At 56.4% G+C, this 57,671-nt stretch carries 42 protein-coding genes (2 of these 42 running past the window's edge); 19 read left to right on the top strand and 23 right to left on the bottom strand.

Translation table 11 applies throughout. The features are described from left to right. On the bottom strand, positions 1 to 694 hold the beginning of the coding sequence (locus tag CA54_RS14470) for an O-antigen ligase family protein (RefSeq protein ID WP_146371436.1). Its footprint begins 1,658 nt before the window's first position; 694 of the gene's 2,352 nt are visible here — the first part of the coding sequence; it begins with the start codon at positions 692 to 694; its stop codon lies off the left edge, out of view. 63 nt (positions 695 to 757) lie between these two features. Next, positions 758 to 1,855 carry an MraY family glycosyltransferase gene (locus CA54_RS14465; protein WP_146371435.1) on the bottom strand — a complete coding sequence of 366 codons (1,098 nt, stop codon included), beginning with the start codon at positions 1,853 to 1,855 and terminating at the stop codon, positions 758 to 760. A 622-nt stretch (positions 1,856 to 2,477) separates the two neighbouring features. Between CA54_RS14465 and CA54_RS14460 the strand changes: the two genes are divergently transcribed. Genes CA54_RS14460 through CA54_RS14450 form a run of 3 tightly spaced genes read left to right on the top strand, consistent with a single transcriptional unit; the run spans position 2,478 to position 5,732 of the window. Beyond that, positions 2,478 to 3,692, top strand: a complete 1,215-nt coding sequence (locus tag CA54_RS14460; RefSeq protein WP_146371434.1) for a hypothetical protein — start codon at positions 2,478 to 2,480, stop codon at positions 3,690 to 3,692. Beyond that, a complete protein-coding gene (locus tag CA54_RS14455) occupies positions 3,689 to 5,221 on the top strand; it encodes a hypothetical protein (protein ID WP_146371433.1) in 1,533 nt (510 codons plus the stop codon). Before CA54_RS14460 ends, CA54_RS14455 begins: the two co-directional genes overlap by 4 nt. Before the next feature lie 37 nt (positions 5,222 to 5,258). Next, a complete protein-coding gene (locus CA54_RS14450; RefSeq protein WP_146371432.1) occupies positions 5,259 to 5,732 on the top strand; it encodes a hypothetical protein in 474 nt (157 codons plus the stop codon). A gap of 13 nt (positions 5,733 to 5,745) precedes the next feature. Here CA54_RS14450 and CA54_RS14445 read toward each other — a convergent pair whose 3' ends face one another. From CA54_RS14445 to CA54_RS14430, 4 genes are all read right to left on the bottom strand, one after another. Then, entirely contained in the window at positions 5,746 to 6,213 is a 468-nt protein-coding gene (locus CA54_RS14445; RefSeq protein WP_146371431.1) for a universal stress protein, read from the bottom strand. Positions 6,214 to 6,342: 129 nt separating this feature from the next. Next, positions 6,343 to 7,872, bottom strand: coding sequence for a twin-arginine translocation signal domain-containing protein (locus CA54_RS14440; RefSeq protein WP_146371430.1), 1,530 nt, complete (start codon positions 7,870 to 7,872; stop codon positions 6,343 to 6,345). Between the two features lie 146 nt (positions 7,873 to 8,018). After that, positions 8,019 to 8,414, bottom strand: coding sequence for a BlaI/MecI/CopY family transcriptional regulator (locus CA54_RS14435; protein ID WP_146371429.1), 396 nt, complete (start codon positions 8,412 to 8,414; stop codon positions 8,019 to 8,021). Between the two features lie 409 nt (positions 8,415 to 8,823). After that, positions 8,824 to 10,152 (bottom strand): DUF1501 domain-containing protein, encoded by a 1,329-nt coding sequence (locus CA54_RS14430; protein ID WP_146371428.1) that lies wholly within the window; start codon positions 10,150 to 10,152, stop codon positions 8,824 to 8,826. A 361-nt stretch (positions 10,153 to 10,513) separates the two neighbouring features. Here CA54_RS14430 and CA54_RS14425 point away from each other — a divergent pair, with 361 nt between their 5' ends. After that, entirely contained in the window at positions 10,514 to 11,617 is a 1,104-nt protein-coding gene (locus tag CA54_RS14425) for an HDOD domain-containing protein (RefSeq protein WP_231963066.1), read from the top strand. Positions 11,618 to 11,630: 13 nt separating this feature from the next. Here the strand turns inward: CA54_RS14425 and CA54_RS14420 are convergent, their stop codons facing one another. Then, positions 11,631 to 13,415, bottom strand: a complete 1,785-nt coding sequence (locus tag CA54_RS14420; protein WP_146371427.1) for an ABC-F family ATP-binding cassette domain-containing protein — start codon at positions 13,413 to 13,415, stop codon at positions 11,631 to 11,633. Positions 13,416 to 13,622: 207 nt separating this feature from the next. Here CA54_RS14420 and CA54_RS14415 point away from each other — a divergent pair, with 207 nt between their 5' ends. Further along, positions 13,623 to 14,687, top strand: a complete 1,065-nt coding sequence (locus CA54_RS14415; RefSeq protein WP_146371426.1) for an aldo/keto reductase — start codon at positions 13,623 to 13,625, stop codon at positions 14,685 to 14,687. A 204-nt stretch (positions 14,688 to 14,891) separates the two neighbouring features. After that, complete coding sequence (gene pruA / locus CA54_RS14410; protein ID WP_146371425.1) at positions 14,892 to 17,891, top strand: L-glutamate gamma-semialdehyde dehydrogenase; 3,000 nt, start codon at positions 14,892 to 14,894, stop codon at positions 17,889 to 17,891. 185 nt (positions 17,892 to 18,076) lie between these two features. On the opposite strand, the gene CA54_RS14405 is transcribed toward pruA, so the two are convergent. The 4 genes from CA54_RS14405 to CA54_RS14390 all read right to left on the bottom strand — a co-directional run bounded on the left by CA54_RS14405 (position 18,077) and on the right by CA54_RS14390 (position 23,986). After that, positions 18,077 to 18,613: a hypothetical protein gene (locus CA54_RS14405; RefSeq protein ID WP_146371424.1), complete on the bottom strand. Its 537-nt coding sequence runs from the start codon at positions 18,611 to 18,613 to the stop codon at positions 18,077 to 18,079. 17 nt (positions 18,614 to 18,630) lie between these two features. Then, a complete protein-coding gene (locus CA54_RS14400; RefSeq protein ID WP_146371423.1) occupies positions 18,631 to 19,158 on the bottom strand; it encodes a hypothetical protein in 528 nt (175 codons plus the stop codon). An 81-nt stretch (positions 19,159 to 19,239) separates the two neighbouring features. Next, a complete protein-coding gene (locus tag CA54_RS14395; protein ID WP_231963065.1) occupies positions 19,240 to 21,711 on the bottom strand; it encodes a DUF1553 domain-containing protein in 2,472 nt (823 codons plus the stop codon). A 91-nt stretch (positions 21,712 to 21,802) separates the two neighbouring features. Next, complete coding sequence (locus CA54_RS14390) at positions 21,803 to 23,986, bottom strand: hypothetical protein (RefSeq protein ID WP_146371422.1); 2,184 nt, start codon at positions 23,984 to 23,986, stop codon at positions 21,803 to 21,805. Between CA54_RS14390 and CA54_RS14385 the strand changes: the two genes are divergently transcribed. From CA54_RS14385 to CA54_RS14370, 4 genes are all read left to right on the top strand, one after another. Then, positions 23,964 to 24,257 (top strand): hypothetical protein, encoded by a 294-nt coding sequence (locus CA54_RS14385; RefSeq protein WP_146371421.1) that lies wholly within the window; start codon positions 23,964 to 23,966, stop codon positions 24,255 to 24,257. The genes CA54_RS14390 and CA54_RS14385 overlap by 23 nt on opposite strands. 429 nt (positions 24,258 to 24,686) lie before the next feature. Then, complete coding sequence (locus CA54_RS14380; RefSeq protein WP_146371420.1) at positions 24,687 to 25,913, top strand: hypothetical protein; 1,227 nt, start codon at positions 24,687 to 24,689, stop codon at positions 25,911 to 25,913. A gap of 92 nt (positions 25,914 to 26,005) precedes the next feature. Beyond that, a complete protein-coding gene (locus CA54_RS14375; protein WP_146371419.1) occupies positions 26,006 to 26,917 on the top strand; it encodes a sugar phosphate isomerase/epimerase family protein in 912 nt (303 codons plus the stop codon). A gap of 235 nt (positions 26,918 to 27,152) precedes the next feature. Continuing rightward, complete coding sequence (locus CA54_RS14370; protein WP_146371418.1) at positions 27,153 to 28,310, top strand: Gfo/Idh/MocA family protein; 1,158 nt, start codon at positions 27,153 to 27,155, stop codon at positions 28,308 to 28,310. 158 nt (positions 28,311 to 28,468) lie between these two features. Here CA54_RS14370 and CA54_RS14365 read toward each other — a convergent pair whose 3' ends face one another. The 6 genes from CA54_RS14365 to CA54_RS14340 form a co-directional block, all read right to left on the bottom strand. Continuing rightward, positions 28,469 to 29,785 (bottom strand): 3-keto-disaccharide hydrolase, encoded by a 1,317-nt coding sequence (locus CA54_RS14365; RefSeq protein ID WP_146371417.1) that lies wholly within the window; start codon positions 29,783 to 29,785, stop codon positions 28,469 to 28,471. Between the two features lie 170 nt (positions 29,786 to 29,955). Then, positions 29,956 to 31,317, bottom strand: a complete 1,362-nt coding sequence (locus CA54_RS14360) for a Gfo/Idh/MocA family protein (protein WP_146371416.1) — start codon at positions 31,315 to 31,317, stop codon at positions 29,956 to 29,958. Positions 31,318 to 31,482: 165 nt separating this feature from the next. After that, positions 31,483 to 32,796: an amidohydrolase gene (locus CA54_RS14355; RefSeq protein ID WP_197532467.1), complete on the bottom strand. Its 1,314-nt coding sequence runs from the start codon at positions 32,794 to 32,796 to the stop codon at positions 31,483 to 31,485. A gap of 41 nt (positions 32,797 to 32,837) precedes the next feature. Next, positions 32,838 to 33,692, bottom strand: coding sequence for a HesA/MoeB/ThiF family protein (locus tag CA54_RS14350; RefSeq protein WP_231963064.1), 855 nt, complete (start codon positions 33,690 to 33,692; stop codon positions 32,838 to 32,840). A gap of 28 nt (positions 33,693 to 33,720) precedes the next feature. Then, positions 33,721 to 34,998 carry a lactate racemase domain-containing protein gene (locus CA54_RS14345; protein ID WP_146371415.1) on the bottom strand — a complete coding sequence of 426 codons (1,278 nt, stop codon included), beginning with the start codon at positions 34,996 to 34,998 and terminating at the stop codon, positions 33,721 to 33,723. Between the two features lie 257 nt (positions 34,999 to 35,255). After that, a complete protein-coding gene (locus CA54_RS14340) occupies positions 35,256 to 35,969 on the bottom strand; it encodes a hypothetical protein (RefSeq protein ID WP_146371414.1) in 714 nt (237 codons plus the stop codon). A 335-nt stretch (positions 35,970 to 36,304) separates the two neighbouring features. Here CA54_RS14340 and CA54_RS14335 point away from each other — a divergent pair, with 335 nt between their 5' ends. Next, positions 36,305 to 37,258 carry an ornithine cyclodeaminase family protein gene (locus CA54_RS14335; RefSeq protein WP_146371413.1) on the top strand — a complete coding sequence of 318 codons (954 nt, stop codon included), beginning with the start codon at positions 36,305 to 36,307 and terminating at the stop codon, positions 37,256 to 37,258. 13 nt (positions 37,259 to 37,271) lie between these two features. Here the strand turns inward: CA54_RS14335 and CA54_RS14330 are convergent, their stop codons facing one another. Continuing rightward, entirely contained in the window at positions 37,272 to 37,595 is a 324-nt protein-coding gene (locus tag CA54_RS14330; RefSeq protein WP_146371412.1) for a hypothetical protein, read from the bottom strand. Positions 37,596 to 37,655: 60 nt separating this feature from the next. Continuing rightward, positions 37,656 to 39,017, bottom strand: a complete 1,362-nt coding sequence (locus CA54_RS14325; protein ID WP_146371411.1) for a hypothetical protein — start codon at positions 39,015 to 39,017, stop codon at positions 37,656 to 37,658. Between the two features lie 289 nt (positions 39,018 to 39,306). Here CA54_RS14325 and CA54_RS14320 point away from each other — a divergent pair, with 289 nt between their 5' ends. The 4 genes from CA54_RS14320 (at position 39,307) to CA54_RS14305 (ending at position 49,672) form a co-directional block, all read left to right on the top strand. Further along, complete coding sequence (locus tag CA54_RS14320) at positions 39,307 to 39,603, top strand: hypothetical protein (RefSeq protein WP_146371410.1); 297 nt, start codon at positions 39,307 to 39,309, stop codon at positions 39,601 to 39,603. A gap of 162 nt (positions 39,604 to 39,765) precedes the next feature. Continuing rightward, on the top strand, positions 39,766 to 42,711 hold the full coding sequence (locus tag CA54_RS14315) for a PQQ-dependent sugar dehydrogenase (RefSeq protein ID WP_197532466.1): 2,946 nt from the start codon (positions 39,766 to 39,768) through the stop codon (positions 42,709 to 42,711). 40 nt (positions 42,712 to 42,751) lie between these two features. Beyond that, the gene (locus CA54_RS14310) at positions 42,752 to 46,093 is read left to right on the top strand and encodes a PD-(D/E)XK nuclease family protein (protein WP_146371408.1); all 3,342 of its coding nucleotides are present in this window, start codon (positions 42,752 to 42,754) and stop codon (positions 46,091 to 46,093) included. Positions 46,094 to 46,147: 54 nt separating this feature from the next. Then, the gene (locus tag CA54_RS14305) at positions 46,148 to 49,672 is read left to right on the top strand and encodes a UvrD-helicase domain-containing protein (RefSeq protein WP_146371407.1); all 3,525 of its coding nucleotides are present in this window, start codon (positions 46,148 to 46,150) and stop codon (positions 49,670 to 49,672) included. Between the two features lie 37 nt (positions 49,673 to 49,709). Here the strand turns inward: CA54_RS14305 and CA54_RS14300 are convergent, their stop codons facing one another. From CA54_RS14300 to CA54_RS14290, 3 genes are read right to left on the bottom strand one after another with little or no spacing between them, the layout of a single operon-like run. Next, entirely contained in the window at positions 49,710 to 50,504 is a 795-nt protein-coding gene (locus CA54_RS14300) for an energy-coupling factor ABC transporter ATP-binding protein (protein ID WP_146371406.1), read from the bottom strand. Between the two features lie 55 nt (positions 50,505 to 50,559). After that, entirely contained in the window at positions 50,560 to 51,207 is a 648-nt protein-coding gene (cbiQ, locus tag CA54_RS14295; protein WP_146371405.1) for a cobalt ECF transporter T component CbiQ, read from the bottom strand. Beyond that, the gene (locus CA54_RS14290) at positions 51,197 to 52,201 is read right to left on the bottom strand and encodes an energy-coupling factor ABC transporter permease (RefSeq protein WP_146371404.1); all 1,005 of its coding nucleotides are present in this window, start codon (positions 52,199 to 52,201) and stop codon (positions 51,197 to 51,199) included. The genes cbiQ and CA54_RS14290 overlap by 11 nt, the downstream gene beginning before the upstream one ends. A 150-nt stretch (positions 52,202 to 52,351) precedes the next feature. Between CA54_RS14290 and CA54_RS14285 the strand changes: the two genes are divergently transcribed. Both CA54_RS14285 and CA54_RS14280 read left to right on the top strand, forming a co-directional pair. Further along, entirely contained in the window at positions 52,352 to 52,801 is a 450-nt protein-coding gene (locus tag CA54_RS14285; RefSeq protein ID WP_146371403.1) for a hypothetical protein, read from the top strand. Then, a complete protein-coding gene (locus CA54_RS14280; protein ID WP_146371402.1) occupies positions 52,798 to 53,988 on the top strand; it encodes a class I SAM-dependent methyltransferase in 1,191 nt (396 codons plus the stop codon). The genes CA54_RS14285 and CA54_RS14280 overlap by 4 nt, the downstream gene beginning before the upstream one ends. 97 nt (positions 53,989 to 54,085) lie before the next feature. Here the strand turns inward: CA54_RS14280 and CA54_RS14275 are convergent, their stop codons facing one another. Continuing rightward, positions 54,086 to 54,598: a hypothetical protein gene (locus CA54_RS14275; protein ID WP_146371401.1), complete on the bottom strand. Its 513-nt coding sequence runs from the start codon at positions 54,596 to 54,598 to the stop codon at positions 54,086 to 54,088. A 534-nt stretch (positions 54,599 to 55,132) separates the two neighbouring features. On the opposite strand from CA54_RS14275, the gene CA54_RS14270 reads away from it, so the two are divergent. Both CA54_RS14270 and CA54_RS14265 read left to right on the top strand, forming a co-directional pair. Further along, positions 55,133 to 56,329: a Gfo/Idh/MocA family protein gene (locus tag CA54_RS14270; RefSeq protein ID WP_197532465.1), complete on the top strand. Its 1,197-nt coding sequence runs from the start codon at positions 55,133 to 55,135 to the stop codon at positions 56,327 to 56,329. A gap of 63 nt (positions 56,330 to 56,392) precedes the next feature. Further along, positions 56,393 to 57,671 carry the 5' portion of a dicarboxylate/amino acid:cation symporter gene (locus CA54_RS14265; RefSeq protein WP_146371400.1) on the top strand. It continues 371 nt past the right edge of the window, so the window shows 1,279 of its 1,650 coding nt (coding positions 1-1,279); its start codon is at positions 56,393 to 56,395; the stop codon falls past the right edge of the window.

Genomic DNA, 57,671 nt, shown 5'->3' with positions numbered 1-57,671 from the left:
AACGCCCCAACGGCTCTGTGCTCGATAACAAGCGAGCTTCGTAGCCCATGCGTCCTGAGCCTTCCAACGAACTGGTCGGGACACCCATTTCGATCAACTGTCGCTTCAACCGCGAGGAAGCGGCCACGTTGCCTCCGGTGGTGGGCTGTTTCGACAATTCGTCGAGCTTGCCGCGGATCTCGTTGTATTGGGCCGCTGTTTGTGGATACCAAACATAATGTTGCCACAAGCCATAGCTAGCCAGCGCTGCTGAACTGGCCAGCATGATGACCACGATTTGTCGGCGGAATTCCCAAGTCGTGAACGTCTGCCGCATCAAGAAATAAGTCGCGCCCAAACCGGCCCATTCGGCCAGCATGTTGATCGTCGCGCGTTGATCGGCGTCGCCGGTGAGCGCCAGAAATCCGGAAATCAGATGCCCGGCGACGAACAGTGCGACAGCGATATCGACTTTGTGAAACTGAAAGCCGCGAACCTTTCCTCGCCAATACCCCACCGACCACATCGCTAACGCAGCAAAACTGAATTGTGCCATCCATAATCCGAAACCGAGTGTTGCGCCTTCGGTGGGGGACAACAGCCGCCACACCAGCAACATCGCGACGGCCGCAATGAGCAGCGTCTCGATGATGGTCGGCGCATCGCCGGGCGGCGATTCGGTTTGTGGAGGGGCGCTGCGCCCAGATTTGCTCATAAAGTTCTTACCGCGATTGTCCACCAGACCGGCCGCACGGGCCAGTCATTGGTAAAGCGCGTCTTATAGTTTTTTCTGATGGCGGCGAGCGGCTGTTTCGAGGATTGCGATCACAGCCAAGACACAGAGGATCAACGCCACCACAATCAATGCCCCCGCCCAATTGGAGACCTGATAGAGTAGCAGCCCCCCTAGTCCCGTCGTCAATGTCGCCAGATGAATTGTGAGCACGGCATCGCGGCGGCTGAGGCCTAATTCGACAAGGCGATGCGAGAAATGACATTTGTCCGCATGAAACGGACTGCGTCCCTCGGAAAGTCGGATGATCATCACCGAGCAAAAGTCGTACAGCGGAATGGCCAACACGCACAGCGGCGCCAACATCACGTAGGGCGGCGTTTTTTCGTATTCATAAAACGTACCGACGACAGTCATACTGGCGATCGACAGGCCGACGAAATAGCTCCCGGCATCTCCCATAAAAATTCGCGCTGGCGGAAAGTTGTGGCACAAAAACCCGCCGAGCGACCCCGCCAAAATCAGCAAAAATGCGGCAACGAACCAGCGCGGTTCGGAGGTGCTGGTGAGCATGATCAACGCAAAAATCACCGACGTAATCAAACCGATGCCGGAGGTCAGTCCGTCCATGTTGTCCAAAAAGTTGAAGGAATTGGTCAGCACCAAAATCCACAGCACGGTCACGATGGCGCCGATCCAAGCCGCATCGGCGAACAGCGTGGCGCGGACACCCATCGAGACCAAACCGATGGCGGCGATAAGTTGTACGGCCAGTCGCGGCGCCCAGGGGAGGTTTTTGAGGTCGTCAATCAACCCCATCACGGCCAACAAGGTGCCCCAGGCGATGATGGCCCACAATTGGCCACTCCGCGCGCCGATCCCGGCGACATGCGCAGCCAATTCTTCGGGAAGTAACTGCGCGACGGTTGACGACGACAAAAACAGCTGTGCACCGGCCAACGGCAAAACCGTCCCCAGCCAAATCCCAATTCCTCCGCCCAGAGCGGTCGGCGTTTCATGGACCTTGCGCGCCGCGGGTTGATCGACCAATCCCCACTTCGGCGCCATCGCCCGCACCACAGCCGTAACAACCGCGGAAATGATAAACCCCGAAGCTGCACAGGCAATAATCAACAAAACCATAGAATATCTCGCACCATTTTTCTCACCCTCTCAGAGAGGGGGCGAGTGTTCACACTTTTTTACTCCCTCTCCTTCCGAGAGAGGTGCGGGGTGAGGGTTTCCCCCGCATTAGACGGGCCTACACCCACCAGTTTCCCAAAACGACTCGCCGACAACAGGGAAATCACCCTCGGCAGCCAAACGAACCAAAATCCGCCCGTAGTTTTCCCGCGTAACCGTTACAGTCGACGCGATTGCGATGGAAACGGCGGTTGCGTTTCGGGGCCATGTTTGCAGCCTCTTATCCCCCCTTACGTTGTGAACCGTCGAAATCGATGAATACCGTTTACCCGTTTTTCCAGATCCCCGCCTCGTGAGCAAGGAAATTTGCGGTGGATGTGATGTCACCGGTCTCCCCGCGGGATTGACCGGTCACCGTTTCCGCCCGATAATGAAATACTACCCGTCCACTACAAGTCGTTCCCAAACCCTCTGACGCCTCTCGTTGACTCTGATTTGCAAGTAACGAGAAAAAGCCCAACTGGGTTTTGAAACTGGTTCTAGCGAATTTCCCGTCCAGCTACTGACTTTCCACCGCCCTGGCGGATATTTCTGTTCATCTCGATGCGACTCGAGCAACCACATGCCTAAATGGCTCACCAAGGCCAAAGCCGCCTTCAAAACGCCCGAACCGTTGCCGCCCGAGCCGTTCCGGTTGGTCTGCGTTTGCGGAGGGATTATCAATGGCGTCCGCCAGGAGCGTGAGCAACGTATCCGCTGCGGAGACTGCAACCATGAGATGTTCGTGCTCCCCGAAAGCGTCTATCCGCCGCCTGAGATTCGTTCTCGCGGTGTGATCGAGGAGACCGACGAAACCGAGGATGAGGTGGAGATTGTCGAGGAGCCGTCCGCATCGAGCGACGACCTGCCCCCCGGTCCTGCGGATGCGATTACGATTGCTCCCGAAAAGTTAGGCGGGAAACCATCCAAAACAGGGAAACGAAAACGGCGGAAGAATGAGGATCCGTCGGATCCGGAGAAAAGACAGTCGCCGGAGAGAGCCGATCGGCCCCAAGCGGTGGAAGTCGACCATGTGCATGGTATTCGCGACTTGCGTCAGCGGCGATTCAAAATCATCACCCCGTTTCGCGCCATCGCCGCGGGGATCTTAGTGGTGTTGCTGTTGACCGGTTATTCCGTCTTGCATTCACGCAGTGTTGCGAATGCCGAGGTCGTGCGCACGCAGGCGGGCAAACTGGGGCAACAGGCACTGGATGCGGGCGATTTGGCGACGGCATACCAAGAGTTTATAAAAGTCGACAAGGCGTTACAGATACTTGGAAGCGGCGATCCTCAATCGCAGCAGTTGCATCAATTGTTTTTAGAAGTCCGCGCGGCTGTGGAATTACTGCCGACCTCAGTGCTCGACATGGTCGCATCGGCGGTCGATGCCAGTAGCGAAACGGCGATCACCTCCTGGGAGAACCAGTTTGACCTGACCTACCGTGACAAATGGCTGGTGGTCGATACGACGGTCAGACACGACGATTCTATAGCAAAGGTCCGCATTCCAGTGCCGCTGTTATTGGAAGACAACTCGGCGTTTTTTGTTGTCGACGGCGAATCGTTTGCGGAACGGATCACCGGGGAAGGGGAGCAGCATGTGATATTTGCCGGCCGCGTGATATCCTGTCAGTCGAGCGGCACGAAACACAAAACTTGGGAAATCCGCTTGGCCGACGACTCTTTACTATTCTGGACTGATCCGCGGACTTATGAACTGCTCGGCTTTGCATTGGATGAAGAGTCGACCAAGACCTTGCGACAACAAGCCGATATGCTGGGAGTGGCGAAATGAACGTCCGCCAAGTCATAACAAGCGCTGCCATCTGTTGTTGTCTGCTGATTGGGACAGCGAACATCGCAACAGCGGCGCCGCTACGATCATTCACGGTACAGCAATTCAACAAAGTCTTCGAGAAGTTCGTGGGACTCGACGTACGCGTGATCGGCCGCAAGTCATTGGCCAGCACCCGGGAAATCGGTCTGTTGCACTGTGAAGTGCGATTTAAGTCGAAACGGCTGATGGAAAAACTGTCCCGTGATGTGGCGAAAGTACAGATCGACGGTCGTGTCGTGCGGGAGAGGAATCACTATGTGGTCTATATCAGTGCGGTGAAAACCCTGCCAAGCGACGAGGAAGAATTCCAATTGCGGAAGCGCAGCCTCAAAGAAAAATCGCTAGAAGGCTGGTACGAACTGGGCGATTGGGCGACCGGGCAGGGGACGTTTTATCAGGATGACAAGATGTCCATACTGGGACGCGAGGCCTATGCACAGGGGATTACGATAGAGCGGGCCGCTGCACGCGGCAAGGATGCGGTTCGTCTGAAGAAACTGGCTGCCAAAGCTGAGTCGTATGGTCTCTCGACAGCGCTGCGAGAGAATTTGTTGTTTGAAGCATTTGTCTTGATGCGGGATCAAGCGAATTCGGTGGCCGATTTGGGAGTCGCAATCTCAGAGGCAGCCACCGAATTGCCCGGCAGTGAAATCCCCTTACGCCAGCCACAACCGAAATTACGAAAACAGTACAAAGCCGATCCGCGAACGACCTACGAAGGAGCCTCAGCAACCCAGCGCACGCTGCTGCATCGTATCTTGATGTCCGATTTGATTTTGGCCCGTTTGCAGGACCAACTGGACAAGAATTTCGAGAACGGTTTTCAAATTGCCGATCTGATCGATCGCGAGATCCCAGAGTTTCGTGACTTGGCCCAGGAGTACCGCGATCAATCGCTGAAAGCACGTACGGAACAGGTGGCCACACTGTCGCGTGCAGACATTCTGGACCTGCAGAAGCATTACGACGATGAACAACAACCGGATAAAGGGCGAGAAGTCGTCGAAGCGTGGTTGGAACATCGCCGGAATCGACTGGACGAACAGGATACCGAGGGGTTACTGAATTTGTCTGAAGAATATGTGACGATGCTCAATCGTCCCGAGCGAGCGAGCGATTTGTTACTGACTGCTGCTGAGCGCAATCCCGGAAACGAACGAATCGAAGCCAAACTGGGCCGTTTGGGCTATCAACGGCATAACGGAAAGTGGCGTGCCCCGCGAGGCAGGGATGATCAGGACGAATCCGACATCGAGCGGGCCATGCGAGAAGGACGTCCGGTTCTCAAAATGACTGCTACGCAACTACGCAAGGCAATGGCCAGCGAGCCAGCTAAAATCTTGCGAATCGCCAGTCAGGGACAAGTGGATGAATTTTGGTTATACGGAGATTCAACCGGTTCTCAATTAGCGGTGCGATTGTCCCGTCGCGATGGAAGCCCAGAAGCGAAGGTCACTGCGATTGGGCAAGTCAAGTTGAACCCATGATGCGCCCCCCGAATTTTGATCCGAACAGGAGTGAACGGTGCCGATAGAGGTTGAGTGCGAATGTGGACACCAAATCCATATTCCCGAGGGGTGGCAGACGGCGTCGACAACCTGCCCGAATTGCGGAAGCACAGTCGCATTTGCAAACGATGATGCGGCGGACGAAACGGCTCCGGTTGCCGCTGCGCGGGCCTGTCCGGTCTGTGGAACCAAGTTCCTGCCACGCGAGCATTGGTGCACGCACTGCAAGGCCGAGCTAGACGACCTCGCTAAGTGGCGGCGTGACCCACAACTGGCCGTGGCTGCGGGAAAATGTCCAGCCTGCTGCGGAAACATGCTGCCCCGCGAGTCGGCCTGTCCGCGCTGCCAAGTTGTCGTGAAGGATTACCTCGAAGGGGTCAACAACGAGTCGGAACATGCATCGGGACGCGTTTGCCGAACTTGCGGCAAACGTTTACTGCCAAACGAAACCGCTTGTCCGCAATGTAAAACCCCGGCGGAAGTGGTGTAATGGCCTGATGCTGTTACGGCATAACGAATTCGTGTTCACCGGGGCGAACGGTCAGGACAGGGCAGGGGGCCTTGCGGACGACTCGTTCGGCGACGCTGCCCAACAGTACATGCGCTAAGCCGCCGCGACCGTGCGTCCCCAGGACGATCAGATCAATCTCCAGCTCTTTGGCATAGCGAACGATTTCTAAGAACGGCGGGCCTTGCCGCGTTGCGCGGACGACTGTGTTCTTCGCTGCCCATTCGGGAGCGGGTATTTGCAGCAAAGCCTTTTCAGCACTGGTCTGCAATTCGCCCATGTAATCGCCCGGTGGCGGAAAAGCGACTCCTGGATCGGGTACAACTCCAACTAAATCCTGCAGGACGTGTACCACATGTAACTCAGCTTTAAATTGCTCGGCAAATGCGCAAGCGTACGTCATCGCCTCTTCAGAATAGGCGCTGAAATCGGTCGGTACCAAAATGCGTTTTAACTTGATCATAGCTGGCTCCTCGTGATACGGCTTAATCTCACTGCATCCTACCGACCATCGACGGTTGAATTCAACAGCTAGCGAAATTGGTGGCGCAATGCTTGGTTGTCGACTTGTATTTCTACTGCCTTGGAATCATCAAGAACTCAATGCGGCACGCGTCCGTTGGACCAACGTGTTGTCCGCGTCTCCCGATCCGCGCAGGTTATAGACACTCGACGCTAAAAATTGATTTCGCCATGCGGGCGAGATATGGTAATAATCCTCTAAGACGGCCGAACTGAATTTGTAATCGTGCGCGTTCTTGCCTTTCATAAAGATCAGCCGCCGCGCTTCGTCGATCAACGGTTTAACCGGTTGATCAGCGTCAAGGTAACCGAGAACTTTCTCAGCCGCCACGCCGCGATCGCTGCTAACCTCCTGAAAGATCTGGGCGAGTGCAGTGGCGGAATCACTTGGCGGCGCTGCCGCTTGGAGTTGATCGATTCGCGTATCGCCCACTTTTCCACGCCCGCGCATTGCCTCACGGAAGAGCGTCAGGAACGCGGCATTTTGTAAAAGTAGCATCCGACGGGTTTTGTCGCGGCTGCTGGTGCTAAACAGATAACGTAGCGCATTCGTCGAGGTGACTGCATGCAGCGCCACAATACCAGGTTGGCGGATCAACAATTCACCGGCTCCGACGAGCAAAGCATCGTAAACCGATTGCGGAGCAATTCCCTGATTGAGCATCTGTACAACAGCATCGCAGACGTCGTCGGGTGTTCCACTACGCAAGCCTGTTAACAAGTCCGTAGTCGCTGCCGAATTGACTTCGCCGCCGGTCCATTCGGGACGGATGGTTTCGGCCAGTGCCGCGTTGGTTCGCCAAGGTCGATCGGGCGCCAGGTCGCTATCAGCGGGATTGGGTTCGTTGTGGTGGTTGAGTAATGCGTACGCTAACGACCGCAACACCGGTTCGGCATTTTGCCAGCCGATACACTGCAGCGTCCGCCAACTGTTGGCGACGTAGATTGCTTTATGTCCGATGCTGCGAAAATCGCGAGCAGCGTAGTGCGCGAACAATTCAAACACCTGATTCGAGCCGGCGGTCCGCGCCAAAGCGGCGACAGCCGCGTCAGCCCCCGCAACGTCCCAACGGTCCATCGCGGTCTTGAACGCTTTACGGGCTTGGTGCGCCGGGGGAACAGCCGCTTCGTTGACGGCCGCCATCGTCCAGTCGCCTTCGGTGATGTCGCGTTGCTGTGAATCTTTGAATTCGTCCAGCGCCCAAAAAATCGGCAACCAGCGATCCCCAGCGGGAGAGTTCAAGCTCGCCAAGTGCGCCGAATTAACCACGAGCACAGCATGGAATTTAAAACCGACCGATGGCCGCGGTTGCACATTGCGGACACCGGCCAACAACAGCGCCGCTAGGACTTCGCGATAACTGAGCCCGCCGTGAATCCTCGCCGCGACTTTCTCCAACAACTGCTCGCGCGGCGTCTCTTCCAGCAATCGAACTGTCGGTTCAATCGCAGCCCCGAAATGAACCGCCGTAGCATCCAATTTCGCCTCAGCCGCGGAGACAGTCGGTAGTTGCGTGAGAAACGACGTGCCCGTTAATCCTAATAGCCCGGTCGCTGAGGCACCCCGTAAAAAGTCCCGTCGAGTGGCGTGCGTAGACATGAATCGGTCCTCCTGGGATAAAGGCCACGGGCTTACGAGCGACGTCACCTGCCATTTTAGCAACAAACGTCAAATAAAATCAGTCTGGTCACTGGATTCCATTAGAACCCCGGCCGGATGATACGGAACATCCCAAGCTAAAACCTTCACCGCACGCCGTGCCCGCCACGGTAGTCCTTGATGGCGCGGGTTATCGCGTCCAATTCTTCAACGCTGGGCTTACCCTGCTTAAGTGCGTGGGTGATGAGTGATGCAGCGGAACCGGAGAAAGCGCGGTTGAGGAGATCCTTAACCAGTCCGCCGTTGGTCCGCTCCCGGTCAATGCGGGCTTTGTAAAGATAGGCCGAACCATGTGCCTTGCGCATCAGCAGACCCTTGTCGGTCATCGTGTTCAACAAATTCAACACGGATGAATACGCCCGCGGCCGCCGTCGTCCAAGTTGCTCCATCATTTGCCGGACGGAACACGGTTCTTCTTCCCAGAGCACTTGCAGAACTTCGAGTTCCTTGGGTGTAGGATAGGGAAGCTGGGGTCGGGCCATGGGACTCAAATGCCATGAGGAATCTGACGCAACGATTAGAGCGGAATTCTACTGCCGGCAACGTCACTGTCAACGGCAATCCATCGGGCGAGGCCGCTAGGTGCGAGTTCCCGCTCGTAGTGCATAGGCCGCTCCCGTTGGTCGCTGTGCTATGTGGAAGTCGTATGGGCGAGGATGTGACCTCCTCGACGCCACCGAAGCGACTCGTAAAAATCTTGCCCGAGTGGCAGACTGCAAGAACTCAAAAGTGTATGGGCGATCTGGTGATAGGGATCGTCACTTGCCCGTGCGAAATCCCTCACTCCGGCTCTCTCCCAGAGGGAGAGGGGGAAATAGAATCATTGCGCAGCGACCAACGGGAGCGGCCTAAAACAAACCGAGCGGCAGCTCGAACCAAGCGGCCGTGCCGCTAGGTGAGTTCGGAGATGATTCTTGCGCTGCCGGGCAGGATAGGTACGGTTGCTCCGCCGGCGCGGCGAATGAAGCGGTGCGGTTCGACGCCCAGGTTGTGATACAACGTCGCCAACACGTCTTGGTAGTGCACGGGACGGGTTTGCGCTTCGCCGGCGATTTTGTCAGTCGAACCGATCACCTGCCCCGTTGGCATATTGCCGCCGGACAGCAGGGCATGGCTGACCCGCGCCCAGTGATCGCGTCCGGCTTTGTCGTTGATTTTTGGTGTGCGACCGAATTCACCCCAGACGACGACGGAGACGTCTTGATCCAGTCCGCGGTCATAAATATCTTGCACGAGCGCCGAGACACCTGTATCGAAGAGCGGCAGATGTTTTTTCAAGTGACCGAAATTATTGCCGTGGGTATCCCAGAATCCATATGCCACCGTGACGCAGCGGACACCCGCTTCGACAAGTCGGCGGGCGGCCAGTAGTTGGTCGTTCCACATCGGGGCTCCGTCGCCCAGGTGCTTTGCGGAACCTTTACCGTATCGTTCACGGAGTCGTGGGTCTTCGTTTTCCACGTCGAGCGCGTCGACCAGTTTGCTGGAGGTCAAAACGCTGAAGGCCCGTTCGTAATTCGAATCGACGCCGCTCAACTGTTCGTTGTCCACCTGGCGGCGATAATCATCGAGACTGGCGAGCAGTTTTTGACGATTGTCGAAACGGCCCCCTTCGATATACCGCAACTTCATACTGGCCAGATCTTCGCCATCGGCTTTGATGCCGGCATGCGTAGGGCCTAGGACTCCCGAACCGGGACTGTTGTAGGGACGGTGCTGCATCGTTGGAAACAGGTCGACGAACGCGGGCGTGACTCCATCGGCCGAGCCGACTTCGTGGGAGATGATCGAACCGAAACTCGGGTGGCCGTCTCGCTCGCTTTCACCTTTGGGAAAGCCAGTCACATTTTGAAAGCTGGAATGTTCGTCGCGGAGTCCGACGATCGAGCGAATTACTGCGATCTTGTCCATCAGTTGCGCCGTCTTGGGCAACAGATTCCCCACTTGAATGCCGGGAACGTTACTGTCAATCGGTGTGAACTCGCCGCGAATCCCGTCGGGCGCATCGGGCTTGAGGTCGAAGGTATCTTGGTGCGAAAGGCCCCCGGTCAGGTAGACCATAATCACCGAATGCTTGCGCGTTCCCGTTCCAGCAGCATCTTCGGCGGCGAGGAGTTGCGGCAGGCTCAACCCGCCGACAGCCAGGCTGCCAATTTGTAGAAACGAGCGGCGCGACAATCCGTCACAATACGGCGCACTTGATCCCAACAGCGTTAACATCGAAGTCCCTTAAAACTGGTCGCGGTACAAACCTGCACAACAGAGACAGCGTGCCCAATGCATGCAGTATCTTTGATGCTTTCATTCTACGTCATCGGCAGGTCGGGGCATAGTCTACATAAAATGAATTCAGGCCGAATCAGGGCGATTTTCGGGTCGCGAAAGTCGCTGTTTCAAGAAACGACCGCAAGTGGTCGGCTGTGGATTTCCGGTCCTTGCCGATGTTGCTGCGCTGAAGTAAAGGCCTACCTAAAGTTGCGTTTGCGCAAAGCTGAGACCCAACTGGCGCGGTTTTATCGAAGATAACGTCTACTCAACGGTCCGACCCCATAGAAACCCTAAGTGATCGAGCGAGCCCCCAATGATCGTGAACTATACTTTCAGCGATGATGCAGCGCACTTGGTCCAGCCGCGCGGAGTCGGGTTGGCATGGGACCGCATCACGCAACCAAACGTGCCTTGCGGGCTGATTGATTCTCCTCGATTTCAGATGTTGGATTTCCTCATGGCGGATATTGCATGGTCGTCGATTCTTGACGAGTCATTGGGAAGTTTTACGCTGGCTGAATTGCCGCCGACGTTGGAACTCCCCGCACTGCCGCACGCGGTGACGCAATTCACCGAAAAAGCGGGGCAAGATGAAGTCGACTTACTGGAGCTGGCAAAGATCGTCGAGACCGACACTGGACTGACAGTTGAGTTGCTCCGGCATGTGAATTCGACCTATGTCGGCCTACGCAATAAAGCCAAATCCGTGCATCAAGCGATGTCGATGCTGGGCTTACGGCAAACCAAAAACTTTGTGATCACCACTGGCATGCGGGGAGCCGTGCAGTCACGGCAATCGAAACTGATCAATCAATCGTCGTTCTGGAATGCGAACCTGCAAAAAGCTTTGTTTGCGCGCGAAGTTGCTAAGCTGTTGAAGACTGATGAAGACATCGCGTTCTCCGGTGCGTTGTTGCAGGATTTTTTGATGCCGGTCCTCACCAATGACTTGATGACTGAATACATGCAATTCATTCAAACCCGCGAGCAACAAACGCAGGGATTGCCGGAATTTGAGCAAGCGGTATTTGGCTGGGACCACGCCATCGCCAGTGCCTGTTTGGCGCGTCGTTGGAAATTGCCCGATGAACTAGTGTGTTGCATGCTGACCCACCACTACGGCTTGCGAATTCTGGGGCACCCCGTCTTGGGCCGGTCACCCGCGGCCGCTGTGGCGCTTTCCGCCATGCTCCCCGATCAACTGCGCCAAAGTCGCCTCGGCTTGGATCTGTTGCAACGTCTGCAAACAAAGTGGAAAGCGTTTGATCTGATCGCTATCGCAGAAAAGGTCGACGCGCTGCACGAAGAAAATGCCATGGGCGTCAAAAACGACTTTCCCTTAGCGAGGCGCTGCCAAGCTGCGGCGAACAGCGCCGAAGCATATGCTGACGGAACCTTGACGCGGCTTGCGTCATAAGACAAGCCCGCTCCTAAAAAGCCGATTCCAGTTCTTCTTGCAATTCGCACCATCGCTCTTCCGCTTCTGCAAGCTTATCTTCCAACAGTTTCACTTCATTGTGCAATCGCAGTGCTTCGTCTGGATCAGTTTCTGTGAGCAGTTGTTTGCTCAACGAGGTCTTCTCGTCATCGAGTCGGGCGATGGCTTTTTCGGTTTTGGATTGCTCTTTGCGTATTTTACGTTCATCGCGGCGGGCGGTTTTGGCGGCGGCTTTCATCGGTTTTCCGGGCAGCGCCTTGGCCATCGACGCATTGCGTTCTCGTTCGCCGTCGTCGATTTCCTTGTTCACCGCGAACAGATACGCCTCGTAATCCCGGCCATAGTTGTTCACATGACCGTCGCGAACTTCGATGATGCAGGTGGCGACCTGTTTCATGAAGTGCCGGTCATGGCTGGTGAAAATGACCGTCCCTTGATAATCGACCAACGCCGTCGCCAGCGCCTCGATCGTGTCGACATCCAGATGGTTTCCCGGTTCGTCCAGCACGAGCACGTTATGTTCGCCGAGCAACAGTCCCGCCATGCAAAGCCGCGCTCGTTCGCCCCCTGAAAGCACCGAAACCGTCTTGTTGACGGCGCCGCCGCGAAACAACATCGAGCCGGCGACTTTCAAAATCGCCTGTAGCGGCGTACCGGGGAGCGCGTGGTATTCCAGATATTGCTGGACGGTTTGTTCCGGCGGCAGGCTGGTATAAACGTGTTGCGCGTAGACACCCACGTCGCAATGATATCCCCAACGCACGCTCCCCGCATGCGGTTTGAGTGAGTCGACGAGTGTGCGCAGAAACGTCGTTTTACCTTGGCCGTTGTCACCGACAATCGCCGCCCGCTCACCATATTCGATCTCGATGTTGATTCCCGTCGCCACGGTGTGGTCGGGGTATCCGATGGCAAGCTTCTCGCAACGAATTGCTGCCCCCTTGCGCGGCTCGACGATCGGCGTGCGGATAAATGCGTTCGGCTCTTCGCTTTCGATCTCCGTAACCTGCAACCGTTCGAGTTGTTTGGCCTTGGAGCGCGCTTGGGACGCCGTATTGGCATTGGCGCGATTTTTGTCAATAAAGCGTTGCAGTTGTTTTTGCTTGGAGACCACAGCGGCGTTGGTCCGTTCGTCGCGTATCCGGGTCTCTTCGACCATGTCGAGATAGGCGTTGATCGGCCCGGGATACATCGTCAACTTGCCGCGGGTGAGATCCAGAGTGTGCGCGCACGTGGCATTCAAAAATGCCCGGTCGTGCGAGACGATCAAGCACGCCTGTTTGTAATGCCTTAAAAAGTGCTCTAACAAAATCTGCGTACGGAGGTCGAGAAAGTTTGTCGGTTCGTCCAACAGCAGCAAATTTGGTTCGTGCAGCAGCAGCGCGGCGAGTTTGACACGCGTTTGCCAACCACCGGACAGCTCTTTGACGGGGCCTTCGAGATAGGCGCCCTTCAATTCGAATTCGCCGGCGACCTCGCCGCACTTCCAATCGGGTTGCTCGCTATCGCGCATCAGAAAATCGAGCGCGGACTCTCCCGCTTTGAACGGATCGTGTTGACGCAAATAGCCGAGTTTGAGTTGCGGGTGGCGAATGACTTCGCCGCTGTCCAGCTCCTCATCCCCCAGCAGAATCCGCAACAACGTCGACTTGCCGGCACCGTTGCGGCCAACAAACCCGACTTTGACATCGTCAATGATCGTCGCTTCGGCGCCGTCTAGGAGCGTCTGTTCACCATAACTCTTGTGAGCGTCTCTAATTTGCAGCAATACAGCCATTCGATCTCAGTTCTCAACCTCAAATCAGGGGGGGATGCGGCAGATAATAAAGGCTCAGACGGCAGCGGTAAAGGCGGCTAGCACACCGGAATCGCATTGATTTTGAAGGATTTTGCCCCGATAATCGGTTTGCAAGCGTTTGTTGCGAACCGCTGGGGGGATGAGACCCCATTTTTCCACTCACATTCGACGAAACGAGACACCTAAATGCCATCACCCAACGGAGAGCTGAAACGCCGTGAATTCCTGAAGTCGGGAGTGGTCCTCGGTGGAGCGACGACCGCGATGTCCGGTGGGATTTTTTCGTCTCAGGCCTGTGCAGCGGACAAGGGGAAAGCCGCTGACCAAGCCACCGCGATGCCCGTCAAAGCCTTCGGAAAAACGGGATGGAAGATGCCGGTTTTGGGCATGGGCGGCTCGGCGATGATCAAGCAATGGAACAAGGAATATGGCGTCGGCGTGCTGCCGTTGGAAGACCGGGTCGCCATGGTCCGATATGCCTACGACCGCGGTGTACGATATTTCGACACAGCTCGCGTCTACGCCGAAAGCGAATCGATCATGGGGCAGGGGCTGAAAGGGGTTCGCGAGAATGTTTATCTCGCCACAAAAATTGCCGACCCGCGGCCGACACACACCCGCGCCAGTCTGGAAAAATCGCTGAAAGAATTGCAGACGGACTACGTTGATTGTGCCCAAATCCACAGCCCGGCGATTGAAAAAGCGGGATTCGCGGGGGCAATGAAAATCCATGAACAATTGCTCAAGCTCAAAGACGAAGGACTCGTACGGTTCATTGGGCTGACAACACACGTTGCCTTTGAGGAAGTGGCCAAACTGGTCGCCACCGGGGGCTTTGATCAGGTCCTGCTGGCTTACGCTTACTTCAATCGTGGATTGGACACGATGTTGTCCCACCGAAATCTCCAACATCGGGCCGTTTGCTTGGCCAAGGCGCACGAGTTGGGTATGGGGATCGTCTCCATGAAAGTTATGGGCGCAGGCGTGTTCAGTCACAATTCCGGAAACGTGGTCCCCGGCTTCGCCGCCAACCGCCTCCCCCAATTGCCCGGTGCAGCCATTCGATGGGTCCTGAACGACGAGCGGATTTCGATGCTCAACATCGGCATCTCGATCCCTCAGGACATTGATGACAACATCGCCGTTCTGTCCGAAAATTTGAAGCTCACCAACAAGGACCGACGCCTATTAGCCGAATTCTCCGGAGAAGCCTACGAAGCCAAACCGTTCAGCGAGATGAAAACGGTATGACACAATGACGTGGGACTTGAAGCCGTTTGGCTCCAGAGCAATCGGCATCGCTCCCGCATTCTGTAATTACCAAAACTCGGCTGGCTACCAAATTGCCGGGGATTTGTTAAAACAGGCTTTTGCTCGGCGCGCTTATCTGCGCGCGGAGGCGGGCGGCAGAGGGTATGAATTCACCGATGTGCAACTGGCGGAGACCTTTAACGCGTGGCAAGGACGAAGAAAACTGATCCCGGCAAAGCCGTCGAAGAGACGACGCAACGGATCGGTCGGCAAATATTCGCACAATTGGAGCGGCGGACGCCCTCGATTTTTGAGCGGCGGTGGTGGGACGACCGTATCCTCTCGTGGGCCATGTCCGACGAGTCGGTGAAGGTACAGATGTTCCGCTTCATCGACGTGCTGCCGATGCTGCACACGCGGGAATCGATCACGCGGCATCTGCAGGAGTATTTCGACGAGGTCCGCACACATTTCCCCAAAACCGTTCGATTGGCGCTCGATGTCAGCCAACCCGATTCGTTGCTGGGACGGGCATTGGCCTTTGGGGCGCGAAGCAATGCGCGGCGGATGGCCGAGCGGTTTATCGCCGGGACGACGGTTGATGAAGTATTGACCTCCGTCAGCCAACTCCGCCGCCGCGGTTTCGCCTTTTCGCTCGATTTGCTGGGCGAAGCGGTGATCAGCGAGAACGAAGCGGAACTGTACCAGCAGGCCTATTTGGACCTGATTGCCGGTTTGGCGCCAACGGTCAATGAGTGGCAAGAGAACTCAAAGATAGACGTCGACCCGCAGGGACCGGTGCCGCGGATCAATGTCTCCCTCAAATTGTCCGCCCTGTACAGCCAATTCAAACCGATCGATCCAGCCGGAACCAGCGCCGGGGTCAAGGAGCGGCTGCGGCCGATTTTGCGACAGGCCCGTGAAAACCACGGCTATGTGCATGTCGATATGGAGCACTATGCCTATAAGGATCTCACGATCGAGATCTTCAAACAGGTGCTGATGGAGCCGGAGTTCCGCGACTATTCCGATGTGGGAATCGTGATTCAGGCCTATTTGCCCGATGCTGAACGGGACCTGACCGACTTGATCAAGTGGTCCAAAAAACGGGGCACGCCGGTTTGGGTGCGTTTGGTCAAGGGGGCGTATTGGGATTTCGAAACGGTGCATGCCCAAGCCGCCAATTGGCCGATTCCGGTCTATCAACAAAAGTGGCAATCGGACGCCGCTTTCGAGCGCTGCACGCGGTTGTTGATGGAAAATCACGAGTTACTCCGTCCGGCATTCGGCAGCCATAACTTGCGGAGCTTGTCGCACGCGATCGGCTGGGCCGAAGAGTTGGGCATCCCGAAAAACGCCTTTGAAATTCAGATGCTGTACGGCATGGGCGGCGAGCCGGCGCAGCTGTTTGCCGAGCAAGGATATCGCGTGCGGGCTTATACGCCCTTCGGCGAGATGATACCCGGCATGGCCTATTTGGTGCGGCGATTATTAGAAAACACCTCAAACGATTCGTTCCTCCGGGCGAGTTTTGCGGAAGACGTTTCGGTGGAGAATTTGCTGATGAAACCTGATGATGTCGGCGCTGCGGCGCCACCGCTGGAAGAGATCCCGATGCCGGAATTCGTGAACGAACCACTGACCGACTTTAGCCGCCCCGAATCCCGCGACGCCATGCAACATGCGATCGATGAAGTGGAATCGCAATTGGGCGAAGATTATCCGTTGGTGATCGGCGGACGGCGGATTGATACGCGGGAAATGATTATCTCGCGCAATCCCGCCGATAGTGCACAGGTGGTGGGTAAAGTCGCCTCAGCAACCGACGACGATGTGCTAAACGCCATCGATGCGGCCCGCGATGCATTTCGCCTGTGGGCGGCGACCGAGGCGAACTATCGGGCGGAATATGTGGAATTGATCGCGGACAAAATACGCGAGCGGCGTTTTGAACTGGCCGCCTGGATGGTGTTCGAATGCGGCAAACCATGGGCCGACGCGGATGCCGATGTCGCCGAAGCGATCGACTTTTGCAATTACTACGCCGGCCACATGCGGACTTTGGCCGAGCCGCAGCAATGCGACGTGCCGGGTGAAGAGAACTCCTATTTCTACAAGCCGCGCGGCGTGGTGGCCGTCATCGCACCGTGGAATTTTCCGCTGGCCATTTTGACCGGCATGACCGCCGCGGCCATCGTCGCCGGGAATACCGTGATCATGAAACCGGCCGAACAATCCTCTGTGATCGCCTCGAAGTTGATGGAGATCATTGAGGATGTGGGGATTGATCGCGGCGTGGTCAATTATCTCCCCGGTGTCGGCGAGGATATTGGGGCGGACTTGGTCGGAAGTCCCGATATTTCGCTAATTGCTTTTACCGGTTCACAAGAAGTCGGTTTGGCGATCAACGAACAAGCTTCGGCGGCTGACGACCGGCAACAAAGCGTGAAGCGGGTGATTGCGGAAATGGGGGGCAAAAACGCCATCATCGTCGACGAGGATGCCGACTTAGACGAAGCGGTCGTTGGCGTGATGCATAGCGCCTTTGGATACTCGGGCCAAAAGTGCTCCGCCTGTTCGCGGGTGATTGTGCACGAAGCGGCCTACGATGATTTTCTGCAACGGTTGGTCGGTGCGACGGAGAGTTTGAAAATCGGCAATCCGACTGATCCGGCAACAGCGGTCGGACCGGTGATTGATGAAGAAGCACAGCAGCGGATCCTAGAAACGATTTCCGAAGCCAAGGAAGAGGAGATCGAAGTCGCGCTCGAATGCGATCTGGGTGATTTGGCCGAGTCGGGCTATTACGTTCCGCCCACGATTTTCTGCGATGTCGATCCCGATTCGACCTTGGCCCAGGAAGAAATCTTCGGCCCCGTGTTAGCGGTCATTCGCGCAGCTGATATTGACCAAGCACTCGACATCGCCAACGGCACGCGGTACGCCCTAACCGGCGGCGTCTTTTCCCGCAGCCCGGAAACGCTCAAACGCGTCCGGCAGCGGTTTGACGTGGGCAACTTGTATTTGAACCGCGGCATCACGGGAGCCATGGTCAACCGTCAACCCTTCGGCGGCTTCCGCATGTCAGGCATCGGCTCAAAAACGGGCGGCCCGGATTACCTGCAACAATTCCTGCTGCCGGTGAACGTGACGGAAAACACGATGCGGCGCGGCTTCGCGCCGGAGCCGGATGCGGAGAAGTAGTGGTCGAGTGGCCGGTGGTCAGTGGCCGGTGGTCAGTGGCCAGAAGCCCCCCCCCGGCAGAGCCGGGGGCTGAGGGAATTTTGACGCCCCATATTAGCCCCCGGCTTTGCCGGGGGGCGGGGTGGACGCTGGCGGAGTGGGCCATTTCCGATGCGGTCGGCAGAATTTGCCTTGGAATTCGCGTGTTAAAACGGCCAAATGCCTTCGGCTTGCCAGCGGGTGATATCATCGGGTCTGACGCTATCGAAAGCTTCACCTGCTAATTCTCCATCATCATACCTAAATCGGTATTCTCGGTATCGAGGCGTCGCAAGCCCTTCGACTTCTAGCAGGATGAAACGGGTGAGAAGGGAATCACTTTTCAGGAATCGGATTTCTCGGAACTTAGCGGCAGGCGAGTCACCGACTGAAAAAGAACTTGCGAGCATGCCGTCTCCGACTATGTGAACCTTCCCCGATGTTGTATCAGAGATTAGGCCCACAACGTGCAAAGGGTCGAAGGCAACGGTGGGGTCGTGTTGTGTATACTGTTCCAGGATGTCGCCAGCTGAAGCGGGACTCAGGTCGATGATCTCTTGGATCAAGCGCACTTTGTCTTCCGCCGACGGGGCGCGCTGCAGTTGCGTCACCATACGCCGTTGGCGATAACTTGGATGCATCGCTACGACTGCTACGAACGTGATAGCAATCGCTGCGGCGATATAGATCCCCCATTGTTTCATGAGCGCATGCCTTCAATTTAAAACGGCCAGATGCCTTCGGCTTGCCAGCGGGTGATATCGTCGGGACGCACGTCGTCGAATATCCGGGCCCCCGCTCCACCGTCATACTTAAAGCGGTATGTGGAATATCTTGGTGTTGCCAGCCCTTCTCGTTCTTGAAGTACAAATCGGGCAACGCGCTCGGTGCTTCGCAGCAAATGAACTTCTTGAAATTTGTGGACCGGAGTTCCGATCCGAAAACTTCCGGCGACACCGTCTCCCACTTCGTAGACATCCCCCGAAGTCGTATCAGAAACTAGGCCCACAATGTGCCGAGGGTCGATGGCAACGGTGGGATTTTGCAGTGCATACTGTTCCAGGATGTCATCAGCTGAGGTGGGATCCAAGTCGATAATTTCTTGGATCAAGCGCGCCTTGTCTTCCGCCGAAGGGGCGCGCTGTAACTGCGTCACCATACGCCGTTGGCGATAACTTGGATGCATCGCCACAACTGCCACCAAGGCGATCGCAATCGCTGCGGCGATGTAGATCCCCCATTGTTTCATGAGTAGTTGCCTTCGGTAGCATGAAAAACGGCCCGCGAATCTAACTAAAAATCGCGGGCCGTTTTTGGTTGCTGACGGGAATTAGTGTTGGAACAAGAATTCCTTCGAGTTCAACAATGCCCAGCCGACGTCTTCCAACGTCATGCGGCGCTCTTTGTCCTTGGTTTCACCGACATGTTTGATGGCGGCGGCCAATTCTTCTTCGGCGGGTTGCCGGCTGAGGGCAGCCAGGTACAACTCGGTGATGATCGTGGCATTGTCTTTGCCGGCGGCGATGGCTGCGGCGATGCGGCCTTTGTCGTCACGCAACTTGTTGTGCACGACCGGTCCGTTGATCATCTGCAGTGCTTGCGACAGGTTCGATTCGTTGCTGCGTTCGCAGGCACAGGCCATTTCGCGTTGCGGTTGGCCGAAGATCTTCAAGAAGTAGTGATCGGTGGGCGGATCGGGCAATTCGACGGCACGGAAGCCGACCGGCAGCCCTTTGAAGTTTTCCGGAACCGACGTCACTTGGCAAATCGCGTCGAGCAACTGCTCGGCGCTGAGCATGCGGGTACCGGCGTGCGAGTTGTAGATTTCGTCGGTGTCGTTGAAATCGTTTTTCCGCGAACTGAGCTGGTAGGTCCGGCTGTTCATGATCGTGCGAATCGCCCATTTGCGGCTGTAGTTATTCGCAATGAAATCTTCGGCCAACTTGTCCAGCAGCGGTGCGTTCGAGGGGGGATTGGAATCGCGGAAGTCATCGACCGGTTCGACGATGCCTCGTCCCATCAGGTGTCCCCAAATGCGATTGACGGCCACCTTGGCGAAGAAGGGATTGTCCGCAGCAGTCAGCCATTCGGCGAAGACTTCGCGGCGATCCTGACCCTCGGGAACATCGACGTCCCCCTTGAGCAACAGGTGCGGCTTCATGGTTTGTCCGGTCCGAGGTTGTTTGACCTCACCGGAGTTGCTGACGAAGATGATCTCGTCGTCCTTCTCAAAACCGGTCTTGCGACCGACGCGGGCGAAGACGGCGCCGATGCCGTAGTAATTGTCCTGCGTCCACTTCTCGAAGGGATGGTTGTGGCATTTGGCACATTGAATGCGAATGCCGAGGAAAAGTTGCGCCGTAGTTTCGGTGGCATCCAACGGATCGCGGCTGGCCCGCCAATAGTTAGCCGGCGGGTTCTCAAAAACGCTTCCCTGTGCGGTTAGCAGTTCCCGCGTGAATTGATCAATGGGTTTGTCGGTACGGACAGCGTCATAAATCCAACGGCGGAATTTGTGCACGCCTTTGGCGTTGAGCTTTTTACTGTTGGACCGCAGGATGTCGCCCCATTTGAGCGTCCAGTACGAGGCAAAATCGTCGGTGTCCAACAAATGGTCGATCAGTAGTGCGCGTTTGTTTTCCTCCGAACGGCTGAGGAAAGCTTGCGATTCTTCGATCGTGGGGAGCCGTCCTGTCGTATCCAAATAGGCACGGCGGAGAAATTCCTCATCCGAACAAAGCTCCGATGGCAGGATTTGTAGTTGGTTCAGTTTGGCGAAGACCAGCGAATCGACGAAGTTGTTTTCGGGAGGATTATTCCAGGCAAACCCTTCGACGTCATCCAGGAAGGTGATGTAAGAGGTCTCCATCTTGTCCAAATAGCGGACCAACACGGCGGACTCGCCCCGTGTATGTTTGGAGACCAGACCGGCGTCACCCACCGTGGCGACCGATTCATTGGACGAACTGTACACGGCAATGGCTGTGACGTCGCGGACGGTGCCATCACTGAAGTGTGCATCGACGCGGAGTTGTTGGCGGTCGCTGCCGGGTTGGAAGACGCGTTTGCTAGGGAAGACTTCGACTTTGACGACTTCCGGAGCGGATTCGGGATCGAGCCGCAATCCTTCACCAATCCAGTCGCGGAGGATTTTGTAAGCGGGTTCAGATTTGCGTAGTCGTCGTCCGCCGCCATGGGCAACTTGCATCAGCGGTTTGGTGAGAATCAGACTTTCTTCCGGAGCCATCGCATTGGTGCGGCGGCCGAAGAATTCGGTGCGAAGCGTGACGATATCGAGGGCGGGATCATAACCACGCAACGACAACCGAAAACCGGCTTTACCCGAGGGAGAACCGTGGCAGGCCCCCATGTTGCAACCCGCTTTGGAGAGGGCGGCGATGGTGCCGTTTTTGAAGCTGACTGGTGAAGGGGTTTCCATTCCCGCAACAGTGACGGCGATTTTAGCAGTTTGTCCGCCAGCGGTTGCGGTGATTTCCGCCGTTCCGTTGGCGACTGGCAGAGCAACACCGTCAACGACTTTGACGATGGCTTCGTTGGACGACGTGAACTGGGCAGCCCCCGTCAAATCCCGGACGTTGTTTTCAGAGAGAATACCCGACACCTGCAGTTGCTGTGTCGCCCGGGCACCGTTGAGTTGGACCTGTGCCGGTTTCATGACGAGTTGGGACGGATTGCCGATCTCTTGTCCGCCCCAAGCAACAGGGCATTGGGCCAAAAGCAGGGCCATACCACAGCACATGATCAGGGACGGAAACCGGAGTTTCTGTTCGGGCAGCCGCATGACTCGTATCTCCATGTGATTTGAACCTAAATTCGTGTGCGGGGATTCCGTACCGGGCGTTTTCACAATTCTGCGATTCGTCGTTGCCGTCTTACTGCACCGTCAATTCAAAGGCCGGGGATTTTCCCGGAATTTTGGTTTTGCCAACCAGACCTTCACCCTGACTTGTCGTGTTTTTCACAATTCCGACAGCAGCATCTGCGGCAGCGGTCAGTTCGACTTCCACCTCGTTTTTACCAGCCTCGATTGTGGCCGGTGCTGCGGTGACACCTTTGGGTAGATTAACAAATGTTAATATAATGGGGCCAGTGTAAGCGGGGTTTCGCACGGCGGTTACCTTGATTTTCGCTTTGGCGCCGCGCGCAATCGTTATATTTTCCGCACTGAGCGAGTAGGGGGCCTGCAATCTGATGCGGATTCCCGGTGCGGCTTGCGAGCTGCTGGCTTTGCCTTTTTTGCCGGTTCCGTTGAGCACAATGGTGAATTCGCCCAGCGGTGCTTTGGCTTTGGCTGAAATCACGATGGCGATTTCGTTTTTGCCCTTCGCGATCGGTTTGGCTGCGACGGCGACTTCCGGGGGTAGGCCAGCTTTGGCCGGTTCGACTGCCAGGGCGATGGCTTCGCCGAAGTCTTTTGTGCGATTCGCTTTAACGATCACCGTTGCACTGAGATCCGGGCCAAGCACGACCGTTGCCGGATCGCTGGTCAGAGTAAAGAAGTTCGGCGCGGGCGCTGCCGCCAGGGCAACTTTCTCCGCCAAATTCAAAGGCGGCCAGGGCATGGCGCTGAATAGGCCTTGTTGGGCAGTGGTGGCGGTGGCAACGGCTCGGTAATCGGCGTCGCCGATCTTGGCCGTGCCAATGAGGCGAATCTGGGAGATTGCTCCAGCGGCGGTTGCCCCGTTTTGAATCGTGACGACTGCATTGGGTCGGCCGGGACCGATGACGGTTGGCGTCACAGTCACTCCCTCGGGCAGGTTTTCACCCGAAATCTCGATGGGGCCGTTGTAATCGCGGCGCGTGGCGGTCACGGTGACGAACGCAGTTCCACCGGCCGGGACATTGATGGTTTCCCCGGAGGTCGACAAATCAAAGCCGGGCTGATACGGAGTCGTGGTGATGCGGTAAGAGAATTCCGGTCCGCCGCGGCGATGCAGGTCTTGGACTTCCAAGACATAGTCTCCCTCGGCGGGGAAAGTGTGGTTGATCAATGCGTCGTTTTTGCCGGAATCCTCGGCGATGGCCAATTGTTTGCCGGCCGCGTCCAGCAGACGGACGTGCAAGTCGGTTGGAGCTCCCTGGCGACGGGTGTAGCCGGTGAAGAGAAATCGCTGCCCTTTGGCTGCCTTAAAAATAAAGCGATCAATATCGCCGGGGGTTTCGAAACGCCCGTTGAGATTGGCTCCCAATGCGACACGTGTCGCTTGGGGCAGGTCGTTGTTCGGTTCTTGCTCGACTGCTTCGTCCTGGGGGCTGACTGCCAATACGGTGAAACCGCTGCTTTGACCATCCGCAGATTTTGCCGCCACTGGCATCCATTTGATGGATGGATCGGAGGGAACGTTGACGCTGATCGGTTGTGCGTCGCGGAGATGACTACCGGCAAATCCGATCGTGGCGGTCGTACCCGCTTTGGCTCCCATGGGATAGGGGGCGCTGACACAAGGAAAATCGCCGATGCGCAAACGATAACGGTGTCCTGCTCCACCGGTGTAGCTGATGTCGCGTAGCTCGAGATAATATTCGCCGGCGTCTTTGAAGGTGTGGCACAAACGGGCGTCCCCCATTGTGCCGGCTGCGTCGTCGCTATAAGCCAACTCGCGTCCGGTGGCATCCAAAATGCGAATCAACGGGTCGAGCGGTGAACCAATGCGGCGAGCCAGGACTTCAAACGAGACCGTTTGTCCCTGCTCGACGGAGAATTTGTAAAAATGCCGCGAGAGGGCGTCGACCGTTCCATCGACCGCGATGGGTAACGTCAACGGTTGTGCGGCGCCGGTGGAGTTGTTTGGTTTTTTCTCAGCCACCGACGCTAGATCGTCGACCAGAAACAAGACCGGTTTGGAAACACCTGTGGGAGTCACGGCGCGGATTGCATGGATTCCGGCGGGAGTTCCTTCGGGGACGGTAATGCGATAGGTCACTTGAGCGGCGTTGGTGCCGTTGTCTTTCACATCGGGAGACAAAGCGGCTTCAGCGGGAAAGCTGGTCCAGAGTTGCGTGGGACCGGCAAGGTTGCCTCCCTTGAGCACGATGTCGACGGCAGCCCCCGGCATGGCCGCTTGGGGGGAAGTTGAAGTTATCGACGGTTGTTGTGCGGAGACGATTGTGGGAACGGCGATCAAGGCACAGAGCACGAACCCGGTCATCGAGAAAAAACGGGCGGAAACCGTCATCGGCACATACTCCGGAATGAAAACGCGGGGCGTGATGGTGTTCGCTTTAGAAATCGTCGAAAACGATTCCTCGATCACGAACTTGGGGAGTCAGCATCCGTCGCCAACACATCTGTGGGAAATCGCAACAGTCGACTATTTAAGTGTCTAGGAACAGCCGACAAAGCCGCAACACATCATCCTATCATCATAAGTTGACGCAACCCCGTTCGTCAAAGGAAAAACGGACTTTCAGGTCAATCTTACCCATGAATATCAGTGACAGATTTCTGAGGGTCTGAGCCAAACGGCGAGTGAAAACGTCCCCTCAGGTCATGTTTTAGAAGAAGTGCGTGAGAAAAACTGCCGGAACAGAGCCAACGAGCGAGCCGACCTATCGACTCCGATGCGGAACGGCTCGAAATTCACCGAATTGAATCACGATTGGATTTCAGGCAATTGCGACGGGGGGGTTCCTTGCGTGTGAAGCAAATCCAGCAATAATAGCCAGCATTGATAAACAATGATGCGATTCTCCCGTCGGCAGCGTGAAGCGGCGGAAATCACCAGACAACCTATGATCCAGGAGTAGTGACCGGTTATGGCGGACGTGGCAAAACTGGCAAGTGATGCATTGAATGCGGGCGGCGGAATTTTTCGATTGGCACCGAACTGGGTTCCCCGGTCGTTTCTGCAGCCGGGACGCCGCTTGAAATTGCACCCTGCTGATTATTACGCGCTGGGCATGAATCGCGGCGGCATCGACGAACGCTGGTTCGGCTCCACAACTCCCGCTGCCAACGAAGGGGCTCCCCCCGATGAAGGTTTGAGCTACATCGAATTCGAAGGCTCACGTTTCACGTTGCGTGATGCGGTCGCTGAGCTGGGTGCAACGATCGTGGGTGATTCGATCTGGGACAAGTATTCCCGCTGGCCCGTCTATTCGAAATTTTTCGACAACATGGGTCCGATTCCGCACCACATGCACCAAAACGAAGAGCAAGCAGCGCTCGTCGGTCAGGAAGGCAAACCGGAGTCGTATTACTTCCCGCCGCAAATGAACGCCATCGGCGATAATTTCCCGTATACGTTCATGGGCCTGGAACCGGGAACCACGAAGCAGGACGTGATCGATTGCCTGTCCCGTTGGAATGACGGCGACAACGGCATTTTGGATCTTTCGAAAGCGTACCGTCTCAAACCGGGCACCGGCTGGTTGATTCCGCCGTGTGTGCTGCATGCACCGGGCAGTCTGGTGACGTATGAGCCGCAATGGGGCAGCGACGTGTTTGGCATGTATCAATCGCTGGTCGAAGGCCGCGAAGTGCCTTGGTCGCTGTTGACGAAAGACTTCCCCGAAGAGAAGCACAACGACTTGGAATACTTGGTCGAAGCGCTGGACTGGGAACAGAACGTCGACACGCACTTTAAGGACAACCATTACCTGGAACCGATTCCGGTGGCCGACACTGCCGCCGACGGATACGTCGACCGCTGGATTGTCTATGGCGACGTGAATGGAAAGCAGTGCTTCACCGCTAAAGAGTTGACGGTTGATCCCGGCGGGAAATTGACGCTCAAGGACACCGGCGCCTACGGTTGGATTACCGTTCAAGGAGAAGGCCACATTGGCAAACTGCGGTTGCAAACGCCGGCAATGATCCGGTTTGGGCAAATGACCGAAGACGAAGTCTTCGTCACCGCCTCAGCCGCCGCTGAGGGTGTCGTGGTAGAAAACACGGGCAGCGAACCACTGGTATCGCTACGCTACTTCGGCCCCGATGCAAATCCGACCGCTCCGGCGGTTGGGGATCATAAGAAACGCTAATCACGTCGGCCGATTGAGGTCATCGCGCACGACCGCAAGCGGTCGGTTTGGGAATTGTTTTTAACACACAATTAAACTAGGGAACACCACATATGAAACGCACGTCAATCGGATCATGGGCCTACACGATCGGACCCTATGCTGAGAACCCTGTCGACTTTGAGACCGTTTGCACCAAGCTCAAGGAACTCGGATTCGACGGTGTCGAATTGGGTGGATTTCCCCCGCATCCCAATCCGGATGATTTGCCGGAAAAATCGCAGCGTGATGAACTCGTCGGCAAGATGAAAGAATGGGGCCTCGACTTCAGCGGATTGGCCGCCAATCTGTGGGGCGAGGAACTGATCAATACGGCGGACCAGTCGAAATACATCGCCGAATTCGCCAAGAACGCCCAATTCTGCGAAGACGTGGGCATTAAAGGCATTCGTGTCGATTGCGTACAGCCGCCGACCATTCTGGATGACGTCGACTACGACACGGCGTTTCAGCGCGTGACCGAAACCTGGAAAAAGTGCTGCCCGATCGCCGCCGATCACGGGCTGTACATCACCTGGGAATGCGAGCCGGGATTTGCATTCAACAAACCCTCGGATGCTGTGAAGATCCTGGATGCAATTCCGAACGAGAATTTCGGTCTGCAATACGATACCTGTCACGGTCAAATGGTGGCGGTCAATGGGTCGCGGCATTACGGTGAAAAGGAGATTTTGCCAGGCGGACAATTGGAGTTCATTAGCATGGTCTCGGGCCGGATCAATCACATTCACCTGATCGATTCGGACAACAAATGCCATAAGGACGACAACGGCGAAGACGAAACGAGCAGCCACCCGCCGTTCGGCGACGGCGTATTGGATTTCGACGAAATCATGCCGGCCTTGGCGAAAGAAAAATTGCCGCACGACTGGTGGACGATCGACCTCTGTTTCTGGCCCAACGCCTGGGACGCCACCGCCAAATGCAAAAAGGCGCTGGACGAATTGGTCGCCAAATACGGTTGAACTGCGGCTCAAGCCCGAACAGCGAGAATCCCCGTAAACGGGGATCTGGCCTCATGTCAAGGTCGCGTATACCCCGCCGTAAACGACGCGGCTAATACTGCTATCGCGGATAAGCCCGGTGAACCGGGCTGTTCAACGGGAGACACATTCGAAATCGTATGTTGTTCAACGGAAATCTCGTGAACACGTATTTCAGTGCATCTAGTAACAACCATCACACAACGAGAGCACAGCTATGACCAAACCCTTGAATATTGGCCTGATTGGCTATGGATTTATGGGCCGGACGCATTCCAATGCGTATCGGCAGGTCAGCAAGTTTTTTGATCTGGAATATCAACCGGTTCTCAAAGCATGTTGCGCCCGCAATGAAGAAAAGATCAAAGAGTTCGCGGAGAACTGGGGTTGGGAATCCTACGAGACCGATTGGCGCAAACTGATTGCCCGCGATGACATCGATGCGATCGACATCGGCTCGCCGAACAATACGCATTACGAAATGGCACTTGCCGCTGCTGAAGCGGGGAAAATGATTCTCTGTGAGAAGCCGCTGGCTATGGATGTGGCGCAAGCCGAAGCGATGACGGCTGCTGTAGAAAAAGCGGGCGTGGCCAATATGGTTTGGTACAACTACCGCCGCGTCCCGGCCATTACGCTCGCTCACCAACTGGTCAAAGAAGGCCGCATTGGTCGGCCGTTTCATTATCGCGCGACCTATCTGCAGGACTGGACGATCGCCGAAGATGTTCCGCAGGGAGGAGCGACGTTGTGGCGGTTGGATGCGGCTGTTGCCGGCAGCGGCGTGACGGGGGACCTGTTGGCCCACTCGATCGACACGGCGATTTGGCTCAACGGCCCGATTACCTCAGTGAGTGCTGCTACGGAAACGTTCGTCAAAGAACGGATGCATCAAGACACGGGTGAAATGCAGCCGGTCAGTATCGACGATGCCTGCATGTTTTTGGCCCGGTTTGAAAACGGCTCGATGGGGACCTTTGAGAGTTCTCGCTATGCTCGTGGCCGCAAGAATTACAACACGTTCGAAATGAACGGCGAAGATGGCTCGGTCTTCTTCGATCTCGAAGACCCACAGATTCTGCAATTCTTCGAATACGCCAACCCCACCACTGGCAAGAAAGTGGAAGACCACTTGACCGGTTGGCGGCGAATTCACGTGACGAACTTTGAACATCCCTACATGGACCGCTGGTGGGTGCCGGGCTGCACAATCGGATACGAACACACCTTCACCAACGCCCTGTCCGATTTCCTCAAAGGCTTGGAAACCGGCGAGCCAGCCCAACCCACCTTCCGCGACGCGTTGCAAACACAAAAGATCTGCGATGCCGTGCTGGAAAGCGCCCGCGAACGGATTTGGATCGACATCGACTAGTGGGGGTTTCACCACGGAAGCACGGAGCAGAGAGGCTGTAGCCTTTAGTCCGTAGACCTTAGGAAAAAACATGGGCAACTCTGCCTACAGTCTAAAGCCTAATGTCTACAGTCTTTTACACCGTGCCCTTCGTGTCTCCGTGGTGAGATTCAAACCCCTCAGTCCAATCGCTTAATCGCGATGTTGCGGAATTCGACGGGGTCCTTGTGGCCGGTTAAACCAAAGTAGCCCGTGGTGCGGTCTTTGCCGGGATGCTCGGTGTCGTCTTTGAATTCCGTGACTTGGCTGACGTCGCCGTCGACGATCACCGTACCGTTGAGTTCGACTTTGATCTTCGAGCCTTTGACGGTCACTTCTTCATAGTTCCATTCGCCAACCGGTCGCAAGTAGCCGCGATGTGCGGGGATCATGCCGTAGACCGAACCGTTGTATTGCCGCGGGTCGAGTTTGGAGTATTTCTCAGCGGTATCATCCAGGATTTGAATTTCGGTCATCCCGACTGTCGAAGCTTGCCCTTTGCCCGGGTAGCGAATCGCCAAGCCGTTGTTGCCGCCGGGGGGGAGTTTGAATTCGATGCGGGCGACAAAATTGCCGTATTCCTCTTCGGTGAAGAGCACACTCCCGGCCCCTTCTTTGCAGCGTAGCGTGCCGTCGACGACTTCGTAGCTATCCAAAGCGCCGGTCCAACCGGTCAGGTCTTTGCCGTTAAACAGTGACGTAAAACCCTCGGCTTTATCGTCTCCGCGGAGGATTTCGTTGGCCTCTTCGCCGGGGATGTCCCGCACGGCGATATTCCGCCAACGGATTTCGCCGCCATGTGTTTGCAGGTGAATCGGTCCTCGTGGGGGAAGCGGCTTTTTGCGGTCTTTGTCCCAATAGTTTTCCATGATGGCATTTTCGACGACGAGTTTGTCGTTGAGATACACCCAGGTGCGGCTGCCGATTTGCCGGATGCGGAACTGGTTCCATTCGCCGAAGGGCCGGTCGGCCAACACGAGCGGAAGTTGGCCTGGTGTGTTGGCGCGGTTGTTGAACAGTCCGCCGGAACCTTTGTCGGCATTACGATCCCACTTGCCCCCCTCTTCGGTATAGTCCCAAATCTGCACCTGTGGCGTGCCGCGTAGATAAATGCCGCTGTCTGCTTTGGCCACCGTTTTGTAGTCGATTAGAAAATCGATATCGCCATATTCCTCATCGGTGGTCGCGTACGGACCGTGTCCATCATTGACCAGTTCGCCGTTCTCGACGCTCCAATGGGCGAGAAACTCTGGTTGTTGCGCTTCGATGGCTGCTTTTTTTTCTTCGGCGGGTGCCTTGACCGTTTGGTGCGGATTGTCACCATGCCAACCGGTCAGCTCCTTACCGTTGAATATTGCCTGGAACCCTTTGGGGGTAACCGGTTCAGCAGCCCATGCACTGCCGCAAATGATTGCCGTAACGGCCAACACTGATGTCCATCCACTGAAGCGTTTCATCTCAAACAGCCTTTCGAATTCTAGTTGCAGTTCGTCCGCGTTTGTTTCGTCGTCATCCGCAGGATTTAGAGGCGGATGTGCAGTATCGCATGCGCACTTTGCATGCTCTTTTTTTGATAGGGACGTCTTTCGTCCTACATGAGAAAGGTGCGTCGCTACGCACCCTACTTTTAGGTGAGGATCCAGCCTTTGCGGTAGTCGCGATGGATATACCGTTCGGCATCGGGGGCGTTGGTGGCCCGCATGTTTTCCGCATCCCATTGTAATTTCTTACCGGTGCGGAAAGCGACGTTGCCTAAATGATTGGCTTCAGTCAGCCAACCGGCGTATTCGAAGTTGCAGGTCGTCGGCTCGCCCGTTTTGCAGGCGTGGATCCATTCTCCGTAATGGCCGCGCGACTTGGGAATCGATTGTTCCGGCGGAGTAAAACCAGTGAACTGTTCTTCGGGTAGCAAGACATGCTTGCCGTAATCGGACAGCAGCATCCCTTTGTTTCCCACGAACAACACGCCGCTGCTCCAACGGGGAATTTGTTCTTCATGCCACATCTGCGGTTTGTAGGTGCCTTGATACCACGACAACTGCACGGGGGGCAGATCGCCGCGTGCTCCGTATTCGTAGACCGCTTGCATCGAAGCGGGAGCGATTTCCGGATGCGGTTGGGGACCGCTGGCTTCGATTGTCAGTGGGTGGTCGAGATTCAAAGCCCAAAACGGCAGGTCGATCCAATGGCTTCCCAAGTCCGACATTGTGCCGTTGCCAAAGTCCCACCAGCGGTACCATTTGGGGCCGGGGAAATAGGTCGCGTGAAAATCGCGCTTGGGAGCTGGTCCCAACCATAAATCCCAATTCAAACCCGCCGGCACTTCCTCGGTTGTGAGCGGCCGTTCAGCGATGGCGTACGGATCGCCCGCTTCTTGCCCCGCTTTGAGGCTATCATGTCGCCCCCACGCCCGGGAAACCCAGACATGTACGTCACTCACGTCGCCAATCGCACCGGTTTGGATCAACTCCACAACTCGGCGATAGTTGTCGCCCGCGTGGATCTGCGTTCCCATTTGTGTCGCCACATTCGCGTGTCCGGCTGCTTCGCGAATTTTGCGGGCTTCCGCGATGTTATAGGTCAGCGGTTTTTCGCAATAAACATGCTTGCCCAGCTGCAAAGCCGGCAGCGTGGCGAATGCGTGCGTATGCTCGCAGGTGCTGACCACGACGGCATCGAACTTGTTGGGGTCCTCGTACATCTTCCGAAAATCGGTGAACTTCGCCGCCTGCGGATGTTTCTTGGCGGCGGCGTTCAGGTTGTTTTCGTTCACGTCGCACAGGGCGACGATGTTTTCTGAATTCACGCCGTTCAGATTGGCGCCGCCGCGACCGCCGGAACCGACGATGGCGATGTTCAGCCGCTCATTCAAATTCCGCGCCCGCAAAATCGCTGGGGCGGCAAACGTGGCGGTTCCAGTTGCGAGTGCTGTTCCTAAAAAACGCCGCCGCGTGACCCCACCGGTGCGGGATTGTTGATTGTCTTGCATCTGTTATTCCCTCAAAAGCAAATCGTCGGGATGGATGGGGAGCTTGCCGGTCGTGAGCAGAACACAAACGGTGATCCACCGCCGACCGATATCACAGCATAACCGACGCTGCTGGTCGAGACTACCTAACGAAGGCTTGAGGCGTGTGGGGTCAGGCTTGAGGATTTATTGGGCGGGCTTTTTTAACAATTCCAACAATGCGCTGGTCATTGCTGTGACACCGGTGCGCAGCGTTTCTTTGGGCTCTGGGTAATACAGCGCCGAATGCAATGAGGGTAGTGGGCGGCCGGTGGATTTGGCTTCGGCCATCCGTGCTGGGTCGATGCTGCCGAGACGAAACATCATCACGGGAATCCCCGCGCGGCCGTAACGGCTGAAATCTTCGCCGCCCATCGAGCGGTCCGATTCCAGCACGTTTTCCGCTCCCAAAGCCTGTTGAAATACCGGGACGATGCGGTCGACCAGCCGTTCGTTGTTGAAGAGCGACGGCGTTCCCATGTCGTACTTGATCACCGGTTCCAGCGCGCGAAAACTTTTGGCGACTGCCTTGGCTTTGCGGATGATGGCTTCCTTCAAGTGTGCGCGCACCGTTTCGCTGTAGCTGCGGATCGTCAATTGCAGATGGCAACTGTCGGGGATAATGTTGTGTTTGGTGCCCCCGTGAATCGAACCCACCGTGATCACCGCCGGTTCCAGTGGAGCAATTTCGCGGCTGACGATGGTTTGCAAATCGACGATCAGATAAGCCGCTAGCACAATCGGATCGATCGTCCCTTGGGGATACGAACCATGCCCGCCGCGGCCGCGGACGGTGATGTCGCAGCTATCGACATTGGCCAGCGAAAACCCTGCCCGGTAGCCGACTTTGCCGGTCTCTAAAAAACTATCGACATGCAGGGCCATCGCATAGTCCGGTCGGGGAAAGCGTTTGAACAAACCATCGTCGAGCATCGCTTTGGCGCCCGCCCCCTTCTCCTCAGCCGGCTGCCCGATCATGACGAGTGTTCCTTGCCACTGATCGCGGTGTGCGGCCATATACCGCGCCACGCCGATGAAATTCGTAATATGAATATCGTGCCCGCAGGCATGCATAACCCCTACCTGCTCGCCTTTTTCATTCGTGACCTTGGCCTGCGACGCATAGGGCAGTTCCGTGGCCTCGGTGACCGGTAGTCCGTCGAGATCAGCCCGCAACATGACCGTGGGGCCTTCGCCGTTTTTTAGAATCGCAACGACTCCATGCCCGCCGACTCCCGTCTCGACTTCCGCGCCGAGGGCTTCGAGTTCCTGGGCCAACTTGGCTGCGGTTTCCTGCTCTTCAAACGAAAGTTCCGGGTGCGCATGAAACTGCTTATAGAGCGTGACCAGTTCGTCGACATGTGTATCAGTCCACGTTTTAACGTCGTCAGCATTGGCTGTGGATGTGGTCGTTACAACAACGGTCAGTAGCAATAACGCCGTGGTCATTCGTTTGAACATGTCACGTCTCCCTTCGAATCAGTTTGATGGCCCGAACGCGATCATCTCCCGATATTGCCGCAGTCGGCACAGGTAGGATTGCGTAACAAATTGCGGCGGCGAAATGTCATATCTCGCAGGTCGTAGGTTACCATCCGTCCTGCGAGCGGTTCGCCCAAACCGGAAATGACCTTGATCGCCTCCATCGCACCCATGCAGCCAACAGTTCCTGAGACAGCGCCGAAGACGGGGAATTCCCGTTTCCAGGCCGGTGGCGGCTCGGGATGCAGGCAGCGGAGGCAGGGGGTCTTTCCGGGAATGATGGTGGTGATCTGTCCTTCCAACTCATACATCGCACATTCAATCAGCGGCTTTCTCTGTGCCAACGCTTGCCGGTTCATGGCGAAACGTTCCTCAAACAGCGGCGCGCAATCGACGATCACATCGGCCTGCGCCACGATCCGCTGGGCATTTTCTTCGGAGATATTCTCGCCGATGGGTTCGATTTCTAGCCGCGGATTGAGTTCCAACAACCGCTGCGTCGCTGATTCCACCCGCGGTTTGCCCAACCAGTCGTGCGTCATTAATAGTTGCCGATTGAGGTCGCTGTGCTTGACGTTGCCGGCATGCGCCAACACCAACTTGCCGATCCCCGCCGCTGCCAGTTCATATGCTACGACACTGCCCAGTCCCCCGACCCGGGAGACGAGCACCGAAGCCCCCCGCAGTTTCTCCTGCCCCGCTTCGCCGAAACCTGGCGTCCACATTTGCCACTGATAGGTGGCGCGTTCTTCATCGGTGAGCGGTTGGGATTTGATCATGATCGACGGGGGTGGTGAATGTTCGTGTTGTGCAGCGCGACCCCCCGGCAAAGCCGGGGGCTGGGGGATGTGTGTATCGAATGTATTTTTTTCCATCAGCCCCCGGCTCCGCCGGGGGTTATCGTCAGACGCCCACCGGCTGTTCGGCGACGGCCGCCAAATTTCCGTCGGCATCAAATTGCATTTCACTGGGACCGTCGATGATTTCCAAATCGTCGCGGTTTTCGATCTCGGCCAAATAGGCTTCGCTGACCAGCACTTCGCCGACATGCAACGTCGTGGAAATATGAATCACCCGCGCATCCGGCGCATCGGCCAAACCGGTTGTCGGCAACGCCGCATCGAGCACTTCTCGGTCGCTGTCATAATGCACCGGAATCATCGCTGCGGAAGGGTGTCCACCGGTGAGCGAGTTGATCGTGGTGATGTTTTGATCAACACTCTGCACCGTGCGCGAATTCGTAAATTCCGCCAGCCCCAGTCCGCAGGCGTTGCCGTGCGTTTCGTAAGTCAACCCCCGCACAAAAATGCGTTTCACGCTGACGTCGTCTTTGTCGGTCGCACAGTGGTCGCTGTATTTGCGGCCGATGACGTTGGTGTCCATACCCGATCCACTAATGTCCTTGCCGATTTCATCGATGATCAACAGACCGACTTTGTCAAACGGCAAGCGCGGCATCCATTGTTTGGCCTGTTTGAGCAATTCTTTTTCGCGGCTGACAAAATTCTCCGGCGCCACAGCTGCCAGCAGCGCGGTTTGATCGTAGGCATTTTCTACAATCGCCAAACCGGCGACAATGCCGCATTTATCCAACACTGAATCGGCGACAGCGGTGATGATCTCGCCGAAGCTATAATCCAAAATGGCCCGGTGATAGATCTTGGCTCCCGCATGTTTGCCCAGCCCGATCAGCATCATTTTGAGCAATCCGCTCTCGATTTCACCGACAAACCCGGTATGCGGTTTCACGCGTCCGCAGACCAATACATGGTCGGCGTCGTAGGCGTGCTTGTCAAAATGTACCGGAATTCCTTGCGGCGTTTTGTCGACGATGACTGTTTCCATCGACGAGCGGATCTCTGCGCCGGTGTAATCCTCAGTGATCCCGTACCCTTCGACGATGCCCCGCTGTCCTTCAGGCGTCCCGCCGCCATGACTGCCCATTGCCGGCACGATAAACGGTACCGCCTCCAGCGATTTGACATGATCGACGGTGGCTTTGATGATGACTGCGATATTCGCAATGCCGCGGCTACCAGCGGTAATGGCGACCGTTTCGCCCGGTTTGATTTTCTTTCCCAACTGCAGCGAGGCAAGTTGGGATTCGACGGTCGCTGGAATATCCTCGACGGACGGGCCTTCAAAGCGTTGCTTAATGCGTAACATCCGCGGATAGGTCATCTGAGTTAACTCCAAGTGTACGATGGTTGCTGGCGGTGGAGGCTTGGGTGGTGAGGCTTGAGGGGATAGGCTTGAGAAGTCGTTGCCTCAAGTCTCGGGCCTCAAGCCTCAAGAATTAAGCCTGTCCGTATTGTGATCCCCGCTGCGGAATCACGCAACTGACCGGCTGTTGCTGAGCGGATTTCTAGAAATCCAGCCGATCGTATGCGGTCCCATCGTTCCTGGCCGGAGCGTTTTGCTCGACAATCGATGGTCAGCTATGCAGCCTTGCGTGCGGATGGTCGTGCGGCTCCGGCAACCGATTGCGACGGATGAAATGGCGACACGTCGGCGGCGGAACGAGTCACTTCGCTGGATAGCTTGCCCGTGCGGGACAGCACCTCTGAAGCGACGATCGTCATCAAGAGCATCAGCCGCCCGGCCAGCATCATGGCTGAGTTCACGCGGTACGGCCAAAGCCCGACGCGGACGCCCCAACTCCAAACTTCGGATGTCATGAGCATGGGCAAGCACTGACACAACAGGCTCGCCACCAATAGACTGACCACCAGTCGATTTTGCAGATAGGGCCGCAGCACTTCAAATTTTGCCAAGGCGTAACAAATCAGAATGGACAGGGCGATGGCCGCTCCCAGCTTACTTCCTGAAAAATCGATCGCTTGGTACCAAAAGCAGCCAGTTAAATAAATCAGCCAACGGTGAAATAAATCACCGCGCAACACCCAGCAGGTCGCCGCCGTCATAAACGATGTCGCAGCCAGGGCGGTGGTGATCGGCAGCAAGAGACTCGGCTGGCCCACCGGCCAAAAGTAGCCGTACAGACTGCCCATCGTGGAGGCGATGGCGATAGCCGGCACAACCAGCACCCAAGGAGAGAAGTGCCGCAAAACGGCCCGCAAACGGAGCATTTGCGTTACGACCGAAAACAGGATTCGGCCAACAATGCTCGTTTGCACTTTCGATGCACTCATCCGCATTTTCCTTGCTGAGAACGTTTCCCGCGAAGTTGCGTCAGCCGACAAAGTGGGCAGGTCCGTGGCCATTGCGACTCGACCGCTCGATTCGCACCGGACACAGCAAAATCCAAGTCCGCTGTCACGCGCTCGTAGTTGGGTCAATGATGATGCGAAGGAATCGTACCCGCGATTTCAAAACAGCGGAACCTCAATTGGCGGCCGCTATCTCAAATCCGCCTCTGCTCTAAGGAGCATAGTTGCGCCGCATCCGTCATTTGTGCATAATGGGAGCGAGCATGATCCGCCAGCGGCCTGACAACTTCATCCTTCTCAAGCAACCTCAGTAAACAATGACCATCCCCCTTTTCACTGACGACGATGTGCGGCACAAGCTCGATATGCCGACCGCTATCGAGGTGATGCAGCAAGCTTTTGGGCGGCAAGCGGCCGGAACTCTTGCTGCTCCTGCCCGTTTGCAGGCTGACTTAGAGGTGGGCAAGTTGGTCTTCACCACCGGTGCCGCCACCGATACACCGTCATACCTGGGGTTTCGCGTTTACGATGTCACGCAATTGCATTCGCCCGGTCGCGCTGAATTGACTGCGGTGTTCAATACCGACGACGGAGCCTTGAAAGGCATAGTCGTTGGACCGCTGTTGGGGGCGGTGCGGACCGGCGCCATTGGGGGGGTGGCCGTGAAATGGCTGTCGCGCCCCGACGCCCGGGTGCTGGGCATCCTGGGTAGTGGATACCAAGCGCGGACACAATTGGAGGCGGCGCTGTCGGTCCGCAGTTTTTCGGAAATCCGCGTCCATAGCCGCTCTGTTGAACGCTGTGCTGCGTTTGCGAAGCAAGCGTCGAAAATGACGACCGCGACTGTTCAGGCCTGCCGCTCAGCGCGCGAGGTGGTTGAAGCGGCGGATGTGTTGATTTGCGCCACAGCCAGCGGCGAGCCGGTATTTGATTCCGCATGGCTGCGCCGCGGTGTGCACATCAACACGATCGGCCCCAAATTTCACTCAGCCAGCGAACTCGAAGCGAGCGTCGCGGGGAGAGCGCAACGGATCATCACCGATTCGCTGGCGCAGGCAGCCGCGGTCGGTGAGGATTTTATTCTGCACGGAAGTGATGACTTCGCCCGGTTGACATCCCTCAGCGATATCATTTCCGCCAACGAACCGGCGCCGCGGGCTGCCGAGGAGATTTCGCTGTTTTATTCGCTGGGGCTGGCAGGAACGGAAGTGCTCTTAGCCAACCGGTTGATCGAGTTGGCGACCGCTGCCGATGATTCGCCGCTAAAGTAGTTTCATCAACAAGTTACATGACGCGGTCGGCCGCCCAGGCGTAACGGCGGCCCGTTTTGAATTCCTTGTAGTCGGCGTCGGTTGGCTCGTGGATCCGGTCCCGCTTATAAGCCGTGTTGACGGTATTGAGAATCTTAGTAATTTCGGGTTGCGAATACCCTAGTCCACGAATCTCGAAGTAATCGCCGTTGATGTCGAACAGGCAAAACCGGTCGTTCCAAACACGGACCAAGCGCAGCATCCGCAACTCACTCCGCGAGCGTTTTAAAAACGTGAGTGCACCATCCAGTGTCCCGGATGCGAAATCGTAACTTGCCAGAGGTGAGGTTTCGGCCATGGTGTTGCGACTGTGTCTCTCGGACGTCAACATTCCTCCGGAATGGCGAGGCGAGGTCCACTACTTATTTTTGTTTTTGTTTCGCTTCTTAGCCTCGCGTGCCGAGCGAATGATATTAATGACATCTTTGGCCGTCGATTCGACATCAATTTTCTTCACGCCGTCATCCTTTTTCTCGGTCAATCCCCCCACCAATTCGATGACCGAATTCCCAATCGGTTTGGGCTCCTCCAGGGTTTGATCTTCACCGTTGAGCCGACCGGCGAGTTCATCCAAGATGTCTTGCCCTTTGGCGAAGCCAACGATCGGCGCATCCAACGTTCCATGCACAACCAAAGTCAGGGGGCGCTGTGTTAATTTTTCCAGGACCGGGATGCCTACCGTCATTTGGCTGGGCAGCGCGACCTCGATTTTCAGGTCCAACTGCCGATCGACCCCGACCAACCCGCTGGTGCGAATCTCCAGTTCCTCAGAAATGTCCGGCAAGACAAACGCCATTCCTTCGTGGTAGACCCCCTCTTTGCCGACGTGAAAATGGACGCGAGAATTCTCCAGTACGCGAATCGTTTCCGGCGGAGGTTTATTGAGCAGGCCGGCGACCAATTTTGTGATCTCGACTAAAATGGGATTTCGCAAATTCGACCGTACATGATGCAATGCCACGCTGCCGGTAATCCGCATGCGATCATCCGCTTCGGCCGATTCGGTTTGTTCGACGGGAAGCAGAAACTCCTCGATTTCGACAGAGACTTCTCCTTCGACAGATGCTGCATCGGCCAAAACCGGTGCAACTAAATGCAGGCCGCGGTCGCACAGTTCCGGCGTCAATGACTGATGGTCCAACACCACAGCGGGGTCGATGACCAATTCGCGTCCCGATTCTGATTGGCGGAGCCTCAACGTCAGCGTCACGTCGTCGACATCGACCACCGGTTCGTCGGCGTCTATTGTGCTGACCACAATGCCTGCCTTACGGACCGCAGCCACAAACGTCGATTCTGGCGGATCTCTGTCCTTGACCGCGTCGGCCAAATCGTCGAGTGGCAACTCTTGGCTACCTTCCCGTAACGTGAACTCTAAACGCGGCTGTTCAATTTCAATGCCGCCAATATCGGGCAATGCGAGCAGCAGTCCGAGCAATGACCGTTCGACCTGCACACGGTCGATCGTGACCAACATCCGGTCGTCATCGCGAACGACTCGCATCTGGTTCAGAGAGGCGCTCGACGTCCAGCCAAACGAAGCGGAACCAACCGAGGCCTGCAACCGCGGATCATCGATGGCGCGATTGACCAACGTATTGCGGAGCGGAGTATTGGCGACAATCGTCGGGAGACAGGCAATCACTAACACAACCACACCGACAACGGCCAATCCAATTCGCAACCAGCGTCTTTTCGGTTTTGGTGTCTCTTCGTTCATTGTTCCCCATCCTCACAACGACACACGTTAATAATCAAGCTATGCGGAATTGTAACAGATCGAGGAACCTGCTGTGAATCGTGCATGCGCCCATGTGCCCCACCGTTGCCCTGGTGCATGAGAAATGTTGCCGGAGAGTATTCCCAGCCCGTTAAGGTCAACGCATTCCCCATAGCCGGACCGGTTTGAGGTAAGTAGCGACTTTCCCGCATTTTCGATTTTGTATTTGCCACCACCCCGCTTTAAAAAAGATGCTGGCATTTCGGTCGGCATCCGGGGGAGCGGAAAGATGCGCAAGTTCATTGGCGAATTCGTATTGGTCTGTCTGATTGTGCAAATGGTGATCCTGGTTCAATTGGACACGCGAACCTCGGATGCGAAATCAGGAGCCGGCCCCATCACCGCAGCGCCCGCACCCCGCTACGTCCAGCGCAGCATCGCCCCAGTGGCCGTCGCGTCGTGGGATGGGAATGAAACGTTGACAGACGAGCGCCTTCGTGAGGCGGAATTGCAATCGCACACACGTGTGGCTGAAGAACTCTCCCTACAAAACGTTTCGCTGCCGGTAACAGAACCAGCCCCCTAAAACGATGCACGGCGATCATCTGCCATTGCCGATTCCAACTGCTGCGGATTTGCGGGACGGGAAGATTCTGGCCTCGGCTCCCCGCTTCTGGTAATCTATCCGACTCGGCGTCGACTTCACGCCCAATCGCGATAACTTCCCAGATCATGGCTGCGCATGCGTATGATGAAATCCAAATACAGGGTGTGGGCGGCGTGGTTCTTGTTGGCCCCATTGACTGCGACAGCTGATGAGCCGGCAGCGAAACCAGCAGCAACGGCCGAAGCACCGTACGGTTTACCGCAACGGCAGCGCTGGACCACGTCCCGCATCACCGGTTCTCCCGAGCCGCCCAAACCGTACACCGTCGAGCGGGTTTTTCCGCAGTTGTCGTTTGAAAACCCGGTGGAATTGACGCCGGCACCGGGCAGCGACCGTCTCTTCCTGTTGGAATTGCACGGAAAAATCTACTCGTTTCCCAACCGCAACGACGTCGGAAAACCGGACTTGGTCGTTGATCTGCACAAGACGCTCACCAAGGCGGGCAATTTCTACGGGTTGGAGTTTCATCCTGATTTTGAGCAGAATCGCTACTGCTATGTCTGTTACGTCATTGGTTCAAACATACCGGACGGCTCGCACGTTTCGCGATTCACAGTGAGCAAAACCGACCCGCCCACGATTGATCCGGCCAGTGAAAAGCCGATCATCACCTGGCCCTCGGGTGGACACAACGGAGGGTGTCTGAAGTTCGGCCACGACGGATATCTGTATGTCTCCACGGGTGACGGCACGGGACCGAATCCGCCCGACATACTGAAAACCGGACAAGACATTAGCGACCTGTTGTCGTCGGTATTGCGGATCGACGTCGATCAGTCGGCCGAGGGCAAGGGGTATGCGATTCCAACGGACAATCCGTTTGTTGACATCGAAGATGCGCGACCGGAAATTTGGGCGTATGGATTCCGCAATCCCTGGAAAATGAATTTCGACACGCGTAGCGGACGGTTGTGGATGGGCGATGTCGGTTGGGAATTGTGGGAGATGGTTTACCATGTCCGTCGCGGCGGAAATTATGGCTGGAGCGCCGTCGAAGGTCCACAACCGATTCACACAAGTGTCGATCGCGGCCCGTCGCCGATTTCACCGCCGACCGTCGCGCATCCGCACTCCGAATCAGCCTCGATCACCGGTGGTCATGTGTATCACGGTACGCGGCTGGGGTCACTGTCGGGCAAGTATCTATACGGTGATTTCGAAACCGGAAAAATGTGGGCTGTGGGATACGATGGCGAGCGGGTGACCTCGCAAGAAGAGATCGCCGATACGACACTCAAGCTAGTCTGTTTCGGGACCGACCAGAAGAGCGAATTTTACGTGGTGGGATATACCCCCGGCGAGATTTATCGATTGGTCCCCAACCCGGCCGCCGGTTCGCCAGTCGAATTCCCGCATAAACTTAGTGAAACGGGATTGTTGCGTTCGGTGGCCGACCATACTCCAGCGGAGGGGGTGATCCCGTATTCCATCAACGCCGAAGCATGGGCCGACGAGGCAACAGCACAGCGCTATGTCGCAATACCGGGCGACGGCACGGTGACCACTAAAGGCAGCCCGTGGGTTTTTCCTAAAGATTCCGTTTTGGCGAAGACAATTTCACTCGACATGCAACCGGGCAGTGACAATGGCCGCCGCCGCATTGAGACGCAGATTCTGCATTACGACGGAAGCGCCTGGCAGGGATACAGCTATCGTTGGAACCCGGAACAGACCGACGCAACGTTAGTCGCCGCCGAGGGAGTGGATGTGCCGCTTGATATTCAAGACCCGACCGCTCCTGGTGGACACCGGCAACAGACGTGGCATTTCTCCAGCCGGACGGAGTGCATGCGCTGCCACAATCCCTGGGCGGGAAACGCGTTGGCGTTCAATGCTCCTCAATTGAATCGACAACATCACTATGGTGCGGCGGCCGATAACCAACTTCGCTCGTTCGCGCATGTCGATTTGCTCGACCAGGATCTGTCGGAGCCGACTGACAAATCTGTCCTCGTTAATCCCCACGATCCGGCGGCCGATCAGAATTTGCGTGCAAGATCGTATCTGCACACGAACTGCGCGCATTGCCACCGCATGCATGCGGGGAGTTCGGTCCTTTCCAAAATGCAATACGATTTGGAATTGCCAAAGACGACCATGCTCAACGAGCGTCCCTCGCAAGGGACATTCAGCATACCGAGCGCGCGTGTGATTGCTCCGGGAGATCCGTACCGGTCGGTCCTGTGGTACCGCATGTCCAAATTGGGACGAGGCCGCATGCCGCACATCGGTTCCACGATGGTGGATGACGCTGGAGTGGAGCTGATCTACGATTGGATTTCCCAATTGCCGGCGACGACCGACAGCGAATCCCCCGCCACGGCGACGGATGATCACCTTGCTGCTGTCAACAACACTGATACGAGTTCAGAGGAACAAGCCGTCGCCGTGACGCAACTGCTCTCGACAACCACCGGCGCACTCCGCGCGCTGCGTGCGGTGCAACAGTCGTCGTTGGGCGAAACGATGCGCCGCAAGATCATCGCACAGGCTCTCGCTCATTCCGACAGCCAAGTCCGCGATCTGTTTGAACGGTTTCTGCCCGAGGAACAGCGTGTGAAACGGTTAGGGAGCATTATCAAACCCGAACAAATCCTCGCCCTAAAGGGCGATGCGAATCGTGGACGCATGTTGTTTGAAAAAAATGCGAGTGTGACCTGTCGCAATTGCCACCGCATCGACAAAACCGGCGAAACGCTAGGACCGGATCTCCGCAAGGTCGCCCAGAAAAAAACCGCTGCGCAACTTTTAGAAGGAATGCTCAGTCCTTCGGCCAAGATCGAACCTGAGTTTGCTACGTTCCTGATTGAAACAAAAAAGGGCCGTGTGTTTACAGGAATTGTTGTGAGCAAAACGGACAGCGAAATTGTGTTGAAGGATGCTTCGCTCAAGGAAACGCGCGTGCCGGTCGAGCAAGTGGAATTGATGGAACAACAGACGACTTCGCTGATGCCTGAACTCCTATTGCGGGACATGCCCGCTCAAGAAGTCGCCGATTTATTGGCTTATTTCACGTCGCTCAAATAACCGAGGCGGACGACACCGCGCAATTCAGGGAACGATACGCATGACCGCCACGATTCAAGTGTTAACCGGCCCGGCGAGCAGCGGCAAAACGGACCGCATGCTGGGGCGATACCGCGCTCATTTGCGGGATGCGGCCGACAAGCTGGAAATCGGCCGCGGCCTGTGGCTGACGCCGACTCACTTCAGCGCCGCGTTCATCCGCGAAAATCTATTGGTCGATGATCTGGCTGCCTGTTTCAATCCGCAGGTATTCACGTTTTCGGGATTTGCGGACCGCGTGTTGCGCGACAGTCCCGCAGCGGTGACACCGATTTCCCGCATGCTACAACGGGTGCTTGTCCGCGGCATTATCGAGAAGTTAAACGCCGACGATGCGTTGGGGCATTTCTCGCCGATTGCGGTGACGACCGGATTCATTGATCAGGTGTTGGCGTTTATCAGCGAGTTGAAACAAGCGGAGATTTGGCCGGAGCATTTTGAAGAGGTAATCGCCGCCGACAACCCGCATCCCCGCGATGCAGAACTGGCGCTGATTTATCGCGTCTATCAACAGCACCTGCTGGCGCATGATCTGTACGACGGGGAAGGTCGGTTTTGGTCGGCCCGCGATCAACTCACCCAAGGGCATTGGGGAACGTTTGCGGATTTGGACTTTGTGGTCGTCGACGGGTTTAGCGACTTCACCAAGACCCAATACGAGATTCTCCAGCTGTTGGCAGGCAAGGTGACGGAGATGTTTGTCACCCTGCCGCTGGAATCGCCGCTGCAACGCGGGGACCTGTTCGCCAAGCCGCTCGGGGCGCTAAAACAACTCGAGCGACACTCGAACGTGCAGCGTGACAAATGTGTCGAGATCGCCGAAAACCGTCCGGCTGCCTTTTCCCAAATCGCCGCGAATCTATTTCAAAATCCCCGTGACGTCGTGCCGTGCGGAACCGCTGCGGATGTTTCTGTGATTGAAGCAACCGGGCAACAGGGTGAGGTTCGCACGATGGCCTCGCAGATCAAAACGTTGTTGGCGGCCGGGACCTCGCCTGTGGATATTGTCGTCACCTTCCGGTCGCTGACGGATTATGCCGATCTGCTGCACGAAACATTTACGAACGCCGGAATTCCCTACATCTGCAAGTCATCCGAGTCCTTGGCCACAAACCCGGTGATCAAAGCGTTGATGGCGCTGTTGCAAGTCGCCGCCGAGGATTGGCCGTTTGAGCGGCTCTTGCCGCTATTGCAGAACAACTACTTTCATCCCGATTGGCCCGAGTATACGGAAGGGGAGTCAACGCGGGACGTGGCGGCGCAGTTGCGGCGGCTGCAATTACGCGGCGGACGGCGCGAAATTCTCAAACGGATCTACCGTGCCGCTCAACCATCAGAAACCGACGAAATGCTTTCCGGCGCGAAGTTGGAAAAACGCCGCATCCAACAACAATCAGCCGGAGCGGCGGGTGATTTTCTAACGCGCTTGTCAGCCGTATTAGAACCGCTGCAACAACAGCATACCCGCAGCGGGTGGGCGGAGATTCTGGTCCGGATCGGACGGGAAATGCGTTTCGATCCGCGGACATTACCGGCGCTCACCGATGAGGGAGAGCGCGACATGCGTGCGCGGGATACCGATGCCTGGCAGGCGTTTGAGAACATGCTGTATGCGGCGGCTGGTTTTGATGAACGAGTCCACGAGGGTGGCCAGACGATTGATTTCCCACGGATGCTCACCGAACTGACGGATCTGATTCATCAGACGGAACTTTTAAACCGTGACTCGGCCGTGGGTAAGGTGCGCGTGCTGGATGCGACGCAAGTCCGCAACTTGGACATTCCTGTTTTGTTCGTGGGCGGACTGACTGAGACGGGATTTCCGCAGCGGCGCGGCGACGATTGTTTTTTCAGCGAAGCGGACCGCCGCGATTTTAACGAACGAGGATTGCCGCTCCAGCATCGCACGTCGCGGACGCAGGACGAGATGCTGCTGTTTTACGGAGTCGTGACCCGTGCCCGTCAACGGTTGATCTTGAGCTATCCGGCAATGAATTCCACCGGCCAACCGCTCCTGCCCAGCCCCTATCTGCTCACGCTGCAAAACCTGTTCGACGAAGGCGCCGTCCCGATTATGCGGCGGATGGAACTCGATCCGGTGCCGCCGATTTCGGAGATGCTCACCGAGGCGGACCTCCGCGTGGTGGCTGTTGAACAAGCGCTAAACAAGGACGCCGGTCCGCTGCGCTCGCTGTTTGAGTTGCCGGGACACGAACCGTTGGTTCGCAATATTCTCGCAGCAGCAACGATGGCCGACCACCGCTTCCGCATTCACGGCTTCACACCCTACGAAGGCCTAATCCCCGGTGCCAAGCATCAGATTCTGTTAGGCAAACGGTACTCGATAGCCCACGAATTCAGTGCGACGGAACTGGAAGCATACGCGAATTGTCCGTTTCAATATTTTGCGGGACAAATCTTAAACGTGAACGCCTTGGATGCCCCCGAGGTGAAAACAGATTACAAGCAACGGGGAAATGTGGTGCACGACGTGCTTAAGAAATTGCACCAGCAATACCTCGCCGTGAGTACGGAAAATGGCGATGACCCGCCATCGGAACAAGAGTTGTCCGCACAATTCGATGAGCTGCTGCAGACGCTGTTGCGACAACACGCGGACGATCCGAAATTGATGCAGACCTTGACGGAAATCGAAACGCGGTTGTTGTCGGAATGGGGTGAAGAATACGCCAGGCAATGGGCCGAGTATTCCAAGGATTCGGAGAAGAATTGGGACGAACCGCCGCAACCGGTGAGATACGAGGTCGGATTCGGCGCTGCTCCTGGGGGTGATCCGGCGACGGATGCTGCGGAAACGGCCGAATGTTTGGTGTTGGGCGTCGCGCATCGGGCGGTGCGAATTCGTGGGCGGATTGATCGAATCGACGTTGGAGAAATCGCGGGAACGCCGGCGTTTAACGTGGTGGATTATAAAACCGGAACCTCGACCAAATTCACAGCGAAAAAAATCTCGGAAGGAGGTTTGATTCAATTGCCGTTGTATGCGATGGCTGCTGAGCGGTTGGGGATGGTGGCCGCCGGCGCGCAACCGATGGAACTGGGCTATTGGTTCGTAAAGGAAACCGGATTCAAAAGTAAGCTCACCGCCGGGCAGGTCAACGAGGGGAAATTCACAGCCAGTGAAGTCTGGGAACATTTGCAGGCGACGCTCGAAGAATCAATTCCGCAAATGGCAGCGGGAATTCGTCGCGGACAATTCCCGGTTTACAACGAGGACACAAAATGCACGACGAATTGCCCTTACAGTACGACTTGCCGTGTGGGTCAAATCCGGCCGTTGGCCGACACGCTGCATAAAACTTGGAAACTCAGCGACCAATAAACTCGGCACGGATAGCAAAATGATTTCTACAACGATGATAAGCTGGCAAATTCCATGACGGACGACGCGACCACACTCACGCTGCAACAGGCCGCTGCGATTTCCATGCGCGACTATTCCGTCGGCCTCTCGGCGGGGGCCGGTTGTGGAAAGACCTTTGTGCTCACGCGACGGTTTTTATCGCACCTGGAACCGGGGCCGCACAAAACCGAATTGAGTAAGCTGGTGGCGATCACGTTTACCGATCGTGCCGCGAGCGAAATGCGCGGGCGAATCCGTGAGGAATGCCACCGACGGTTGCAAACCTGTCCCAGTGACGCGGTCCCACATTGGCTGGACATCGTCCGCGATCTGGAAACGGCTCGCATCAGTACGATTCACGGATTCTGCGGGTCCCTGCTCAGAACACACGCCGTCGAAGCCGCCGTCGACCCTGGATTCACATCCCTGGATCAGAATGCCAGCAACGCGGTCCTACGGCATGCGGTGAATGAATCGTTACTCACGCAGTTGGAACAGAGCGACGAGGATGCCAAAGCGATTGTCCTGCAACATGGCCTGGAGCGTGCTCGAACGATTTTGGAACGGTTCGTCACGCTACGATTTCGCGTCGACTTCGAGCGTTGGTCGCAAGTGACGGTTGAGGAGTGTCTCGACAACTGGACGACACAGGCCAACGAGGAATTGCGCGAAGCGTTGATCGATTTGCGACGCACACCAGCGGCGCGGGATGCACTGCGATTGATGACCGAATTCTGTCCGCCCGACCAGAAATGGCTCGGGCCGCGGCGGACAATTTTGCTGGAAGCGCTTCCGGAAGAGGCTTCCACCGAAAACCCGGCAGAGATACTGCAGGCAATCGCAAAAAACGCGTCGCTAAGCTATGCGGCATCTGCGAAGTATTGGCCGTCCCCCGAGATTCATCAACGTGTCCGAGACACGTTGAAAGCCCTCAAGGATTTGGCGGGCGCCGGGGCAAAAATCAAGTTCGGCGACGAGGACGATCTCCAACAGGCCGCCGCGTGCGGATTGTTGGCCCTGCGTGTCGCCCGGTATGCGGTGGCTGCGTATGAACGCCAAAAACAGCAAGCGGGGGCACTCGACTTTGACGACCTGTTATTGCGGGCGCGGAACTTGTTGCGAGATTCGCCTCGCGTCCAGCGGAGTGCCGCGGCGGGAATATCGCTGTTGATGGTCGATGAATTTCAGGATACCGATCCCATTCAAGCGGAAATCGTCGAAGCATTGTGCGGAGACCGGCTCATCAACGGCAATCTCTTTTTGGTGGGGGACAAGAAACAATCGATTTACCGGTTTCGTCGCGCCGACCCGGCGGTGTTCACCGACTTGCGGAACAAACTGCACGAAGACGCGCAGTTGCCGCTAAGCATGAATTTCCGCAGCCAACCGGCGATCTTGGATTTCGTCAACGCGCTGTTTGCCGATGAACTGGGGGACGATTACGAACCGCTCATCCCGCATGTCGAACAACTCTCGCCGTCTCCTTCGGTCGAGTTCCTATGGGCAACGCCTGCGGAAGGTGAAGACGGCCCAGTGAAAACCGCGAAGGATGAGCGTCGCCGTATCGAAGCCGATTGGATTGCACGGCGTTTGCATCAACTGCTGCATGACGGCGTACCCCGGATTCGCATGAAGAATCCGGAAACGGGGCAGGCTGAACTGCGAACGGTGGAGCCGGGTGACATTTGCATTTTGCTGCGTGCGATGCCCGACGTGCGGTACTACGAACAAGCGCTGCGTGAGTATGGATTGGACTATTACTTGGTGGGAGGGCGGGCTTTCTATGCGCAGCAAGAAGTCTACGACATCGCCAATTTGTGCCAATTCCTGGGCGATCCCGACGACGACGTCAGTCTGCTGGGGATTCTACGATCACCGTTTTTCGGACTGCGGGACGATACGCTGTTTGCGATGGTTCAAAATTCGGGGACGCTATCGGCAGCCCTCGCCGCCGCACCACCGGAGAACATTGAGGAACAACAACAAGAACAGGTCCGCAATGCCTCGCTGGTGCTAGCGGAATTGCGCCGCGAAAAAGATCGCATGCCGTTGCATCATTTGTTGAGTCTGGCGCTGGAACGGACTGGCTACGATGCGGCGCTGCTCACGGAGTTTATGGGCCGCCGCAAATTGGCCAATTTGCGAAAACTGATCGAGATGGCGCGGCAACACGAACGGACGGGGCTGTTGACGATGGCCGATTTTGTGCAGCGGTTGCAACAAGCGGTCGCCGAGGAGGAGCAAGAAGAACTCGCCGCCACGCATCCCGAAACCAGCGACGTGATCCGCATCATGACGATTCATAAGTCCAAGGGGTTGGAGTTCCCGGTGGTGGTGGTCGCCGACCTGGACCGCGGAGCCGAGTCGCGCCTCGACACAGTGGAGTATGATTCGCAATTGGGGCCGTTGGTGTCGGTCCCTGCTAAATTCGGCCGAAAGTTTGAGCACTTGGGGAAGAACCTGTTCAAAGCTGAGGAATCTCGACAGGATGATGCGGAACGGAAACGGTTGTTGTACGTGGCACTCACCCGCGCCGCCGACCATTTGATTCTCTCTGCCAATCTAGAGGCGATCGACAAACTGTCCTCGCCCTGGATGAAGATTTTGGCAAAGTATTTTGATCTGGAAACCGGAAAACCGAGCCTCGACGAAGAGACCGGGGCAGCCATCATTCCCGAAGACTATTTGCTCGCTGTTCCTGAAGTAGCCGTCTGCACGTCACAGCCGCCGCTACCCGATATCAAGAAGGAATCACTCACCGGGTTGTTGCCGCTGAACCAACTTGCCGATGAATTGGAACAAGCCGAAGCGATGGTCTTGCCGGACTCGTTGCGGAGATTTGCACCCAATTCATCCAAGCGGCGGCAGTTTAGTGTGTCGGAGTTGGAACAGATCGATGCCCAACTGCACTCCCGCCCGGCAGCCATGCTCGATCAGGTTCGTCGCCCGGATGATGACGAGCCGCCGATGACTGCTGATGCGGCAACCATTTTGGGAACCCTGGTGCATGCGGCGTTGGAACAGGTCGATTTTGAAGATTTCGGCGACGTCGTAGCTCTCGTCGAGGAGTGCAGTCTCACCTTGGCTGATGGGGCGACCGAAGAGATTCGTCATCGTGCAGCGGAGATGATTCGCGGTTTCGAGCAGTCGCCACTCGGCCGTGAATTGAGCACTGCCCGACGGATATTCCGCGAATTGGAGTTCCAATGGCGCTGTTCCAGCGAGGGCGACACCCCGCTGCGTTACATTGCCGGCTTTATCGATTGCCTGTATGAGTCTTCCGACGGAACTTGGACAATCGTCGATTACAAAACCGGACGGACGACGCATCACGGGGACGAAGCGGCGCAATTGGCCGCCTATGAATTGCAATTGGGGACGTATGCGCTCGCGGCACAGCAACTGCTGGGACGTCTTCCCGATCGTGTGGAGTTGGTCCTCTTGGCAGACGATTGCCGACGGCTTTCGCTGGAGGTGAGCGAGGAACGGCTAACAGCGATCCAGCAGCGATTAAGCGCAGCCATGGCGGTGGTCATCGATGGCGCCGTAAACCATTGATGCGAGACGCCCCGAGAGGGCGCAAAACGTGCTATTGTTATCGCTTGCCGTAGCGGATGCTGAGCGGGAGTTCTAAGCCGTGTAGTTCCATGAGTCGCTGATTGGAGAAGATCGTTGCCGGTTCACCATCTGCTTGGATTCGTCCCCGGTCCAACACCATCACGCGGGTGCATAGGTCGAGTATCAACTCCAAATCGTGACTGGCAATGAGCTGGGCTGCGGGACAGTCTTCTAACAACCGCATGAAACCGCGGCGGGCGCGGGGGTCGAGATTGCTGGAGGGTTCGTCAAGCGCCAAGACGTCCGGCTGGCAGGCAAGGATCCCGGCCAAACAAACGCGCTTACGTTCGCCAAAACTGAGCTGCATCGTACTGCGGTTTTCCACGTCGGTCAGCCCCATTGCGGCAAGTTGTGTTGCCACACGCTGGAGCACTTCTTCACGACTCAGACCCAAATTCAATGGGCCGAAGGCGACGTCTTCGCGGACTGTGGAACAGAACAGTTGATCGTCGGGATCCTGAAACAGAAAACCTACGTGCTGACGAATCGCCGGCAGGTTTTTCTGTAGCGCAGGCAGTCCGGAGACCCGCACTGGGTAAGTGGCCTCAGCTGATTGTCCGTCGGCGACCGGTAAATCATGCCCCGGCAACAGGCCGTTGAGGTGCAGCAACAGTGTGGTTTTTCCGGCGCCATTGGGGCCCACCAAACCGATGCGCTCTCCCGGCTGGATGTCGAAACTAATTTCCGACAACGCTGTTTGCCCGTTGGGATAGCGATACGACAGTTTGTCGACGCTGAGCACGGGTGAATGGGAGGACGGGGCGTCGGACATAAATCTTGTGAAATACCCTATTACACTATTGGCCCGTTATTACACAGTTGGCCCGTTACGAATCGAGCGTGCGGATTTCGCCGTCGAATCCGCGGGCACACATCGCGCCGTGGACCCGTTCGGCGCGGTTCATTGAGCGAATCAGCAACATGCCGATCAACTGCGCGTTGGATTTCCAGGCGGCCAATAGGCCCTGTTTCGAAAACGTGCGTGCCCGGCGGCCTTCACGCATCCGCTCGAGTTCGTCAAAGACTACGAAAATATACCGATACATGAATGCTAAAATGGCTGCGAGCATTTGCGGCAAGCCGAGTTGTCGCAGTGCCACCAACAACCGGTCAAACGGCGTTACATTCACCAGCCACAACACTCCCATAAATGACAACGTGCCTCGCAGCAACACGGTTGCCATCACGTCCCAGCCTTTTGTGAAACCGGTCGAAGCGGGTACGGCGATGGCCAGGCCCATGATCATGGGGAAAAAAAACATCAGCCGCACCAGCAAATACCGCAGTGGAATTCCGGCCAATGTCATCGCCAAAAAGACCGCGGCCGCCATGCAGCCATGCACGGGCCAATTCTCCGGCGGGACGAACAGCGCGGTGATGATCATGGCCAGAACGAGCAATATCTTGAGGCGATCCGGCAAGCGGTGGCAAATCGAGTTTCCACGGCTGTAAGGATCCAGGAAATCACGTGGCATGGCCAGCCTCGGCGCCTGGTTTCAAGCCGCGCCCCAACAGTAGGGCGATCGCGAAGACTGCCAACGTCCCCCCGATGCCGGCAATCGAGACGGAGAGTTTGCTCATGAACCAGGAATCTTCGCTGCCCAACGGGACTTGATATTCGTCCAAAACCAACACCTGCGGGTCGGCATCAACATGCGCATCGAATCCCATTTTCTCGGCAACCGCTTCTAGGCCGTCGGAGTATCCTGAGGCAAACGGTGCTAAAAATCCCGCCACTGCTAGCGCCACCATCAAACCGACAACAGCGGTCCGCAACGGAGTCGCCTGCCAAGAGCGCCGCGGCGTTTCGGTTTGCATGTTATCGAGGCTCGGTTGGCCATATACCAAATCAGGCCGTTGATCGAGCACGACACTTAACACAAATCCGGTAATCAGCGCTTCGCCCAAACCGATGAGACTATGAAACGTGGTCATCAATGCAAACAGATTCGGCAAACTATAGTCATGGTGCCCGGAGAGTGCGAATTCCAGGCAAAACATCGTCGATGCCGCCAATACACTGAGCCAGGCGGCGATGATTGCTGATGTGATTGTGCCCCGTGGACTGGGCATCCAACGCCGCAAACCGGCGTAGACCGCATAGCCGCCCAGTGCGCCAATCACGCCCATGTTAAAGACATTGACCCCCAAGGCGACCATCCCGCCGTCGGCAAATAGCGCCCATTGGACGACCAGCACCAAGGTCACCACCAAACACCCGGCCCAGGGACCGAGAATTATCGATGCCAACACCCCGCCCAGCAAATGCCCGGATACAGGAGCCACGACCAAGGGGAAGTTGACCATCTGACCGGCGAAAACCAATGCGCCCATCATGCCGGTGAGCGGAATCGTCTTGGTGGTCTCGGTTTTCTTGAGTTGCCGCAGGCTGAATCCCACTGCGCCAGCGGAGGCAACCGCCATGCCGGCACAAACTTCGGGGCTTATAATTCCATCAGCGATGTGCATGATTCTTCGTCGGTTTTCTGGCAAGGGGGAGGTTCTGGCACCTCACGACAATCGTTTGCGAGGCTCAAACTAATCTAGCCGAGTGAATCATTGATTGCAATTCGGTATACTCGACCGCGTGGTGCTATTCAAACAGAGGAGAGGTCCCTGATGTTCCAGCGAAACCTGACTTTTTTTGTCTTGATATCATCTCTCACGATTTTACTCGGCTGCGATGAGAAAGCGATTCCTCCGGACCGGGAGCAAATGGCACCAGACGCGGTACAGGGGCAACAGGCTGTTGAATCCAAATGGCCGGGAAAATTGAAGACGGGGATTGCGCTCCCCCAGACCTTGCCTAACGGCACGCAAATCGGGTTTTCTGTGGATTACCGATTTCGGACCTACACACCCAATCCCCAGGCACAGTATGTCTGGGAGATTCGTCAAGGAGACGGCAGCATTGAACAACTAGCTGTGCAAATCACTGGGAGAATGGGCACGCTCAGCCAGTTTCTGCCCGTCCGACCGGAGCAGGGGCCGTTTTCGTCTCGGATCAGTGTCATGGAAGAGCAGGAGGGGCAGTTGACGCCCTTGACCGATTGGACTTCGATGCAATGAGCGGGCGTACTGCGGAATTGGCTGACTGGCAACAATGGCAGCTGTTACATAAATTGCGGAGCCAACCCCACATCCTGGAAGCCGCCGCTGCTCAGACGGGCGATGCGATGCGGGTGCAGCAACAATTGCGGCGTGAGTTTCCCGCTGATTTGGTGCGTGCTGCGTTGACGTTGGTAGAATTGCGGAAGAAGGCAGCGGAAAAATTTGCCGCTGCTGAGCAGATGTGGTTCGATCGCCAAGGCATGGAACAGGCGACGTCGGAAATTGTCGCCGCGCACAAAGCCGAGCGGTTTACCGGCGATGTCATTGATTTGTGCAGTGGCATCGGCGCGGATGCCATCGCACTAGCGGCCCGCTGCAATGTCGTGGCGGTTGACCGCAATCCCGTAGCCTGTTTGCGAACGCAATGGAATGCGGAAGTAGCGGGGGTTGCCGACCGGATGCAATCACTCTGCGGCGATGTGGAACAGGTTCCGCTTGCGGGACAACTAGTGCACATCGACCCCGACCGCCGCGCCAAGGGACCGGCACGGTCGATCAAACTGGAGGACTATCGTCCCGATCTGGAGTTTCTCCAAGGTCTACCGGCGCATGCCCGCGGCGGGGCGATGAAGCTTAGTCCGGCATCAAATTTTGGTGGGAAGTTTCCCCACTGCGAAATCGAATTGATCAGCCTCAACGGGGAGTGCAAAGAGGCCACCGTGTGGTTTGGCGAATTGGCCGGCCCGAAGTCATGGCGGGCGACCATGTTACCGAGCGGTGCGAGTTTGACCGGCAATGATTTAGAGGTCTTCGCCGAACAGTCGCCGTTGGGCGGATATTTGTTCGATCCCGATCCAGCGGTCGTTCGCGCGGGGTTGATTGACTTAGCGGCCACTGAACTGGGCTTAGCGAGGCTGGATGATGCGGAAGAATACTTGACCGGCGAACAGCCGATTCAATCACCGTTTGTACGGGGCTTTGAGGTGTTGGCCGATCTTCCGAACAACGACAAAGAGATTCGCCGGTATTTCCGACAAGCGGACTTCGGTCAGGTTGAAATCAAATGCCGACACATTCCGATCCAAGCCGAAGCCATCCGCAAAAAGCTCCCGTTGCCGGGCACGCAGGCCGGGGTGTTGATCTTTGCCCGTATTACGGGAAAGGCTCGGGGGATTGTCTGCCGCCGTCTGGCGGATCGCGATTAGCGGGCCGGTCAAATACGAAAAACGGCCGAGCGTCCTGTTGGATGACACCCAACCGTTTCAATGCTTGTGAATCTGCTGATCAAAATCGCCAGCTGGCCTATTGGACATCCGCCTGTCGGAAGGGGAACTGGGAGACCGGAGTCAACTCTTGGAGTGCGGCCTGACGTGTGGTCCGCTCCCATGAAAAGGCATAGCTACGGACCATGCCGGAGGTGAGTTCGGCAACGTAGATAATGCCCGGAGCAGTCTGCACTCGAACGCCCGGTTTATTCTGCAACTGTGCATATCCGGCCACGATCGCGAACTGGGGTTTGCCCCCCAAGTTTTGCAGATCGAAGTCCTGAGCCACATTGCGGAAATAAAATGCGGTGAACGTCGCCGCTTGGGGGTCGAGCACGGCTCCCCGCACCTGACCGGTGATGTGATCGAATACAAACACCCCTTCATTTCCTGCCGTTGCGGCGGGACAGGTGATCATTTCGAATTTTTCCGCGCGGCTATTGGTGATTGCCTGCGCCGGTTCGTGGGGCCAGAGATAGGAGACTGCCACTCCAAATATCAGCCCCAATCCCATCCAAGTTGTGCGTTGGTTCACAATACGATTTCGCATAGCGGCGCCCTTTTAAGATAATTGTTTCAAACCGTGACGAATCCGCCTCACACGTTGTCTTTTGGAGGCGAATCGAAAAAGTAGTTTCCAAAGCCCATTGACGGCCGTATGAAGCCCTGATTTTCGGGACCGGCCGGTACGTTCTTGAAAGTTTTCGAACTGCGACCGTAGTGTATCGCAGACGTTTTTTTTCTGCTAGATGCAAATCGTTTTCTGAGGCGAGCATTGTGTTTTGAGATTTGGTACAACTGGTGCTTCCCAAATAGATTACGAAAGGTCTGGCACCGAAACCTCACCCGATTCGGTAGGGATGACCCATTCACCGAAATCGTTAGCATCGGTTGGACTCAGAATTGGGTGCGCAACAATTCTCAGACCACGACCAAGCCGTCATCCACTGGGAACGATTTTTTTGCCAAGGATTCACACCAAACAAACAATATTTTTGACAGAAAAGCTTGAAGGCCGGCAACAGTCTGCCCTCTAGCTGCGCGGACTGTTCATCCGAGATATTTTTTCAGGAGTACCAAGACGATGGCAACCAACGGGGATTTGAATCGCAAATTACGCATGGCTTTGGTCGGCGGGGGCGCGGGATCGTTTATTGGCCGCGTGCATGCCACAGCGGCAGTGCTTGATAATCGGGCCGAACTCGTCGCCGGCGCGCTCTCCTCCGATCCTGAGCGGGCCAAAGCATCGGCACCGGATTACGACATCAAACCCGACCGAGCGTATGGCTCGGTGGATGAGTTGCTCTCGAGCGAAGCGGCGCTGCCGGAAGACAAACGGATTGATTTTGTCTCGGTCGCCACACCAAACCACACGCATTTCTCGATTGCCAAAGCCGCACTCGAAGCGGGATTCAACGTGATCTGCGATAAGCCGATGACGTTTGATCTTGAGCAAGCCGAAGAGTTGGCGCAGTTGGTGGAAAAATCGGGAGCGGTCTTCGCGCTCTCTCACAATTACACCGGTTACCCGCTCATTCGCCAAGCACGAGAAATGATTCAGAGCGGCGAACTCGGCGAGATTCAGGCCTTTCGCTCCAACTACATGCAAGGTTGGTTGCGTTCACGCTTGGAAGATGACGATCAAAAACAAGCGGCTTGGCGGACCGATCCGGCCAAGTCCGGCGCTGCCGGCGCCTTTGGCGACATCGGCACGCACGCCTACAACTTGGCCCGCTATATGACGGGACTGTTGCCCGAGGAAGTCTCGAGTCATCTGAAGATCTTCGCTCCCGGCCGACGGTTGGATGACTACGGACACGCCGTGATTCGCCTCGAAAACGGTGGACTGGGAACCGTGACGGCTAGTCAAATCTCCCATGGCCGTGAGAACGACCTGTTTATCGAAGTCGATGGCACAAAGGGAGCACTGCAGTGGCGGCAGGAAGACCCGAACCAAATGATGGTCCGCCGCAACGGACAGCCGCATCAAGTTTATACGCGCGACCCCAACGCTCCGTTCACGAACGCATCGGGCGCCGCCGCATGCCGGTTGCCGGCGGGACACCCCGAAGCCTTTTTCGAAGCCTTCGCCAATGTCTATCGCTTTGCCTACGATGCGATGGCCGACCGTGCCTTGGGTAAGACGTTTGAGAAGACCGACACTATTTATCCCAACGTGGCCGATGGCGTCGAAGGGATGTACTTCATCCAACAGTGCGTCGCCAGCAGTGCCGAAAACGGGGCCTGGTTGCCACTCAAACACCCACTGGCTCGCAAGTAAGACGTTGTCGGTCGTTTCGCAAAGTTTAGCCCCCGTTTTAAAAACCCGTCAGGACCGCATTTTATGAAACGTCCGGCGCTGCACATTCAAATCCTCATTGCGCTGATCGTGGGCGCTTGTATTGGCTTGGCGTTCAATCTGGGTTTCAGTACCGGAACCTCGAGCCTTGATCTGCCTGATGCGGTGATACGCGTCCGGCCGAATTTGGACGTAATCACGCTTTCGCTGCATGAATTGGGTCCAGAAGACAAACTGGTCACCAAGGATTTGTTTCGTGACGAACTGGACGGGCTGTCAGATTTTCAAACGACCTATCCGCATATTGCTGACGAGATCAAAGCTGCGTGGGATGCCGATCCGGAAACGGCCCGAATTGAAGTCACTGACCGCCGGATTGATATCGAAGAAAACCTGGACAAGATCAGCGCCATCTATACGCGGCGCGAAGCCGGCGCGGAAGAGTCGACGACATTCACGGGAAAAAACGTCACGGAGTTTCAAAAAAACGCGCCCAACTGGGTGTTTGACGTTTATGAGACAATCGGCGGCACGCCGTCGTTGACGGTGGCCGGTTGGGCCAAGGCGATTGGCGATTTGTTTTTGCGGCTGCTGAAAATGATCACGATCCCGCTGATTGTGACGTCGCTGGTGACCGGCGTCGCCGGCTTGGGTGATACCAGTCGGCTGGGCAAGCTGTTCACCAAAACCATGCTGTACTACTTCACGACCAGCGTGTTGGCCATTACCACGGGGATCATCATGGTCAACCTGATCCAACCGGGGGTCGGAGAGCAGTTGCCGGGGAATGATCACGCGATCGTTGGTGGTGCCGATCAGTCGCTCACGGGGGTGTTCGGCGGGTTGATCCAAAACATGATCCCGTCCAATCCCATCGAATCGCTCGCCTCGGCCAACTTTTTGTCGATCATCACGTTCAGCATTCTGCTGGGCGTGTTCATCATCAAAGCGGGAGAAAAGGGGGACGGGCTGCGGAATCTGTTTGCCTCGGCCTTTGAAGTGATCATGGGAATGACCATGTTTGTCATTTCACTTGCGCCGATCGGTGTGTGTGCCTTCATGGTCTACGCCACCGCGTCGCAGGGGATCGACATTTTCATGACCTTGGCCAAATACATGCTGACTGTGTTTTTGGCCTTGCTGGTCCATGCTGTGATCGTGTTGCCGTTGATCGTGAAGTTTGTCGCACGGCGATCCCCTTGGGAATTCGCGCGGGCGATGAGTCCGGCGCTGATGACGGCTTTTTCCACGGCCTCTTCCAACGGCACCTTGCCTTTGACCTTGGCCAGTGTCGAGAATCGGGGCGGGGTTCCGAATCGGGTGA

The sequence above is a fragment of the Symmachiella macrocystis genome (genome assembly GCF_007860075.1).
GTDB classification, from domain to species: Bacteria; Planctomycetota; Planctomycetia; order Planctomycetales; family Planctomycetaceae; genus Symmachiella; species Symmachiella macrocystis.
Note: the sequence above shows the minus strand (reverse complement) of the source record. Positions and strands in the feature narration are given on the sequence as shown.

What these genes read in the sequence shown, in the direction of transcription:
- CA54_RS14465 (WP_146371435.1), bottom strand. Translation starts at nt 1,855, where the DNA reads ATGGTTTTGTTGATTATTGCCTGTGCAGCTTCGGGGTTTATCATTTCC.
- CA54_RS14460 (WP_146371434.1), top strand. Translation starts at nt 2,478, where the DNA reads ATGCCTAAATGGCTCACCAAGGCCAAAGCCGCCTTCAAAACGCCCGAA.
- CA54_RS14455 (WP_146371433.1), top strand. Translation starts at nt 3,689, where the DNA reads ATGAACGTCCGCCAAGTCATAACAAGCGCTGCCATCTGTTGTTGTCTG.
- CA54_RS14445 (WP_146371431.1), bottom strand. Translation starts at nt 6,213, where the DNA reads ATGATCAAGTTAAAACGCATTTTGGTACCGACCGATTTCAGCGCCTAT.
- CA54_RS14440 (WP_146371430.1), bottom strand. Translation starts at nt 7,872, where the DNA reads ATGTCTACGCACGCCACTCGACGGGACTTTTTACGGGGTGCCTCAGCG.
- CA54_RS14435 (WP_146371429.1), bottom strand. Translation starts at nt 8,414, where the DNA reads ATGGCCCGACCCCAGCTTCCCTATCCTACACCCAAGGAACTCGAAGTT.
- CA54_RS14430 (WP_146371428.1), bottom strand. Translation starts at nt 10,152, where the DNA reads ATGTTAACGCTGTTGGGATCAAGTGCGCCGTATTGTGACGGATTGTCG.
- CA54_RS14425 (WP_231963066.1), top strand. Translation starts at nt 10,514, where the DNA reads ATGATCGTGAACTATACTTTCAGCGATGATGCAGCGCACTTGGTCCAG.
- CA54_RS14420 (WP_146371427.1), bottom strand. Translation starts at nt 13,415, where the DNA reads ATGGCTGTATTGCTGCAAATTAGAGACGCTCACAAGAGTTATGGTGAA.
- CA54_RS14415 (WP_146371426.1), top strand. Translation starts at nt 13,623, where the DNA reads ATGCCATCACCCAACGGAGAGCTGAAACGCCGTGAATTCCTGAAGTCG.
- CA54_RS14405 (WP_146371424.1), bottom strand. Translation starts at nt 18,613, where the DNA reads ATGAAACAATGGGGGATCTATATCGCCGCAGCGATTGCTATCACGTTC.
- CA54_RS14400 (WP_146371423.1), bottom strand. Translation starts at nt 19,158, where the DNA reads ATGAAACAATGGGGGATCTACATCGCCGCAGCGATTGCGATCGCCTTG.
- CA54_RS14395 (WP_231963065.1), bottom strand. Translation starts at nt 21,711, where the DNA reads ATGCGGCTGCCCGAACAGAAACTCCGGTTTCCGTCCCTGATCATGTGC.
- CA54_RS14385 (WP_146371421.1), top strand. Translation starts at nt 23,964, where the DNA reads ATGTCGACGGCAGCCCCCGGCATGGCCGCTTGGGGGGAAGTTGAAGTT.
- CA54_RS14390 (WP_146371422.1), bottom strand. Translation starts at nt 23,986, where the DNA reads ATGCCGGGGGCTGCCGTCGACATCGTGCTCAAGGGAGGCAACCTTGCC.
- CA54_RS14380 (WP_146371420.1), top strand. Translation starts at nt 24,687, where the DNA reads ATGGCGGACGTGGCAAAACTGGCAAGTGATGCATTGAATGCGGGCGGC.
- CA54_RS14375 (WP_146371419.1), top strand. Translation starts at nt 26,006, where the DNA reads ATGAAACGCACGTCAATCGGATCATGGGCCTACACGATCGGACCCTAT.
- CA54_RS14370 (WP_146371418.1), top strand. Translation starts at nt 27,153, where the DNA reads ATGACCAAACCCTTGAATATTGGCCTGATTGGCTATGGATTTATGGGC.
- CA54_RS14365 (WP_146371417.1), bottom strand. Translation starts at nt 29,785, where the DNA reads ATGAAACGCTTCAGTGGATGGACATCAGTGTTGGCCGTTACGGCAATC.
- CA54_RS14360 (WP_146371416.1), bottom strand. Translation starts at nt 31,317, where the DNA reads ATGCAAGACAATCAACAATCCCGCACCGGTGGGGTCACGCGGCGGCGT.
- CA54_RS14355 (WP_197532467.1), bottom strand. Translation starts at nt 32,796, where the DNA reads ATGTTCAAACGAATGACCACGGCGTTATTGCTACTGACCGTTGTTGTA.
- CA54_RS14350 (WP_231963064.1), bottom strand. Translation starts at nt 33,692, where the DNA reads ATGGAAAAAAATACATTCGATACACACATCCCCCAGCCCCCGGCTTTG.
- CA54_RS14345 (WP_146371415.1), bottom strand. Translation starts at nt 34,998, where the DNA reads ATGACCTATCCGCGGATGTTACGCATTAAGCAACGCTTTGAAGGCCCG.
- CA54_RS14340 (WP_146371414.1), bottom strand. Translation starts at nt 35,969, where the DNA reads ATGAGTGCATCGAAAGTGCAAACGAGCATTGTTGGCCGAATCCTGTTT.
- CA54_RS14335 (WP_146371413.1), top strand. Translation starts at nt 36,305, where the DNA reads ATGACCATCCCCCTTTTCACTGACGACGATGTGCGGCACAAGCTCGAT.
- CA54_RS14330 (WP_146371412.1), bottom strand. Translation starts at nt 37,595, where the DNA reads ATGGCCGAAACCTCACCTCTGGCAAGTTACGATTTCGCATCCGGGACA.
- CA54_RS14325 (WP_146371411.1), bottom strand. Translation starts at nt 39,017, where the DNA reads ATGAACGAAGAGACACCAAAACCGAAAAGACGCTGGTTGCGAATTGGA.
- CA54_RS14320 (WP_146371410.1), top strand. Translation starts at nt 39,307, where the DNA reads ATGCGCAAGTTCATTGGCGAATTCGTATTGGTCTGTCTGATTGTGCAA.
- CA54_RS14315 (WP_197532466.1), top strand. Translation starts at nt 39,766, where the DNA reads ATGATGAAATCCAAATACAGGGTGTGGGCGGCGTGGTTCTTGTTGGCC.
- CA54_RS14310 (WP_146371408.1), top strand. Translation starts at nt 42,752, where the DNA reads ATGACCGCCACGATTCAAGTGTTAACCGGCCCGGCGAGCAGCGGCAAA.
- CA54_RS14305 (WP_146371407.1), top strand. Translation starts at nt 46,148, where the DNA reads ATGACGGACGACGCGACCACACTCACGCTGCAACAGGCCGCTGCGATT.
- CA54_RS14300 (WP_146371406.1), bottom strand. Translation starts at nt 50,504, where the DNA reads ATGTCCGACGCCCCGTCCTCCCATTCACCCGTGCTCAGCGTCGACAAA.
- cbiQ (WP_146371405.1), bottom strand. Translation starts at nt 51,207, where the DNA reads ATGCCACGTGATTTCCTGGATCCTTACAGCCGTGGAAACTCGATTTGC.
- CA54_RS14290 (WP_146371404.1), bottom strand. Translation starts at nt 52,201, where the DNA reads ATGCACATCGCTGATGGAATTATAAGCCCCGAAGTTTGTGCCGGCATG.
- CA54_RS14285 (WP_146371403.1), top strand. Translation starts at nt 52,352, where the DNA reads ATGTTCCAGCGAAACCTGACTTTTTTTGTCTTGATATCATCTCTCACG.
- CA54_RS14280 (WP_146371402.1), top strand. Translation starts at nt 52,798, where the DNA reads ATGAGCGGGCGTACTGCGGAATTGGCTGACTGGCAACAATGGCAGCTG.
- CA54_RS14275 (WP_146371401.1), bottom strand. Translation starts at nt 54,598, where the DNA reads ATGCGAAATCGTATTGTGAACCAACGCACAACTTGGATGGGATTGGGG.
- CA54_RS14270 (WP_197532465.1), top strand. Translation starts at nt 55,133, where the DNA reads ATGGCAACCAACGGGGATTTGAATCGCAAATTACGCATGGCTTTGGTC.